This is a genomic window from Oligella sp. HMSC05A10 (genome assembly GCF_001808335.1).
GTDB classification, from domain to species: domain Bacteria; phylum Pseudomonadota; class Gammaproteobacteria; order Burkholderiales; family Burkholderiaceae_B; genus Oligella; species Oligella urethralis.
In genome coordinates this window covers 1-57,365 of sequence record NZ_KV792928.1, presented here as the reverse complement: position 1 = coordinate 57,365, position 57,365 = coordinate 1, and the positions used below count along the sequence as shown (strand labels likewise).

General features: G+C 47.8%; 58 protein-coding genes (1 of these 58 running past the window's edge). 43 read left to right on the top strand and 15 right to left on the bottom strand.

Annotated elements, in window-relative coordinates; genetic code table 11:
* Nucleotides 1–772 carry the 3' portion of an AMP-binding protein gene (locus HMPREF3144_RS07005; protein WP_070471089.1) on the top strand. 920 nt of this gene lie to the left of the window's left edge, so the window shows 772 of its 1,692 coding nt (coding positions 921–1,692); its start codon lies off the left edge, out of view; its stop codon occupies nt 770–772.
* 69 nt (nt 773–841) lie between these two features.
* Here HMPREF3144_RS07005 and tssG read toward each other — a convergent pair whose 3' ends face one another.
* Nucleotides 842–1,885: a type VI secretion system baseplate subunit TssG gene (gene tssG / locus HMPREF3144_RS07000; RefSeq protein WP_070477142.1), complete on the bottom strand. Its 1,044-nt coding sequence runs from the start codon at nt 1,883–1,885 to the stop codon at nt 842–844.
* Nucleotides 1,886–2,029: 144 nt separating this feature from the next.
* Between tssG and tssH the strand changes: the two genes are divergently transcribed.
* Nucleotides 2,030–4,669 (top strand): type VI secretion system ATPase TssH, encoded by a 2,640-nt coding sequence (gene tssH, locus HMPREF3144_RS06995; protein WP_070477140.1) that lies wholly within the window; start codon nt 2,030–2,032, stop codon nt 4,667–4,669.
* A 95-nt stretch (nt 4,670–4,764) separates the two neighbouring features.
* Nucleotides 4,765–5,469 (top strand): fumarylacetoacetate hydrolase family protein, encoded by a 705-nt coding sequence (locus tag HMPREF3144_RS06990; RefSeq protein WP_070477138.1) that lies wholly within the window; start codon nt 4,765–4,767, stop codon nt 5,467–5,469.
* Between the two features lie 44 nt (nt 5,470–5,513).
* On the opposite strand, the gene HMPREF3144_RS06985 is transcribed toward HMPREF3144_RS06990, so the two are convergent.
* Both HMPREF3144_RS06985 and HMPREF3144_RS06980 read right to left on the bottom strand, forming a co-directional pair.
* On the bottom strand, nt 5,514–6,491 hold the full coding sequence (locus HMPREF3144_RS06985; protein WP_070477136.1) for an FHA domain-containing protein: 978 nt from the start codon (nt 6,489–6,491) through the stop codon (nt 5,514–5,516).
* 42 nt (nt 6,492–6,533) lie between these two features.
* On the bottom strand, nt 6,534–7,046 hold the full coding sequence (locus tag HMPREF3144_RS06980) for a TssQ family T6SS-associated lipoprotein (RefSeq protein ID WP_141742747.1): 513 nt from the start codon (nt 7,044–7,046) through the stop codon (nt 6,534–6,536).
* A 178-nt stretch (nt 7,047–7,224) separates the two neighbouring features.
* Here HMPREF3144_RS06980 and tssJ point away from each other — a divergent pair, with 178 nt between their 5' ends.
* The 14 genes from tssJ (at nt 7,225) to HMPREF3144_RS06910 (ending at nt 25,451) form a co-directional block, all read left to right on the top strand.
* A complete protein-coding gene (gene tssJ, locus HMPREF3144_RS06975) occupies nt 7,225–7,740 on the top strand; it encodes a type VI secretion system lipoprotein TssJ (protein WP_048767481.1) in 516 nt (171 codons plus the stop codon).
* A gap of 33 nt (nt 7,741–7,773) precedes the next feature.
* Nucleotides 7,774–9,120, top strand: coding sequence for a type VI secretion system baseplate subunit TssK (gene tssK, locus HMPREF3144_RS06970; protein WP_070477133.1), 1,347 nt, complete (start codon nt 7,774–7,776; stop codon nt 9,118–9,120).
* Nucleotides 9,121–9,125: 5 nt separating this feature from the next.
* Nucleotides 9,126–10,421 (top strand): DotU family type VI secretion system protein, encoded by a 1,296-nt coding sequence (locus HMPREF3144_RS06965; RefSeq protein ID WP_018025379.1) that lies wholly within the window; start codon nt 9,126–9,128, stop codon nt 10,419–10,421.
* Entirely contained in the window at nt 10,418–14,047 is a 3,630-nt protein-coding gene (gene tssM, locus HMPREF3144_RS06960; RefSeq protein WP_070477131.1) for a type VI secretion system membrane subunit TssM, read from the top strand. The genes HMPREF3144_RS06965 and tssM overlap by 4 nt, the downstream gene beginning before the upstream one ends.
* A 2-nt stretch (nt 14,048–14,049) precedes the next feature.
* The gene (gene tagF, locus HMPREF3144_RS06955; protein ID WP_048767415.1) at nt 14,050–14,778 is read left to right on the top strand and encodes a type VI secretion system-associated protein TagF; all 729 of its coding nucleotides are present in this window, start codon (nt 14,050–14,052) and stop codon (nt 14,776–14,778) included.
* Nucleotides 14,779–14,805: 27 nt separating this feature from the next.
* Entirely contained in the window at nt 14,806–17,046 is a 2,241-nt protein-coding gene (locus tag HMPREF3144_RS06950; protein ID WP_070477128.1) for a hypothetical protein, read from the top strand.
* Between the two features lie 68 nt (nt 17,047–17,114).
* Entirely contained in the window at nt 17,115–18,170 is a 1,056-nt protein-coding gene (gene tssA, locus HMPREF3144_RS06945; protein ID WP_070477126.1) for a type VI secretion system protein TssA, read from the top strand.
* A gap of 58 nt (nt 18,171–18,228) precedes the next feature.
* Nucleotides 18,229–18,765 (top strand): type VI secretion system contractile sheath small subunit, encoded by a 537-nt coding sequence (gene tssB / locus HMPREF3144_RS06940; RefSeq protein WP_018025384.1) that lies wholly within the window; start codon nt 18,229–18,231, stop codon nt 18,763–18,765.
* 11 nt (nt 18,766–18,776) lie between these two features.
* Nucleotides 18,777–20,276, top strand: a complete 1,500-nt coding sequence (gene tssC, locus HMPREF3144_RS06935) for a type VI secretion system contractile sheath large subunit (RefSeq protein ID WP_018025385.1) — start codon at nt 18,777–18,779, stop codon at nt 20,274–20,276.
* 10 nt (nt 20,277–20,286) lie between these two features.
* Complete coding sequence (locus tag HMPREF3144_RS06930) at nt 20,287–21,111, top strand: type VI secretion system accessory protein TagJ (protein ID WP_225792227.1); 825 nt, start codon at nt 20,287–20,289, stop codon at nt 21,109–21,111.
* 13 nt (nt 21,112–21,124) lie between these two features.
* Nucleotides 21,125–23,026 carry a type VI secretion system baseplate subunit TssF gene (gene tssF / locus HMPREF3144_RS06925; protein ID WP_036557808.1) on the top strand — a complete coding sequence of 634 codons (1,902 nt, stop codon included), beginning with the start codon at nt 21,125–21,127 and terminating at the stop codon, nt 23,024–23,026.
* 87 nt (nt 23,027–23,113) lie between these two features.
* Nucleotides 23,114–23,695, top strand: coding sequence for a thermonuclease family protein (locus HMPREF3144_RS06920; protein WP_081941480.1), 582 nt, complete (start codon nt 23,114–23,116; stop codon nt 23,693–23,695).
* Between the two features lie 40 nt (nt 23,696–23,735).
* A complete protein-coding gene (locus HMPREF3144_RS06915) occupies nt 23,736–24,719 on the top strand; it encodes a hypothetical protein (protein WP_070471117.1) in 984 nt (327 codons plus the stop codon).
* A gap of 108 nt (nt 24,720–24,827) precedes the next feature.
* A complete protein-coding gene (locus HMPREF3144_RS06910; protein WP_083290415.1) occupies nt 24,828–25,451 on the top strand; it encodes a T6SS amidase immunity protein Tai4 family protein in 624 nt (207 codons plus the stop codon).
* A 74-nt stretch (nt 25,452–25,525) separates the two neighbouring features.
* On the opposite strand, the gene HMPREF3144_RS06905 is transcribed toward HMPREF3144_RS06910, so the two are convergent.
* The 11 genes from HMPREF3144_RS06905 to HMPREF3144_RS06855 all read right to left on the bottom strand — a co-directional run bounded on the left by HMPREF3144_RS06905 (nt 25,526) and on the right by HMPREF3144_RS06855 (nt 38,034).
* Entirely contained in the window at nt 25,526–26,257 is a 732-nt protein-coding gene (locus HMPREF3144_RS06905; RefSeq protein WP_036557804.1) for a transporter substrate-binding domain-containing protein, read from the bottom strand.
* Between the two features lie 90 nt (nt 26,258–26,347).
* Nucleotides 26,348–28,030: a thiol reductant ABC exporter subunit CydC gene (cydC, locus tag HMPREF3144_RS06900; RefSeq protein ID WP_070477122.1), complete on the bottom strand. Its 1,683-nt coding sequence runs from the start codon at nt 28,028–28,030 to the stop codon at nt 26,348–26,350.
* Nucleotides 28,027–29,841 carry a thiol reductant ABC exporter subunit CydD gene (gene cydD, locus HMPREF3144_RS06895; protein ID WP_070477120.1) on the bottom strand — a complete coding sequence of 605 codons (1,815 nt, stop codon included), beginning with the start codon at nt 29,839–29,841 and terminating at the stop codon, nt 28,027–28,029. The genes cydC and cydD overlap by 4 nt, the downstream gene beginning before the upstream one ends.
* Nucleotides 29,842–29,843: 2 nt before the next feature.
* Nucleotides 29,844–29,978, bottom strand: a complete 135-nt coding sequence (gene cydX / locus HMPREF3144_RS06890) for a cytochrome bd-I oxidase subunit CydX (protein WP_070471125.1) — start codon at nt 29,976–29,978, stop codon at nt 29,844–29,846.
* Between the two features lie 14 nt (nt 29,979–29,992).
* The gene (gene cydB, locus HMPREF3144_RS06885; protein ID WP_070471127.1) at nt 29,993–31,147 is read right to left on the bottom strand and encodes a cytochrome d ubiquinol oxidase subunit II; all 1,155 of its coding nucleotides are present in this window, start codon (nt 31,145–31,147) and stop codon (nt 29,993–29,995) included.
* Between the two features lie 14 nt (nt 31,148–31,161).
* Nucleotides 31,162–32,745, bottom strand: coding sequence for a cytochrome ubiquinol oxidase subunit I (locus HMPREF3144_RS06880; RefSeq protein ID WP_036557792.1), 1,584 nt, complete (start codon nt 32,743–32,745; stop codon nt 31,162–31,164).
* Between the two features lie 149 nt (nt 32,746–32,894).
* On the bottom strand, nt 32,895–33,233 hold the full coding sequence (locus tag HMPREF3144_RS06875) for a hypothetical protein (protein ID WP_070477118.1): 339 nt from the start codon (nt 33,231–33,233) through the stop codon (nt 32,895–32,897).
* A gap of 165 nt (nt 33,234–33,398) precedes the next feature.
* The gene (locus HMPREF3144_RS06870) at nt 33,399–34,289 is read right to left on the bottom strand and encodes a DMT family transporter (protein WP_070471130.1); all 891 of its coding nucleotides are present in this window, start codon (nt 34,287–34,289) and stop codon (nt 33,399–33,401) included.
* Between the two features lie 174 nt (nt 34,290–34,463).
* A complete protein-coding gene (locus HMPREF3144_RS06865; protein ID WP_036557783.1) occupies nt 34,464–35,741 on the bottom strand; it encodes an O-acetylhomoserine aminocarboxypropyltransferase/cysteine synthase family protein in 1,278 nt (425 codons plus the stop codon).
* Nucleotides 35,742–35,857: 116 nt separating this feature from the next.
* Nucleotides 35,858–36,493: a DedA family protein gene (locus HMPREF3144_RS06860; protein ID WP_036557780.1), complete on the bottom strand. Its 636-nt coding sequence runs from the start codon at nt 36,491–36,493 to the stop codon at nt 35,858–35,860.
* Nucleotides 36,494–36,597: 104 nt separating this feature from the next.
* Entirely contained in the window at nt 36,598–38,034 is a 1,437-nt protein-coding gene (locus HMPREF3144_RS06855) for an NAD-dependent succinate-semialdehyde dehydrogenase (protein WP_036557778.1), read from the bottom strand.
* A gap of 246 nt (nt 38,035–38,280) precedes the next feature.
* Here HMPREF3144_RS06855 and HMPREF3144_RS06850 point away from each other — a divergent pair, with 246 nt between their 5' ends.
* From HMPREF3144_RS06850 to HMPREF3144_RS06825, 6 genes are all read left to right on the top strand, one after another.
* The gene (locus HMPREF3144_RS06850; protein WP_018025402.1) at nt 38,281–39,240 is read left to right on the top strand and encodes a TAXI family TRAP transporter solute-binding subunit; all 960 of its coding nucleotides are present in this window, start codon (nt 38,281–38,283) and stop codon (nt 39,238–39,240) included.
* A gap of 119 nt (nt 39,241–39,359) precedes the next feature.
* Nucleotides 39,360–41,465 carry a TRAP transporter permease gene (locus HMPREF3144_RS06845; protein ID WP_070477116.1) on the top strand — a complete coding sequence of 702 codons (2,106 nt, stop codon included), beginning with the start codon at nt 39,360–39,362 and terminating at the stop codon, nt 41,463–41,465.
* A 7-nt stretch (nt 41,466–41,472) separates the two neighbouring features.
* Nucleotides 41,473–41,976 (top strand): DUF1850 domain-containing protein, encoded by a 504-nt coding sequence (locus tag HMPREF3144_RS06840; RefSeq protein WP_083290414.1) that lies wholly within the window; start codon nt 41,473–41,475, stop codon nt 41,974–41,976.
* Between the two features lie 129 nt (nt 41,977–42,105).
* Nucleotides 42,106–43,383: an adenosylmethionine--8-amino-7-oxononanoate transaminase gene (gene bioA, locus HMPREF3144_RS06835; protein WP_210394300.1), complete on the top strand. Its 1,278-nt coding sequence runs from the start codon at nt 42,106–42,108 to the stop codon at nt 43,381–43,383.
* 3 nt (nt 43,384–43,386) lie between these two features.
* Entirely contained in the window at nt 43,387–44,553 is a 1,167-nt protein-coding gene (locus HMPREF3144_RS06830; RefSeq protein ID WP_070477114.1) for an aminotransferase class I/II-fold pyridoxal phosphate-dependent enzyme, read from the top strand.
* A 118-nt stretch (nt 44,554–44,671) separates the two neighbouring features.
* Nucleotides 44,672–46,096: an aspartate ammonia-lyase gene (locus HMPREF3144_RS06825; RefSeq protein ID WP_081941484.1), complete on the top strand. Its 1,425-nt coding sequence runs from the start codon at nt 44,672–44,674 to the stop codon at nt 46,094–46,096.
* Between the two features lie 69 nt (nt 46,097–46,165).
* Here HMPREF3144_RS06825 and dtd read toward each other — a convergent pair whose 3' ends face one another.
* The gene (gene dtd / locus HMPREF3144_RS06820) at nt 46,166–46,603 is read right to left on the bottom strand and encodes a D-aminoacyl-tRNA deacylase (RefSeq protein ID WP_070477112.1); all 438 of its coding nucleotides are present in this window, start codon (nt 46,601–46,603) and stop codon (nt 46,166–46,168) included.
* Nucleotides 46,604–46,683: 80 nt separating this feature from the next.
* Here dtd and bioD point away from each other — a divergent pair, with 80 nt between their 5' ends.
* From bioD to HMPREF3144_RS06725, 20 genes are all read left to right on the top strand, one after another.
* Nucleotides 46,684–47,346: a dethiobiotin synthase gene (gene bioD, locus HMPREF3144_RS06815; protein WP_070477110.1), complete on the top strand. Its 663-nt coding sequence runs from the start codon at nt 46,684–46,686 to the stop codon at nt 47,344–47,346.
* Between the two features lie 302 nt (nt 47,347–47,648).
* Nucleotides 47,649–48,017 carry a 50S ribosomal protein L14 gene (gene rplN / locus HMPREF3144_RS06810; RefSeq protein WP_018025410.1) on the top strand — a complete coding sequence of 123 codons (369 nt, stop codon included), beginning with the start codon at nt 47,649–47,651 and terminating at the stop codon, nt 48,015–48,017.
* A gap of 10 nt (nt 48,018–48,027) precedes the next feature.
* Nucleotides 48,028–48,345, top strand: a complete 318-nt coding sequence (rplX, locus tag HMPREF3144_RS06805; RefSeq protein ID WP_018025411.1) for a 50S ribosomal protein L24 — start codon at nt 48,028–48,030, stop codon at nt 48,343–48,345.
* Nucleotides 48,346–48,359: 14 nt separating this feature from the next.
* Nucleotides 48,360–48,899: a 50S ribosomal protein L5 gene (gene rplE, locus HMPREF3144_RS06800; protein WP_018025412.1), complete on the top strand. Its 540-nt coding sequence runs from the start codon at nt 48,360–48,362 to the stop codon at nt 48,897–48,899.
* Between the two features lie 14 nt (nt 48,900–48,913).
* On the top strand, nt 48,914–49,219 hold the full coding sequence (gene rpsN / locus HMPREF3144_RS06795) for a 30S ribosomal protein S14 (RefSeq protein ID WP_018025413.1): 306 nt from the start codon (nt 48,914–48,916) through the stop codon (nt 49,217–49,219).
* An 11-nt stretch (nt 49,220–49,230) separates the two neighbouring features.
* Nucleotides 49,231–49,626 carry a 30S ribosomal protein S8 gene (gene rpsH / locus HMPREF3144_RS06790; protein WP_018025414.1) on the top strand — a complete coding sequence of 132 codons (396 nt, stop codon included), beginning with the start codon at nt 49,231–49,233 and terminating at the stop codon, nt 49,624–49,626.
* Nucleotides 49,627–49,643: 17 nt separating this feature from the next.
* Nucleotides 49,644–50,177, top strand: coding sequence for a 50S ribosomal protein L6 (gene rplF, locus HMPREF3144_RS06785; RefSeq protein WP_026156715.1), 534 nt, complete (start codon nt 49,644–49,646; stop codon nt 50,175–50,177).
* Nucleotides 50,178–50,198: 21 nt separating this feature from the next.
* Nucleotides 50,199–50,564 (top strand): 50S ribosomal protein L18, encoded by a 366-nt coding sequence (gene rplR / locus HMPREF3144_RS06780; RefSeq protein ID WP_018025416.1) that lies wholly within the window; start codon nt 50,199–50,201, stop codon nt 50,562–50,564.
* Nucleotides 50,565–50,576: 12 nt separating this feature from the next.
* Nucleotides 50,577–51,095, top strand: a complete 519-nt coding sequence (rpsE, locus tag HMPREF3144_RS06775; RefSeq protein ID WP_070477108.1) for a 30S ribosomal protein S5 — start codon at nt 50,577–50,579, stop codon at nt 51,093–51,095.
* Nucleotides 51,096–51,098: 3 nt separating this feature from the next.
* Nucleotides 51,099–51,284 (top strand): 50S ribosomal protein L30, encoded by a 186-nt coding sequence (gene rpmD, locus HMPREF3144_RS06770; RefSeq protein WP_018025418.1) that lies wholly within the window; start codon nt 51,099–51,101, stop codon nt 51,282–51,284.
* 18 nt (nt 51,285–51,302) lie between these two features.
* Nucleotides 51,303–51,746, top strand: a complete 444-nt coding sequence (gene rplO, locus HMPREF3144_RS06765; protein ID WP_036557764.1) for a 50S ribosomal protein L15 — start codon at nt 51,303–51,305, stop codon at nt 51,744–51,746.
* Nucleotides 51,747–51,757: 11 nt separating this feature from the next.
* Complete coding sequence (gene secY, locus HMPREF3144_RS06760) at nt 51,758–53,086, top strand: preprotein translocase subunit SecY (protein ID WP_070477106.1); 1,329 nt, start codon at nt 51,758–51,760, stop codon at nt 53,084–53,086.
* Between the two features lie 17 nt (nt 53,087–53,103).
* Nucleotides 53,104–53,322 (top strand): translation initiation factor IF-1, encoded by a 219-nt coding sequence (gene infA, locus HMPREF3144_RS06755; protein WP_018025421.1) that lies wholly within the window; start codon nt 53,104–53,106, stop codon nt 53,320–53,322.
* Between the two features lie 23 nt (nt 53,323–53,345).
* Complete coding sequence (gene rpmJ / locus HMPREF3144_RS11450; RefSeq protein ID WP_003805360.1) at nt 53,346–53,459, top strand: 50S ribosomal protein L36; 114 nt, start codon at nt 53,346–53,348, stop codon at nt 53,457–53,459.
* A 31-nt stretch (nt 53,460–53,490) separates the two neighbouring features.
* On the top strand, nt 53,491–53,856 hold the full coding sequence (gene rpsM / locus HMPREF3144_RS06750; protein ID WP_018025422.1) for a 30S ribosomal protein S13: 366 nt from the start codon (nt 53,491–53,493) through the stop codon (nt 53,854–53,856).
* A 16-nt stretch (nt 53,857–53,872) separates the two neighbouring features.
* Nucleotides 53,873–54,268, top strand: coding sequence for a 30S ribosomal protein S11 (gene rpsK / locus HMPREF3144_RS06745; RefSeq protein ID WP_018025423.1), 396 nt, complete (start codon nt 53,873–53,875; stop codon nt 54,266–54,268).
* 20 nt (nt 54,269–54,288) lie between these two features.
* Nucleotides 54,289–54,912 (top strand): 30S ribosomal protein S4, encoded by a 624-nt coding sequence (gene rpsD, locus HMPREF3144_RS06740; RefSeq protein WP_018025424.1) that lies wholly within the window; start codon nt 54,289–54,291, stop codon nt 54,910–54,912.
* Between the two features lie 178 nt (nt 54,913–55,090).
* Nucleotides 55,091–56,074 (top strand): DNA-directed RNA polymerase subunit alpha, encoded by a 984-nt coding sequence (gene rpoA / locus HMPREF3144_RS06735; protein WP_036557757.1) that lies wholly within the window; start codon nt 55,091–55,093, stop codon nt 56,072–56,074.
* A 190-nt stretch (nt 56,075–56,264) separates the two neighbouring features.
* A complete protein-coding gene (rplQ, locus tag HMPREF3144_RS06730) occupies nt 56,265–56,660 on the top strand; it encodes a 50S ribosomal protein L17 (RefSeq protein ID WP_018025426.1) in 396 nt (131 codons plus the stop codon).
* Between the two features lie 176 nt (nt 56,661–56,836).
* Nucleotides 56,837–57,343, top strand: coding sequence for a hypothetical protein (locus tag HMPREF3144_RS06725; RefSeq protein ID WP_070477104.1), 507 nt, complete (start codon nt 56,837–56,839; stop codon nt 57,341–57,343).
* The last annotated feature ends 22 nt before the right edge of the window (nt 57,344–57,365 follow it).

The following is a 57,365-nucleotide window of genomic DNA, read 5'->3' as shown; positions in this document are numbered from 1 at the left end:
GCATCCAGAGTTTAAGTCCTTTGATCTTAGTTCCTTACGTACGGGGGTGATGGCAGGTTCGGTATGTCCGATGGAGGTGATGCGTCGTGTGGTCGATGAGATGAATATGCGTGAAGTGACCATTTGTTATGGCATGACTGAGACCTCACCCGTGAGTATGCAGTCGGATGTGGATGATCCATTAGATAAGCGCGTCAGTACCGTGGGTCGCATTCACCCGCATGTGGAAGTGAAAATTATTGATGAATTAGGTCGGATTGTGCCGCGTGGTGTCTCGGGTGAGCTATGTACACGTGGTTATTCTGTTATGCAGGGTTATTGGGGTGAGCCTGAGCTAACGGCTGAAGTGATTGATAAGGCACGTTGGATGCACACGGGTGACTTAGCCGTGATGGACGAAGACGGTTATTGCAATATCGTGGGTCGAATTAAGGACCTCGTGATTCGCGGTGGTGAAAACTTATTCCCACGTGAAATTGAGGAGTTTTTATACACCCATCCGGCGATTCAAGATGTGCAGGTGGTAGGTGTGCCTGATGAGGTCTATGGTGAGGAGCTATGTGCTTGGATTATGCTCAAAGAAAACGCCAGCCTGAGCGAGGAAGAGGTGAAGGAGTTTTGTGCCGGACAAATTTCTCGTCAGAAAATCCCACGCTACATTCGCTTCGCGGAAGAGTTTCCGATGACGGCCAGCGGTAAGATTCAGAAATTCAAAATTCGTGAAATCATGATCGAGGAACTGGAAGCGGCAAAGGCGCAAGCTGACGCTTAGTGCGAGTGTATGCGTATTAAGCTCTGGCTAGGGACAGAGTCCGAGGGAGCGCTGTAGGGCGCTCTTTTTTTAGGCCGAGCCTTGACGTGCCTCATAATCAATAATTAATTCCCCAAAATGACCGCGTTCTGGGTTGCGCTGACCTAAAAAGCTCTCTAAGCCCAAACGACCACCTTGACCTAGGCGTAGCCCTTGAATCTCATCTTTATCCAATAATAAACGTGCATCCCACGCTAGCTCAATGCCAATGTATTGACGTACCCAACTGACTAGCTCCTTGGATTGTTGTGCTTGAGGAAAAAAACGACGGTATTGCGCCAAGGACAAGGGACCCAGTTCTAAACGAAATTTATGCTGTGCATCTTTGACTTTACTGCCTAAAATCGTATCCTTACCAAGGGCGACTGGGTTTTGGCCTAGTTGAATTTGGTGTTCGGGATGAAGTTCAATCCATTGTGGAATAAACTCTTTTAGCGCTACCTCTATACCAAAAAAGCGCTTAAGTATCGAGACTAGGCCCTCGGGATTCCGGCTTTGGCGCGCTAAATGACCGGCAAAATAAAATTTCACATGATCATAAATGGCATCGCGCTCCAACAGGGAGTCCATGCCCATACTGATTAAACTAGCAACATGGCGACTAAAGGCGGAGTTTTTGCGGTCCAAGCTAACAGTGGTTTGTGAGTCGGCCCAGGCCCGGTAAAACAAGGTGATTAAGCGATGATGAAAAATATCCGCAAAGGCTGACAGCGTATGATCTTTATGATGATGGATACGCTCATGCACATATTCAGTAATATGTAAAGGCAGCGGACCGTTGGGACCGAAGAGACCAAAGCCTAAAATCGAGATGGTGCTAGGACGACCGGGTTTGCGCTCCACCTTGGTGAGGTTAGAGGGCGCAAACGACATGGACGGCTCTTGGCGCAGCCTAACCGGTTCATGCTTAGGCAGGCTGTTACGGCCGATAGGTTTTAATAAATCACTACGTGCGTCAATAAAACGCAGTACTTGATAAAAACTATGGGCGTAGGGATCGGCTTCGAGTGTGTGCCAATAGTCATTTAGCGCAACGAGATCCTTGGGGGTGGTGACAGTACGATTTTCGCTCATATGCAACAACACAGTGAAGCGTGCAGTTTAGCGAATAATTATTGCAATTTGATGAATCTAAGAACTGTCATCAAAGTGCAAGATTGGGGCTTTAAAATCAGCTTCATTATTGTGCTTTTGTATCAAGTTTGTTAAGAGTTTAAGATGTCAGAAATTAATCGTGCTGATCTGTTTGCCAAATTAAATCCTACCCTCTATCGAGCGCTTGAGGGGGCAACTGCTTTTTGTAAATTGCGTGGCAATCCCTATGTGGAATTAGTGCATTGGTTGCACCAATTGATGCATGAGCATGATACTGATATACAAAAAATCTTACGCTATTTTGAAATCCGTCCTGAGGATGTAGAGCAGGGGATTATCGTTGCGCTTGAGGAGCTGCCACAGGGCGCTAGCTCAATTTCTGATTTGTCAGAACATATTGATAACGCCACTGAGCGGGCATGGGTCTACGGCTCGCTAAAATATGGTGATGCACGGATTCGCAGTGCTTATTTAATGCTCGGTATTTTAAAAAGTAATTCCTCACGCAATGTGTTGTACGGGATTAGTCCCGCCTTTAAAAAAATTATTCCCGATGTGCTGGCGGATAAGCTAAATCAGATTGTTAAAGGCTCTGCCGAGGATCATCAAACGGCGGCTTTGCGAACAGACGAAATCGGCACTGCCGCAGCCAGTACAGGCGGGGGCGGACAGCCCTCCGCCTTGGCGCAATACGCGGTCGATATGACCGAGCGTGCACGCAATAATGAAATTGACCCCGTTTCTGGGCGTGATGAAGAAATCCGTCAGATGGTGGATATTCTGATGCGTCGTCGTCAAAATAACCCCTTATTAACGGGTGAAGCGGGGGTAGGTAAAACGGCCGTGGTCGAGGGCTTTGCCTTACGTTTGGCCAAGGGCGATGTGCCTGAATCATTACGTGATATTTCGCTGTATCTCTTAGATATTGGTTTACTGCAAGCAGGCGCCAGCATGAAAGGTGAGTTTGAGTCCCGTTTGCGTGCCGTGATTGATGAGGTGCAAGCCAGTGAAAAGCCCATTGTCTTATTTATTGATGAGATTCATACCTTGATCGGTGCGGGTGGTGCTGCCGGTACTGGTGATGCCGCCAATCTACTGAAGCCTGCCTTGGCGCGGGGTGAGTTGCGCACCATTGGTGCCACCACCTGGGCGGAATACAAAAAATACATTGAAAAGGATCCTGCCTTAACGCGCCGTTTCCAAACCATCCAAGTGCATGAGCCAGATGAGAAAAAAGCACTGATTATGTTGCGTGGCTTAGTCGATAAATTAGAAGCACATCACCAAGTGCTGTTGCTTGATGAGGCGGTAGAAGCAGCAGTTAAGCTATCGCATCGTTATATTCCAGCACGTCAGCTACCGGATAAAGCCGTTGCTTTATTAGATACGGCATGCGCGCGGGTCGCGGTGAGCCAATATGCACAACCTGCTGCCTTGGAGGATTTGAATCGTAAGATTGAGCATTTGACGGTAGAAAAAGGCATTGCTGAACGAGAATTAGCCTTGGGCCTGGGTGAGGCAGCACGCATTGAAGCAATTGAGCAGGAGCTTAAGGAGGCCGAGACCCAACAGCTTGCTTTACAGGCGGCATGGGAGGCTGAGCAGCGCTTGGCATCGGAGCTGTTTGAGCTACGTCGTAGCCTACGAGAGGCGTCGGAGTTAAGTGAGGAAGCGCGTGCGGAGATGTTGCAGCGGGTGCAGCAATTGCAAGAGGAGTTATTAAGTCAGCAGGGTGAGCAGCCATTGATTTTCCCGGCAGTCGATGGTGCTGCCGTAGCCGCAGTGGTGGCTGATTGGACAGGCATCCCGGTCGGTCGCATGGTCAAAGATCAAGCGAACTCGATTTTGCATTTAGCCACGACCTTGGAACAACGTGTGATTGGCCAATCACATGCCCTAACAGCGATTGCCGAACGTATTCAAACCTCGCGTGCTAAATTAACTGATCCGAACAAGCCGGTCGCCGTCTTTATGCTTTGTGGCCCTAGCGGTGTAGGTAAAACGGAAACCGCCTTAGCGCTGGCAGAAACGCTGTATGGTGGTGAGCAGAATTTAATTACGATTAATATGAGCGAGTTTCAAGAAGCGCACACTGTTTCTACCTTAAAAGGCGCCCCTCCGGGCTATGTAGGTTACGGTGAGGGTGGTGTTCTAACGGAGGCGGTACGTCGTCGTCCGTATAGCGTGGTGCTCTTAGATGAAGTGGAAAAAGCGCATGCAGATGTGCATGAAATGTTCTTCCAAGTCTTTGATAAAGGCTGGATGGAAGATGGCGAGGGGCGCTACATCGACTTTAAAAACACGGTGATTATCTTAACCTCCAATGTGGGCACAGAGCGCATTATGGAGGTGTGTAAAGACCCTGAATTGATGCCGGATGCCGAAGGACTGGCCGCCGTCTTGCGTGAGCCCTTACTGAACGTTTTTCCGGCCGCCTTGTTGGGGCGTTTGGCAGTGGTGCCCTACTTCCCACTATCTGATGATATGCTGGCTAAAATTGTGGACTTGCAGTTGGCGCGTGTTCAGAAGCGTTTGGCTGAGCACCATGGGATTGAGTTAGTGGTGGCGCCGGAAGCAGTGCAGTTAATTGTGGATCGGTGCACCGAAGTGGAGTCAGGCGGTCGTATGGTTGATGCGATTTTAAATAGCTCTGTCTTACCTAAAGTCAGTCGTCGTATCTTAGAAGCGGCGATGGCGGGTGATGCAATTCAGCGTTTAAGCTTAAGCGCTGAAGATAGTGAGTTTGTCTTTCACTACAGTTGAACTTAAAACAAAAGGCTGTGGTGAATGGCGTCGAGGCGCGGCTCGGTATACACTGATGGGATACTAATCTTTCAAATTTTTTGTGGAGCAGAATCATGTCCTATGTTGTTGAAGTGGCTGAGCGAGTTGCGGTGCCAGTGGTTGGTGAGAAGGCTAAGTACCCCGTACGTCGGGTCTATTGCGTTGGTCGTAATTACGCCAGTCATGCCCGTGAGATGGGTGCCGATCCGGATAAGGAACCACCTTTTTTCTTTAGCAAAGCAAATGATCAGGAGTCCTTTGTGATTGCTAAAGAGGGTACTATCGCCACGATTCAGTATCCGAGCAAAACCTCAAATTTGCATTATGAATTTGAGTTGGTGGTGGCGATTGGCAAGCAAGGCAAACATATCCCCGTGGCGCAGGCTGAAGACTATATTTACGGTTTTGCTGCCGGTTTGGATATGACGCGGCGTGATTTACAAAATGACTTTAAAAAGGGTGGTAAGCCGTGGGAGATGGCCAAAGCCTTTGATCAGGCTGCGGTTATCGGGGAGATTAGTCCTAAAGCCCTTGCTGGTAGTAAAAACGCAGGCAAAATCGAGCTCCAACTTAATGGCGATACCGTACAAGAGGCTGATTTAAATGAGCTTATTTGGAACCTGTCTGAGGTGATTTCACGCCTCTCCGAGTACGTCGAGTTACACCCAGGTGATTTGATTTATACCGGTACCCCAGAGGGTGTGGGTGCGGTCAAGCCGGGTGATGTGATGGTCGGCAGCATAGAGGGCTTAAAAAGCATTCAGGTTAAGGTGCTGTAAACTAGCTGTACACCATTTCTTCTATGATGTGACTCGGGAAATTGCTATTTCCCGAGTCGTTTTTGTTGAGCTAGCTCAAGTAGAATCGTGTCCAAATGATCGAGCGTGGCATGATTGCTTGTTAGCTCTTGCTCATTCGCATGTAGTAGGGTGCTGGGGCGCTGGTCTTGCAAAATATCTTTTTTCTGATGCTCAATGCCGTCGCGGCTGAGGCGCTCTAGCGGGTCCTTACTAAGATTATCGTCTAAGGCAATGCCCTGTAATTCAGCCAGGGGATCATGGCTATTACGGACAGTACCTGAAGTCATATCAAAGGGGTGGATATCATAATTGATGTCGCTTGCTCCTACGGGTACAACACCAGCGCCATCAAATAAGCTATCAAAAATGGAGGCGCTGTTGTCGGCAGCGGATTCAGATGCTAGCTGAGTCGCCGTGCCGAGTTCGGTGAACGGCGGGGGTGATGGCTCGATATCACTCCTTAGTTCAGTAGTTGCCTCAACTAAGGGCTCAAACACGGAATTTTGTTCAGGCACTGGCTGCTGGGGGCTCAGATTAATGATTTCCGCAAGCGGCGCCACTGCGACGGGATTTGGAGCAAGGTGGTGCGTCGCCGTCGGCATCTCGACAGTACCCGGCATCGGCATCACCGTCGGTGCTTTGAGCGGGCGTTGAGTGGCTTGCTGTGCAGGGGGCACTTGTGGCGCCAAGCTATTGCTTTCAGTTACGCTAATATTAAAATAAAAATCACCGCAACTAAACTCACTGTCGCTTTTTAAGACCATAGTCTCACCCACTTTGAGGTTGTGGTTGCCAACTAGAATCGGTGTCAGCGCCAAATTACGAATGCTAATCTGAGCCGCATCATCTATTGTGATCGCCGCTTGAAACAGGCTGATAGAGAGGGAGGGATCCGCTAGGGCAATATGATTTTCCGGGCTTCTGCCGATGGTTAAGCCCGGGCTGACTAGGTCAAAACTTCGCTCAAATGACTTAGATTGATTGTGAACCGTAATTTTCATGGTGCCAGTAAATGAGTAGCGTCTGCGTTGCTGCGTCCTGCATTAATTGCTTTTGGCATTGGTGTTAGGACGCTGGCGTGGACCGACCCGAATTTCTGAGCGCGGCATCGTGGTCGTTTTTTCTAAAGCGCCGTTCTTTTGTGCTTTAGCCATCGCGGCATCAGCGCGTTTCTTTTCAGCGGTATAGACTTTACCCCATTGCGGATGATTGACCTCAGCTGGACTTAGCTCAAAGCTAGGATCCAATTCTAACAACTGTCTAAAGCTGTTGCGGCAGTTGCGTGGCTGACGACTGACGCATTCACTAAAGGCTTTGTATTTTAAAGCCTCCGTACGAAAAGCCTGACCGCCTAGGCTGGTTTCAGGCGCTTGCTTGATGGTTGCAATGACTTTTTTGTAATCGCCCTCGTGGAATTGCGTTTCAATTTGTTCTAACAAAATGGTTTCCGCTGGCGTCATTTTAGGGGCTTCAGGTGCCTTTGAAGTGCCTGCACAAGCGCTTAATAAGACGCTGAGGGCAGCGCCGCTAATCATCAGTGTAAGTCTTTTTTGCATAAACATCATGATCTTGTACTAGAAATGTTCTTGTAATAATTCTTGTTGATAATAGAAAACCAACAAGTGGGATAGCTTAATCGCTTAACCATTCTAAAGTCCGATTGTTACGGTTTTATTTAATAGTCATGAATGTTTTACAAGACAGAGTGCTTGTGAAGAAGGTGCAATGATGCAGATGATGTGTAGAAAAAGTTTGGCTGTGGCGGCCTTGACCGGTACGGTGTTGTTGGCGGGTTGTGCAGCCACGGAGTCTAAGTTGGCGGTGCCGTATGTGGTTGAGTTAAGCGCAGCAAAGAATGTGAATTCCGGTGGTCGTCATCAGCCTTCACCCATTAAAGTCACGGTGTATGAGCTAAAAACAACAAATGCCTTTGAGTTAAGTGACTTTTTTTCCTTACAGAAAGATGCGCGTGCCGCCCTCGGTGATCAGCTGCTCAATGTGAATTCCGTGATTTTGACCCCGGGTAAAACGGAGCGCATTACGGCTCATGGCAATGTCGACGCTAAGGTGTTGGGCATTGTGGCGGCCTATCGTGATCTGGACAACAGTCAATGGCGTATGACGGTTGAACTGCCTGCGGCTAAAAGCACCAATATCTATAAGTTTTGGCAGTTTTCACCAAGTGCCGCTGTGATTAAAGTCGATGTCGAGCGTAATGCCTTACAAATCAGACCAGCAGAGCAAAAATAAAGACAAAGATAGTAGTTTAAATTTAAATTAAGTATGAATAGTTTTGATAAAGTGATTTGGTCTGAAGGCATGTTTTTGCGGCCTCAGCATTTCCAACAACAAGAGCGCTATTTAGAGCGTCAATTGGTGGCTCGCTCACAGCAGGCAGATCATTATTTTTGGGGCTTTAGTGAGTTGCAGTTAGACACGGAGGGTTTTGCTCAAGGTCGTGTGACGCTGACACGGGCTAAAGGCTTTTTTAAAGATGGCACCAGCTTTGTAGTAGATGAGTCCACACCGCCCGTGTCCTTAGCGATTCCACAGGCGGTTAGCAATGAATTGGTCGGTGTGGCCATTCCTACACGTCAAGCCTCTAGACAGCAGGTTGCCTTTGAAGAAGGTGAAGATTTGCTGGCACGTTATGCGGTGACGGAGCAGGAGATTGTGGATACGACCGATACTACCTTGGGTGCGGTTAATTTGCAGTTGGGGCGTTTGCAAATTCGTTTGCTATTAGCAAGTCAAGTGGACGCCAATTATGAGTTTTTGCCGATTGCGCGAATCAAGGGGCGCGATAGTAAAAATGCCTTAGTCATTGATACAGCTTATATTCCACCGACCTTAAACTTTATTGAAGTTAAAAATAATCTGTTGAGTTTTCTGGTCACGGCGGTGGATTTATTAAACGAGCAGGTTAAGCGTTTATCCCGTCGCTTATCCGCTTCAGCCATACAAAATGGCAGTAGTTCATTGACCCAAATGATGATGTTAAGTGTGATTAATCGTTATCACGCCTATTTTCATCATTTACTTAGCTCGAATTATCATCACCCCGAAGGCTTTTTTTGCAACTTACAAATGCTATTAAATGAAATGGCGGTGTTTTTAAGTGAGCAGCGCGCCATGGAGCAGTTCGCACACTATGACCATGATGATTTGCAGGCCTCTTTTGCGCCGTTGATGGGGCAGTTAAATGCGGCCTTGAATATTGTCTTGGATGATCCTTATGAGGTCATTGAGTTTGTGGATAAAGGGCATGGTTTACGGGTAGCTCAATTAACGGATCTGAACCTAATTAAGCAAGCGGAATTTATTCTCGGGGTCAAAGCCGATATGCCCATGGATAGTTTACGTAAGCACTTCCCGGCACAAGCAAAATTCGGTCCGGTTGAGCGGATTCGTGATCTGGTGCATTTGCAATTGCCGGGTGTGAATGTACAAAGTGTGGAGCAAATTCCACCGCAATTACCGTATCACTCCGGTTATGTTTATTTTGCATTCCAACAAAGCGGTGATTTATGGCAGCAGTTTGCCAGATCAGGTGTTTTAGCTTTGCATTTGGCGGGCGAGTTTCCAGGGTTAGAAATGGAGTTCTGGGCCGTACGTAATAAAAATAGGTAGGCAAAATGTCTTCTTCAGACTATAGCGATTCTAAAATGGGGCCGTGGGGAGCGGCCGGTGTTTTTCAGTCCGCACAGGCGAATGAGCTACGCCCGGACGATTATGTTATCAGTGGTTCTAACCCTTTAGTGGCTGCCGCCAATCCTTTATTGGTGTTGATTCCTCAGCTTAGAAACTCCAAATCGCATGAGAATTTGGACTTGTTGCGTGAGCGACTGGTCGATGAGATTCGACAGTTTGAGCTAAGAGCGCAGCATGCCGGGGTGCCAAATGAAACCATTCTGGGGGCGCGTTATTGTCTTTGTACCGCGCTGGATGAGGCATGTGCCTTGACCCCATGGGGTGGTCACGGGCAATGGTCAGGCAAGAGCTTATTGGTCACCTTTCATAATGAGACCTGGGGCGGAGAGAAGTTTTTCCAGTTATTGGCTAAGCTGTCACAAAATCCTAGTACCCACATTGATTTATTAGAGTTACTGTATTTCTGCTTAATGCTGGGTTTTGAAGGGCGTTATCGGGTGATGGATAACGGCCGCACGCAGCTAGAAACCTTAAAGCAACGCCTGCTCTTAACCCTCAAAAATGTACGCGGGCAGTATCCACATGCCTTATCACCCCATTGGCAAGCTGAGGCTATCTTAAATCAGGTCAAACGCTTACCCATCCCTCTTTGGGTGGTGGCCCTGGCGGTGGTGTTTTTTGGCATCTTGGCGTATCTCGGCTTTTCTTGGTTATTGGGTAGCTCATCCGATAAGTTATTTTCTCAGATTGTCCGTGTGCAGCCACCACGTATGCAAATACAGGCGCCAGTAGAGCGACGTACGGTACCGGTGCCCGATCGTTTGGCCACTTTTTTAGCTCCTGAAATTCGTGAGAATTTATTGACCGTGCGTGATGAAGCGGATCGAAGTGTGGTGGTGCTCCGAGGTGATGGCTTGTTTGAGTCCGGCTCAGTGCAGGTAAGACAACAGTTCTTACCGGTGTTAAGCCGCGTGGCGGATGCCTTAAATGGCACGGTCGGTGCGATTTTGGTCACGGGTTATAGCGATAATGTGCCGATTAGAACGCTGCAGTTTCCATCGAACTGGGAGCTATCGCAAGCGCGTGCGGATTCGGTCAAGGCCTTATTAGAATCCCGTTTGCGTGAGCCGAATCGAGTGCGCGCCGAGGGTCGGGGTGAGGCAGAGCCGGTGGCGCCGAATGACTCGCCTGAAAACCGTGCTAAAAATCGTCGAGTTGAAATTACCTTATTAGTCTCACCCGTGAGTGAACAAAGTCAGTTAAGAGAGCCGCAGCGATGAGTTGGTTACTTGATTTACCCAGTCGAATATTAAGTTTTATTTTTAGCCGCGGCTTATGGACTTTTGTGGGTTTATTTATCTTGGCGTGGCTGATCTGGTATATTGGCCCATCGATTGCGGTGGGGCAATGGTATCCCTTAGAGGATAGGCAAGTACGCATTTATTTGATCGGGGCAATTTTCGGGATTTGGCTACTTAGACTGATCTGGCGTAAATGGCGTGAAGGACGCTTAAATGCACAGCTGTTAGGCAAAATTCGTCAACCTAAAAATGACGCTGCGATTAAAGACTTACCGGCAGCAGAGCAGGAAGAGATTAAGATTCTTGCCGAGCGGTTTAATGAGGCCGTCACCTTATTAAAGCATGCACGCTTTGAACAGGGTGCTGAGCGCTCGCCCTTGGCGCGTTTTTCTAAGCAATATCTGTATCAATTGCCTTGGTATGTTTTTATCGGGGCGCCCGGTTCGGGTAAAACCACAGCCTTAATTAATTCAGGATTAAACTTTCCCTTGGCCGAAAAGTTCGGTAAGGTGGCGCTCAAAGGGGTTGGCGGTACGCGTAACTGTGACTGGTGGTTTACCGATGAAGCGGTGTTATTGGATACGGCAGGACGGTATACCACGCATGAAAGTGATCCGACAGGCGATGAAAAAGAGTGGAAGGGCTTTCTTAATCTACTGACCAAGTACCGTGGCCGTCAACCGATTAACGGCGTGATGTTAACCGTGAGTGTTGCCGATCTGCTCAGTGCTAATGCGACGGATAGAGCACAGCATGCCTTAGTGTTAAAGCAACGTCTGCAAGAATTGCGTAATGAATTGGGCATTGAGTTTCCGGTTTATGTGCTGGTCACCAAAGTGGACTTGCTCAACGGCTTCGAGTCTTATTTCAATGACTTGAGTATGGAGGAAATGCAGCAGGTATGGGGCTTTACCATTCCCTATGAGCAGTCGCAAGCTAAAGGCTTTGAGTTGTTACCTGCCTTTGATAAAGAGTATTTACTGCTGCAGGAGCGCCTGTTTGACTCATTGCCCGACGTGATGATGCGTACGGGCGATGAAAAGCATAGAGCGCTAGCGTATGCCCTACCACAACAGTTTGCTAATTTGCGAATGATTTTAGGCAGCTTTTTAAATGATGTCTTTTCTAATTCCAAATTCGAGCAACGAGTCATTCCGCGCGGGGTGTATTTCACCAGTGGTACCCAAGGTGGCTTAGGTTTTGATAAGGTCACGGCGCAGTTAAAACGCTATATGCGGCTTGACGGTATGCAGCAACAGCAGGGCCTGTCAACGACTGAGGGCGGTAAAAGTTTCTTCCTAAGAAAGCTGCTACAAGAGGTGGTGTTCCAAGAGGCTGGTTTAGCTGGCTTGAATCTTAAGTGGGAGCGCCGTAAGCGCAAGATTCAATGGACAGCTTACGCTGTGATGGCCTCTGTCTTTGCGGTAGCACTATTGGTGTGGGGTAATAGTTATTTTAAAAATAAAAGCTATCTGGCACAGGTTGAAGACAAACTACCACCACTACAAAAGCTGTCGGAGGATATTAAGATCACTCAAACTGGGGATGTGCTGACGGTTTTACCTTTTTTAAATAGTACCTTGTTATTGCCGGATGGCGCTGATTTTAAAGTCGATGACAGTCCTTGGAGCTACCATTTTGGCCTTTATCAAGGTAATAAAATCCAGGCGGCTGCCAATAGTGTTTATCAGGATGCGCTGAAAAATGTCTTATTGCCGCAAGTGGCAAAACGGGTTGAGGCTTCTTTGCGTCAAGCCGGTCCTGCGGATTTGGAATTATCGTATGAGGCATTGCGGGCGTATTTGATGATGTATGAGCCTGAGCACTACGATGCCTCGTATATGAAGACGTGGATTTTGGCGGATTTGAATGCGGTATTACCCAGCAATTTCACGACCGAGCAGTATCGTTTGCTAGAACAGCATATTGATAATTTGGTGGGTGGCGGTGTTTTGGTTTCGCCCTTTCCTAAGGATGAGACGTTGGTTGCAGAGGTGCGCGATAACTTAAACCGGGTGTCGATGGCACGCCGTGCCTATAGCCGGATTGAGCGTATTCTCACCGCCGAAGCCGGTACGCCGATGAGTGTGATTAGTTTGGGCGGTTCGCAGGCGGCCTCTGTCTTTAAAAGAGAAAGTGGTAAACCCTTAAATCAGGGGGTGCCGGCTTTTTTCTCTTTTAATGGTTACTGGAATGTCTTTGATAAGCGGGTTGAGCGTGAAACCATTCGTTTGCGAGAGGATGATGTATGGGTCTTAGATGCTGAAGCTAAGAAGCTCGCTGATGGTAGTGATAAGAAATTAGTCGAAGATGTGCGCGTGATCTACTTTAATGAGTACGTTAAGCATTGGGATGCTTTTTTAGCCGATGTGGCCGTGGTAGTGCCTGATAGCTTGGTCGGCGCGATTGAATTGGCACGTACCTTATCTTCTTCCAATTCGCCCTTAACCCGTTTTGTGCAGTCCGTGGCAAATGAAACTACCTTATTACGAAGCGATGATAAGAATGAGCGCTCCATCGTCGATCGTGCCCGTGAACGAGCTACGAGCACCACCTCCTCATTGACCAGTATTATTGGTCCGGTCGGTGCCGGTAATTTAGTGCGCACTGATGCGGGACCAGAGCGTTTAGAAGAGTTGGTGGATCGTCACTTTGTACAATACCGCGAATTGGCGACCGGCGTGGGTCAAAATAGCGCCCCGCCAATTGATTCAACCGTGAGCTTATTAAGTGAGCTATATACCTACTTAACGGCAGCGGATACGGCGCTTAGAACGAAAACACCTTTACCCACAGCCGACGTAATTTCTAAATTACAGGCCGAGTCAGGTCGTTTGCCGCCTGCGGTTGGTTCGATGCTTAATGATTTATCCGTGCAGGCGGCAGCCTCAGTGAATTCGGTGCAGCAAAAAAATGTAGGCGAAGATGTGGATGCGATTTTGGGCAATTTTTGTCGGCAGGCGATTGCGGGACGCTATCCCTTTAGTCAGTCGACACGTGATATTGCACCTAATGACTTTGCCCGTTTCTTTGGCCATGGGCAGATGATGGATGAGTTTTTTCAGAAAAATATCAGTCATTTAGTCGATATGAGTACACGTCCATGGCGCTTTAAACCGGGCGTTGATGGTAGCAAAGGTGATATTGCCCGTTTCTTATCCTCCTTTGAAAAAGCCAGTGTGATTCGGGATGTGTATTTTTCAGCGGGTAATCCTGCGCCCTCCTACAAAGTGTCCATTCGTCCGCTAGATATGGACCCCGGCATTATGCAATTTATTTTAGATGTGGACGGTCAGGTGTTGACTTATGAGCATGGTCCGCAAGTTGGGGTGACCATGGATTGGCCGGGCCAACGCGGTAGTAATCAGGTGTCGATGAGTGCCAGTACGCAGCAGGGTAGCTCCGGTTTATCAACCTCTGGCCCGTGGGCCTTAAATCGTCTACTCGATCGTGCGTCCCTCCGTCAAGGGCGCTCTTCCGAGGTAACCATTGCTACTTTTTCTTTAGGGGGTAGAAGCGTCACCTTGGAGTTTACGGCCTATTCGGCTAAAAGTCCTTTCCGTTTAAATGAAATGCGTAGCTTTGTCTGTCCGGGGAGAAACTAGGGATGTCATCTTCAGCTTATACGCCGAGTATTGATGATCTGAGTCGTGCCTTAGGGTGGTACGGCAAACTACCTGCTGCCGGTGATTTTGTGCGGCGACGTCTTAGTTCAGAACTAGTAAATTGGTGGCATCGCTGGTTGGAGTTAGGTTTGCCTAGTGTTAAAGAGAGTGATACCAAGCAAAGCCTATTTTTTCATGCACCGATTTGGAATTTTGCGCTGCCTGCCAGTCATGGTTGTGATGTGGTGCAGCTTGGTTGTGTTGCGCCTAGTCGCGATCGAGTCGGCAGACTCTATCCTTTATTAGTTAGCTTATATGTGCCACCGAGCTATTTTGAGCCACAGTTAATAGCGGGTTCTGCACGTTTTTATCAGCAAATTGGTAAGTCCTTATTACAAGCTGTGTCCTTGGGCTGTTCGGTGGAGCAATTCGATCGTAGTCTGGCGGATATCAGTTTAACCATGACGGCCATGCTGAAGCGTCATAGCGCAGTAGCTACCCCATCCTGTGGTGATGATATTTTGTCCATTTTAAATGAGGGGCATAGCACAGCGCCGACTGAGCAGCTAGAGGAAGAGGGTTCTTCCTGGCCCAATTTAGCGAATTTTTTCGAGCCCCAAGGTAGCAACAGTTATTGGTGGACCAATCAGGCAACGGGTGCGGCTTTGCGTGCACAAGTGCATGGTGGTGCACCGAATGCCGCCTTATTTAAAACGCTTTTTCTTGCTTAACTAGTTTAATTTTAAAAGATTGAAATTATGTTGATTAATGTACAAGTGTCCCAAGCCCTTAGTCAGGTGCCTGCGACTTGGAAACCCTTACGGCAAACCGCATTGTGGACTGATAAGGTCAGTCTTGGAGACTTGCAAGACTTACTGGCAGATTTACGCTTAGGGCTGAGTCAACTGCATCAGCAAAATCGCTATTATGGGCTATGGTCTTTAGATACGATCTTTCAAGATGGAAGTGGGCGCTTTCACCTATTGCCGGGGGTTAGTCAGCAGCTAAGCAAAGAGCTTGATCAACAACCCTTGTTGCCTGTGTGTGCAGCGTTTGAGCAATTTACCGAGGATGCGGCTTGGCCTTTAGGTGAACATACGGATGTGTATGGCTTGGCGACCTTAATGCGTTTTTTAATTTTAAAAACGCAACCGCTAAGTGCGATTAATCGCTTAGTTAATGAGCAAGAACGTTTGACCAACTTGGGCTTGGAAGATCGCTTTAATCGACAATATTTACGTGCCATTGATATGGCGACGGCGATTGAAATTAAGGATCGTATCAGCACCATTGATGAGTTTAGTGAGTTACTTGGTTTGCCACCGCTGCAACATGCCCCGGGATTACGCACACAAGTAATCACAGAAGCGCCGCTGTCCGCTACTACTGCCTCAGTGGTGGCGAGGCCAACGCCAGTGCAGGAGGCTGCAGTTGCCCCGCTGGGTGATCTAAGGTCAGATGAGACCGTAAGCGATGTGCCGGCGGCAGCGCTAACACAAGACAGCGCATCAGAGCAAGCAACCGTGCTTGAGCCAAGCGCTCGACAGGAAGCGGACACTGCTCAGGCGCAGCCGCTTGAGGAGGCGCCGCTGATGGAGCAGACTCAGTCTGCCGATCTAGTCACAAGCGCAGCAGAGGCAAAGGATGCCTCCATCGGTCTAGAGGAATTAGGTATGGGAGGGGCTCCGCTAACTGCTGTGCCACCCGCTGAAGCAGCAACACAACAGTCCACGACGGCTGAGGGGTCTAGCTCAGCAGAGCCAAGAGAAAGCAGTGCGATGACGAGTGAGACAGCCACAGCCACCACGGCGACGAGCAGTGTGTCACCGTTAACGCCTACATCAGCCACGACCCCAGCAGAGGAAGTGGGCACCAGTGCGGATGCTGAGGGATCAACAACAGCACCGGATGAGCCATTTGACTCCTTAAAAGCGCAGAAGCAATCATTGCAAAAACGTCCTCAAAAATCCTCAAAACGATTGATCTATCCGGCGGCGGCGATTGCCTTAGTTGTGATTCTAAGTACGCTCTTTTATTTATTGTTTAGTAAAGATAGTGAGCAACAACAAGAGGCGATAGAAGCGCAAATTGCACAAATGCAAGAAGCAGCTGAAGCTCAGGCAGAGCAAGCAAGACAAGCGGCATTAGCCCAAGCTGAAGCAGTTAGCGGCGCTGTAAACACACAAGTAGCACAAACCGAACAGAGCATGCAAGGCACCATGGAATCGCTATCGACGGCAGCACCTACGCCGCAGCTGGAGCAAGCAAATCAAGCGCCGGCTCCTAACGTAGAAACCGCAGTACAGGAGGAAGCGCTTAGTGATAGCGAAGAGCCGTCGCCAGCGTCTTCGGATGCCACCTTGTTAAGCAGTTTGGTGACAGCGCCTGCGGAGGAAAAGGAGACGACAGAAGCTACAGCGAGCGAATCAGAAGCTACAGTGGCAGGTGTAGAGCAGACGCCATCTGCAGCTGTATCCGAGGAGGCGCTGGTGCGGGACGAAGCCGCCGCAAGCGCCACCACCGCCACATCAAGCGTGACAGAAGCACAAAATCAGCCAACGGAGTCGCCTGCAACAAGTACGCTGGGCAACGATAATGCAATGGCTGCACAGGATGCTGAGCGTCAGCAGCAGCAAGCCTTGGAGCGTGAGGCTGAGGAACGTCGTCTGGCGGCTGAAAAAGAGCGTGAAGAACGACAAGAGCGGTTGCGTTTAGAGCAGGAGGAAAAAGAACGTCAGCGCCTACAGGCACAAGTGCAGGCGGATAAGGAAAGACGTGAGCGTCAACAGGCCATGGGCACCTTAAACTTAGATATTCGCCCTTGGGGTAATGTCAGTATCAATGGTCGCGGCTATGGTGCTAGTCCACCGCGTAATAGCATACGCCTAGCGCCAGGTACTTATAGCGTGGTCGTGACCAATGGTGATTTGCCGGCATATCGTACCAGCGTCACGATTCAATCGGGTGGCCGTACTACCATCAGCCATCATTTTGAATAGCGGGCTGTCATGTCAATGTCATATGGTCGTCATATTAAGTTAATAATCAAAAGTTAAGATCGTCGATTATGGTAACGTTTGAAGAAATTGCCGGTTCTTTTAGTAATGAAAATTGCGGTGAGAACTTAGAGTATAGCCAAGAGTTTTTGGCCTTGACGCGCTCCTTGGAGTATAAGCCTGAGCAGCAGTTCGGTGACACCATTATTGAAGCGGAGTCACCCGAGTGGAATCAAGCAGAGCGCCAAGCCTTAGCACTGTGCGCCAAAACATGTGATGTACGGGTATTGGAGATGCTGGTACGCACATGGGCGGCACAACATGGCTTGCCGGGCTATGCCAATGGCTTGGAAATCGTGTTTAAGGCCATTAGTGCGTTTTGGGATGGCATTCACCCGCCCTTGGTTGAGGATGACGGTTATGAGGATCCATTGCCCAGAATTAATGCGCTTAATGCCTTGGTGACCGTTGATGGTGTGTTAGGTATTTTACGCTCTGCACCGATTTTAAGTGGCACCTATGGTCAGCTCAGCTTGCGCGAGGCGGAGCAGGTTATTGATGGCTCAAAAACGGATTTTCCGGGTGGCCGCGGTCGTTTAGCAGAGATGCTGAGCCAAGCCAAAATTACTGATGAGGCTGAGATCAATGCCCTTTATCAGGCGCACAGCTGGTTGCGGCAGATTGAGGAGCTGGTGCTTGAAAAGCTAGGCCATGAATGGCGTCCCGAATTTAATCAAGCCCTTCAGTTGTTTGACGTCATTATGAACGTCGTCGGCAATCCACAGCCCGCCAGCACTGAAGCTAGCTCAGCGCCTGAGGAATCGAGCAATGCACAACATGCGGGCGAGTCGAGCCATCAAGCTAGCCAACTTAGCAAAGTAGAAGCAATTAAGGAGGTATCTTGGAAAGAGCTCAGTATCAGTACGCGAGCCGATGCCATCTTAGCTTTGGAAAAGGTCTGTAGCTACTTTGAAGTGCATGAGCCGAGTCATCCAGCGCCTTTTTTAATCCGTCGAGTCCAACAAACCATACCGTTGAACTTTTACGACATGATTAAAAACTTGGTGCCGGGCAGTCATGAGCAGTTCGATATTTGGTTAGCAAAAACAGAGGATAACGACGAATAACTATCGTCATCATAGCAACATCGTTTAGGTTTAAAGATTAGTTTTTTGGAGGATTTACATGCAACGTAAAAAAACCGCAAGCGGTCAGAAGTTTATCTCACGTAACCGCGCCCCACGAGTACAAATTGAGTATGACGTTGAAATTTACGGGGCTGAACGTACTATCCAATTGCCTTTTGTTATGGCGGTAATGGCTGACTTGGCAGGTAAATCAGAAGTACCTAAGACCGATGTGAGTGAGCGTCAATTTATGGAGATTAGCATCGATAACTTTGACGATCGCATGAAATCCATTAAACCACGTGTTGCGATGCAGGTTGAAAACACCTTAACTGGTGATGGTATTTTAAATGTGGATATGACCTTTGAAAGCATGGAGGACTTTAATCCAGCCAATGTGGCGCGTAAGATTGAGCCCCTAGCAGAGCTACTCGAAGCGCGTACGGAATTAGCTAATTTACTGACCTATATGGACGGTAAAATCGGTGCTGAAGAGTTGATTAACCAGGTTTTACAAAATCCGGCCTTATTAAAATCATTAGCCGCTGCACCAAATACAACAGCAGAAAAAACCACCACGGATGATGAGAACTAGGAGATAGTGGGATGAGTACAAGTTCTTTAAAAGATGTTGAAATGCAACAACAGCTTGGTGCAGAGGATGGTCTGGCATCGCTGTTACAAAAAGAGTTTAAACCTAAAACCGATGAGGCGCGTGACGCTGTACAAAATGCGGTTAAAACCCTAGCTCAGCAGGCCTTGGAAAATACGGTCACGCTAACATCTGACGCCTATTCGACCATTCAAGAAATTATTGCTGAGATTGATAGAAAGCTGAGCGAGCAGATTAATAAAATCCTGCATCATCAAGAGTTTCAGGCACTCGAAGGTGCTTGGCGTGGCTTACATTATTTGGTTAATAACACGGAGACCGATGAGCTCTTAAAAATCCGCTTTATGGATATTTCTAAAAAGGAGTTAGGCCGTACCTTAAAGCGTTATAAGGGTGCTGCTTGGGACCAAAGCCCTATCTTCAAGCGTATTTATGAGGAGGAGTACGGTCAATTTGGTGGTGAACCTATTGGTTGTATTGTCGGTGATTACCATTTTGATCACAGCCCACAAGATGTTGAACTATTGGGTGAAATGGCTAAGATCGGTGCGGCGGCGCATTGTCCTTTTATTTCTGGGGCCGCACCCTCGGTGATGCAAATGGACTCATGGCAAGAGCTCTCTAATCCGCGTGACTTAAGCAAGATTTTCAGTAATACCGAGTATGCCGCTTGGCGTAGTTTAAGAGAATCTGACGATGCGCGTTATCTTGGTTTAACCATGCCACGCTTTTTGGCGCGCCTACCCTATGGTGCTCGCACGAACCCAGTGGATGAGTTTGATTTTGAAGAAGCGGTGGATGGTGCCAATCACGACCACTACACGTGGGCTAACTCCGCTTATGCGATGGCTGCCAATATCAACCGCTCATTTAAGGAATACGGTTGGTGTACTTCTATCCGCGGGGTTGAGTCCGGTGGTGCGGTAGATGGTTTACCGGCACACACCTTCCCGACCGATGATGGGGGGGTGGATATGAAATGTCCTACTGAAATTGCCATTAGTGACCGTCGTGAAGCAGAATTGGCTAAAAACGGTTTTATGCCCTTAGTACATCGTAAAAACTCGGATTTTGCTGCCTTTATCGGTGCCCAATCGCTACAAAAGCCAGCCGAGTACGATGATCAGGACGCAACAGCCAATGCCCGTTTAGCGGCTCGTTTACCGTATTTATTTGCTTGCTGCCGTTTTGCTCACTATTTGAAGTGTATTGTGCGCGATAAGGTGGGTTCATTTACCGACCGTGACGATATGGAGCGTTGGTTAAATAACTGGATTATGAACTATGTGGATGGTGACCCGGTTAACTCCTCACAAGAGACCAAGGCGCGTAAGCCATTAGCGGCGGCTGAGGTGCAAGTGACTGAGCTACCCGATAATCCCGGTTACTATGCAGCTAAGTTCTTCTTGCGCCCACACTATCAACTAGAGGGCTTAACCGTGTCCTTGCGCTTAGTGTCTAAGTTGCCTTCATTAAAAGACAGTGAGAAGTAATTAGGAAATCATGATGAAAGCAGCCTTAAGCACTCAGCTTTTTAAGACACATTCGATTGATGAGGTGCTTGCAGAGATCAAAAATGCGGTGCGTAAAAAGCCGGATAATGCGGATCTACGTGCCCAGTTGTTTCAAGTATTAGCCCTCAAAGGCGACTGGCAACGGGCCGTTGATCAGCTCAAACTCAGTGCCGAAATGAATCCGCAGGCGCAACCGGTAGCGATGATTTATATCAATGCCATGAATGCAGAGAGCGAAAGAGCAAAGGTGTTTGCAGGCGAGGCGATGCCAGCGGTTTTTGGCACGCCGCCTGAGTGGTTTGCTTTATTGACCCAAGCATTACAAGAAGACAATCCGGACCAAGCGGCTGCCTTTAGGCAACAAGCCTTAGAAATGGCGCCCATGATTGGCGGTGTGCTAACAAGGCATGATAATAGCGAGCAGACGCAGGCGTTTGAGTGGTTGTGCGATGGGGATGGACGCTTAGGTCCCTTACTTGAATTTATGAGTAATGGCCGTTATGGTTGGATTCCGTTTGAGGCGATTGCCAGTCTGCGTTTGATTCAAGCACAAGGGCTTAGCGATTTGCTGTGGGTGCAAACTGAGGTATTGATGCTGGATGGCCGCTCACATGTGGGTCTGGTGCCTGCACGCTATCCTGCTCAGCTCGATTATGCTAGTCAGACCGATGCCTTAAACTTAGTAGCGCGTACTGAGTGGATTGCCTTATCTGAAACTATTTATCAGGGTCTGGGCCAAAAAATGCTGATGAGTGATAGCAACGAGTACGGTCTATTGGAAATTGCTGAGATTCGTTTTGATGCAGGCAATTAAGTGTTAAGCGCCCATGGATAGTGAGTTTTTAGAATACTATAATCGCGAATTGAATTATATTCGCGAGGCTGGCAGGGAGTTTGCCGCGCAATATCCCAAAATCGCTGGTCGGCTAGGGATGCAGGGCATTGAGGTTTCTGACCCCTATGTTGAACGGCTATTGGAGGGTTTTAGCTTTTTAACTGCACGCATTCATATGAAAATGGATGCTGAGTTTCCGCAGTTTACGCAAAATCTATTAGAGGTGCTACACCCACATTACGTGGCACCTACGCCCTCTATGTCGGTAGTGCAATTTCATCCAGACACTAAGCGGGGTAATCTAAATCAAGGCTTTAAGGTCAAACGGGGTACGGTGTTACGCGCACGCCTGAACGATGATAAGGAGCTTCGTTTTACGGTGGGGCAAGCGCAAGAATTGCGTCCGCTCACTTTGGAAGAAGCAGAAATCAGTGGTGTGCCGGTTGATTTACCGCTTAAGCGCATGGGTTTTAACGGGCGCAATCAGCCGGTGGTGATGAGCTCCTTGCGTATGCGCTTTAAGGTGGAGGGTGGCGCCACCCTGAGTGGCTTGCAGGACTTTGATAAGCTGAGCTTTTTTCTAAATGGCAATGATATGATTACCCATCAATTGCTGGAATTGATCATGGCGCATACCCTTGCGGTAGTGTGTCATGATGATGCACGACCAATGCGATGGATGAATCGTTTGGATAAAAGCGCAGTGAAGCATGAAGGCTTTGACTCAGAGCAGTCGATGCTGCCATTAGATCCGCGCGTGTTTCACGGTTATCGTATCTTGCATGAGTACTTTGCCTTTCCTCAACGCTTTATGTTTTTCAGTATTAATAACTTACTAAAAGGCCTAAAGCTACCAGAGGAGTTGATTCAAGACAAGGATAATAAGCACTTTGAAATCACATTTTTGTTTGATCAGAGTTTTTATGATTTAGAGGCTAATGTTTCAGCTGAAAACTTTTTGCTGAATTGTGCACCTATTATCAATTTATTTCCTTATAAAGCAAATCGCATCGCCGTGACGCCTAATTTACATGAATATCATGTGGTGCCAGAGCGCGCCAAGCCCATGGATTATGAGGTCTATAGTGTGGATCGGGTGGAGGCTATGCGTGCGGGTCAACGTGGTAGTCAGCCATTTAAAGAGATGTTTAGAGCTTTAGGTGCTGATAGTGATGAGCAGCATGGCTATTTCTCGGTGCGACGAGAAGAGCGCCAACTATCGGATACGGCGCAGCGCTCCGGTACCCGTACTTCGTATATCGGCAGCGAGGTTTTTATCAGCCTATCTGACCCCAAACAGCCACCCTTTGACCAAGAGATTGAGGCCTTGTCGCTGAACTTAAGTTGTACCAATCGCGATTTGCCCTTGTTATTAAGAGCGGGTGATAAGATTGATTTTCGCTTTAGCGAGTTTATGCCTACACAGGGCCTGAGTTTATTACGTGATCCTTCTAAACCGCGACCGGCCTTGGCGCGTGGCGCCTATGCATGGCGCTTGCTTAGTCATTTAAATTTAAATTATTCCAGTTTGATGGATTTAGATGAGGAACAAGGTGCGGCAGCCTTGCGTGAATTGCTGCGTATTTATGCCAATGTGGCTGATAGCGGTATTAGCAAGCAGATTAACGGTATTCGTAAGGTCTCGATTACGCCAATGCACCACCGTATACCAATGCCAGGGCCGATACTATATGGGCGCGGCGTCAAAATTGAGCTTGAAATAGATGAGCTGGCTTTTTCAGGTATCAGTCCGTATTTATTAGGCGCTGTGTTAGAGCAGTTTTTTGCTCGTCATGTCTCAATTAATTTAATGACGGAGTTGGTTTTAAAAACCCTGCAGCGTGGTGAAATTGCTCGTTGGCAACCGCGCATGGGTGCTAGACCAGTGGCCTAAGTGCTGGCGCCACGATGCTTAAAATATGCTAGGACAAATTAAGGGATTTTTGTGCGTTGATGCGCCATTTGTTTATATACTAGCTAAATGGATAATGCAAAGCACAAATTAGTCATGCTATGGCGTTTTAGCGTCTTACTGCTGTTAGTACTTAATCTCTTATTGGCCTGTCAAAACCAAAGCGCAATCCGCTCGCTGCATCAAGCAAGCGAGGCGACGGCTGAGTCGGTGGATGAGAGGGAGGTCGCAGCGCAGTCCGTATTAACGGGACGTGTGGTCAAAGTCTCAGATGGGGATAGCATCACCTTGCTAGACATGAATCATAAGCAGCATCGGGTACGTTTATCACAAATTGATGCGCCGGAGCAGAAACAGCCCTTTTCCCGTGTGGCCAAGGAGGCCTTAGCTGATTTGATTGCGACGAAGGAAGTACGGCTGCAGATTGAGGGTAGGGATCGCTATCAACGCTTATTAGCCGAGGTTTTTATTGGTGATACTAATGTCAATTTGTGTATGGTCAGACAGGGCTATGCTTGGGCCTATACCCAGTATGTGAGGGATAATCAGTACCTTGAAGCACAGCAAGCTGCGCAGCACGAAAGACTTGGGCTGTGGCGTGATGCTAATCCTTTGGCGCCTTGGGAGTACAGGCGGCAACAGCGTAAGTAGCATGATCCTTTAAGTTTAAATTTTTTAAGAGAGGTGAGTAATGGCTAAGTCAACAATTAAAAAACCCGTCATCATCCTGGTGATACTGGCGTTGATTGCCGTGGGCGCTTGGTTCTTTATACAAAAAACTGCCACTAATCGAGTCGAAGAGGAAGTGCAGCAATTTTTAGTGCAGCATGAGCTACAAGATAGACTGAGCTACGCCAAATTAGAGGCCAGTCCTAGTGGCACGGTCACGCTGCACAAGGTAACTTTATTGGACGATGAGGGTGAGCTGTTACTCAGTGCGGATGAAGTCAAGTTAAATCGTTTCAAGGAGGAGCAAGATTTTCAGGAGGTCGATTTTACGATTAAAAACATCGTGGATGTGAGTGGTGAGCTGTTCCAGGAGGAGTTAAATGCGCTGTTCGCAGAAATTGATAAGCCCGCACCACAGCATCTTGATGTGGCTTCTTACTATAAATTGGACGGCGCAGCTGGGGAGGTGACGCTTAAATCAAGTGTGCTGATTCCGGATTTTCTAGAAGTGGGGGGCATGTTAAATTTGGCTAATCCTGCCGCTGTGTTAGATCTATCAAATTACTTAGCGGCTAATCCTGATGTAGAGGAAATGACCCCTGAATTGATGAGCTTATTAGCTAAAATCACGCTTAAGGATCTGAGCTTAGAGTTGAAGGATAAAGGCGGTGTACCGTCGCTGATGCAGCTCGTTGAAAAGCAGCAATTAGCTGATGAGCAAGCCACGCTGACAGCATCAGAGCGCGAGCAAATGGTGCAAATGAAGCTGGCGCAGGCTAAGCAGGAGTGTATTAATACAGCTGGCCTTGCGATGGTGGTCGATGATCTTGAAAGTGCATGCACTAAGTTATTCGATTTTTTAAGCAATCAACGTTCTGATATCAAATTTAAGGCGAGCGTGGTGAAGCCAATCAGCGTTGAAGAGTTTATGATGTTGTCCTTGATGGGGGCGATGCGTCCTGAGCAATTCTTTAATGAGTATCAACCAAGCATTGTGATTGAGTAATTCATCACTGCTGCTTGAGCTTTGTGCTCAGGTCGCAAGGTAGGCGGTTGAACTTTAAGATGGCGTACGGTCTAACTAGCATCGCTGTTATTGATAGGAATCGTCGTGATGAGAGGATTGACTTGTTATCGTATGCACGCTGCCTTAGCGCTTAGCACAATGATCGTGCTAGCTGCTTTGAGCTCCTTGGTGTTTGCCGCCACAGCAGAGGAGCCGCCCTCACTGACTGATGGGGCTGCCCAGCGCGAGACTCAAGCGCAAGCACCGGATTACGCCGTGTTGCAGGAGTTACGAGATTTTGATCCGGACATTGTGGATCTGAGTCCTGCCTCGGCAAGGAGTTATCAGCAGGTTTTCAAAGATGAGGTCTTAGCCTATTGCATCAGTACGGCTTATCATGAGAGTGCAGAGGTAGCAGCCGATGCGCTGTATACGGCCGCTGCATTGCATAGTTGGAGTCGCTATGAGTTGGCAGCGATGTTGAGCCAGGTGCCACCCCTAGTTAGCCGCTATTTAGAAAGGCCGTATCGCGCGGCTAGTCGTGCCTCAGACGAGCCAGAGATGGGGGCTGAGAGCGAGCAGCTAATGCCTCAAGCGTCGAGTGAGCAAGCGAAATTACAGCTACTCAAGTGCCTCGATCTCTACCATAGTGCGGAGTTGGAGGAGCTGGCTCAGGCCCATGTGATTGATCCCAGCCGTAGCTACGCCGAAGATCATGCGGTCATACCGTAGCTCAAGCGGTCGAGGTGCTGATAACGCACTATCCGGCACCGCTTGCTTGCTCGCCCTCACCGGGTGAGCGCTGGCTATTTAGCGACAATGGCACCCTGTGCTTGATTGGCATCTAATATTTGCTGTACTTCACCACCGGCTTTCACTTGCTGTACGAATTGATTGAGATAGTCCGCCGCTAAATCACCGCGTTGTTTAGCGACCCCCATCGCCTGAGGAATTTCCATAAAATGACCGGGTAAAATGCGTACTGCGCTACCAACACGTGCCGCATCTAATTCCAGCTGTTGCTTTACGCCGGCGGCGACTTCGTAGCCATGAGCCAAGAAATGATCAACCACCTCTTGAGAACTGGCGGCACGGATAATTTCAGCATGCTTTAAGCTTCGGCTTAGATGTAAATCATAGGCACTACCTTGACCGACCACCACCCGCTTGCCTTTATGATCGACCTCCTCAATGCTTTGAATCGATGAGTGTTGAGGCACCATATAGCCACCCTGAATCACAACATAGGGTTGGGTGAAGCTAACTAACTCGGCACGCTCCGGATCAATGGCAAAAAAACCGATATCGGCATTGCCGGTGGCGATATAGTTAACCGCCTCCGCGGCCTTTTTAACCGGAATTAACTTCAACGGTAGACCTAATTGCAAGGCAAATTTCTTTGCCAAATCAACCGATACACCACGTACCACCTCATGCTCCGTGCCTGGCTTTGCGAGAATGGCATTGCCCAGATTAATCACAGCGCGAAGTTCACCGGTGGGAGCGAAAATCTTTTTTAAATCGAGTTGGTCCTGCATTATCCTCTCCTCTAAAGATTAAATTTAAGCGATAGCTTAGCAGCACGTTTGCTTAGCGTCTTAGCCAAGCCTTAGCGGGGTACATAGGCTTTAGTGTATACGAATTAACTGACCGTTTGTTAGTTGATAAATTTTATCCACCGCGTTTGGCGGTAGTGTTGCATGGGTCAACAAAATCACCGAACGACCTTGTGTGGCATGGATTAAATCATGCAAAAAGGCTTGCTCTGCTGCCCGGTCTAAGCTTTGTGTCGGCTCATCTAAGGCTAGGATTTGAGCCGGTGATAGCAGTGCTCTAGCCAAGCATAAACGGCGTGCCTGACCGGCTGAGAGGGTACGACCGCCTTCACCAGTCCAGCTATCCAAACCCTCAGGTAACTGACGCACAAAATCGCCTAAGCGGGCGTTATCCAAGGCCTGCCATAAGCTGTCGTCATCGGCATCTGGCTTGGCAATTAATAAATTACTGCGGATGGTACCTAAAAATACCGGTGCATCTTGACTTAAAAATGCAATGCGTTGATGTAGTTGTGCAAGTGGTGCTTGACGAATATCAAGGCCACCGTAACTGATGCTACCGGCATCTGGGTCATCAAAGCGCAAGAGTAGATTTAAAAGGGTTGATTTGCCAGCGCCGCTTTTACCGATAATCGCAATACGCTCAGCCTTGGCTAGTGTGAAGGAAATGCCTTTTAAAACTTCTGGTCCTTTGGCAAGACCATCAGCCGTGGGATAAGCATAGTGCACTTCATTAAAAAGCAAGCTACCGGCTAGCGGCAAGTCCTGCGTCTGCTCGCTATCGACGATGTTGGCTTGGCTGTGGCTTAAGGCATCAATACGTTTGGCAGCGGCAGCCGCACTACCTAGGCGTGAAGCCCCTCGCATAATGGGCGCAAAGACCTCAAACACACCTAATACGGCTAAAACCAAGCCAGCCCATACGGGTCCGCTCAGCTGCCCTTGACGTAGTCCGTCAATCCCAAAGTACAGCATGCCTACAAGGCTTAGGCCAGCGAGTAATTGCACCACGGCTTTGCCATTGGCTGCTAAAAACGATTGCTGTTGACGTGCTAGTGCCACCGCGAGACATTGCTTGGCAAAGGCTTGTTGCGCTTGTTGGTGGGCACCAAGCGCAATTAAGTCGGCGTGAGCCGTGACCGTGTGTACGCTGGTATCACGTAGCGCAGCGACATTTTCTTGTACGATTGCACCAGGTTGCTGGGCTTTTTTGGCCAAGTAAAGTGGCACGATAACCGTGCCTAGCAATAAACAAAGCGCCAGTAAGAGGGCTGCTGCTGGTAGATAGGCAGCGACAACGATGGATAAAATAAAGCCGATCACTAAGCCCGTAATAATCGGTGCCACGGCAAATAAATACACGGTATCAAGCGCGTCCACATCACCGGTTAGACGAGCAATGAGATCGCCGTCTTTATACTTGGCTAATTGTGCCGCATCCAGGGTTAATAAACGTCTAAATACACTACCGCGCAAATCAGCCAGGAGGCGTAGGGTGGCATCATGGCCTATGACACGCTCCACATAGCGACTTAAAATACGTATAAAGGAGAGGCCGCGTACCAAGGCTGAAGGCGCAAATAAATTAAAGGTCTGCCAAGCGGCCACCAGTGCAGCACCGGTTAAGAACCAACCGGCCACACCGAGTAAGCCTACGCCCGCAGCCAGCGTCATCAGGCTTAGCAGTAGCGCTAATACGAGTGCGCCAGCTCGTTGTTTATATAAGGGGGCTAGTACACGCCAAATGGCTTTCATAGGTGCATCTCCTGCAAGAGCCTGCGTTTATCTAGCGGCACCAGTGTTTGATCTTGTAGACAGAAGACGCTATCAGCCCTCAGCGCTACCACCGGGTCATGCGTTACCATTAAGAGACTGCGGCCCTTGGCAAAATGCATTAAATTATCCAAGACCATATCACGCGTGCTCGCATCCAAATTGGAGGTCGGTTCATCTAATAAAATCACTGAGGGATTCGCGAGAAATAAGCGTGCTAAGGCCAAGCGTTGTAATTGACCGCCAGAGAGACCATAGCCGCGGGTAGCGATAGTTGAATTGAGCCCGGCGGGTAATTCAGCGATAACATCCTCCATTGCTGCTAGCTGCACCGCCTGTGCTAAAGCCTGATCATCAGCTTGCGCTGAGGCTAAGCGTAGATTGTCGGCAATGCTGCCAGCAAAAACATAGGGGTGTTGGCCGATTAGCATTAAATGCTGCCGTAGTTGTGCCTTCGACCAGGAGGATAGCGGTAGCCCAGCTAAATTAATGCTGCCGTCAGCCGGACGGAGGGCAGCCAGTGTTTCGAGAAGCGAGCTTTTGCCGATGCCACTTGCGCCCATAATGGCAATGGATTGGCCCTTTTTTAGGGTAAAGGATAAATCCCTAATCAGTAACTGTTCACGTCCTGGTATAGGAATATTCAAGGCCGTTGCGCTTAAGGCACTATCATGGTCGGCTGAGTCAGGCGCTGTGCTTAGCGCATCAGCCTCAATCGCTGCACGCTCAGTGCTCTCCCTGTGCGCTGCCGTGGGGGCTGTAAAATCTGCGCTTAAGCGACCAAATAGCTGATGCATTTCAGCCACGGCAGCACGGGCATTGGCTCGATCGTGATAATGTGCGGCAAATTGCCGGAGGGGGTTATAGACTTCGGGTGCCATTAATAGGCAAAACATCCCAGCCTGTAGCGTTAAGACACTTGCGCCACGCAAGTTAATAAATTCTAAATACGTTAGACCGATATATAAAGCGGTACCCGCAACCCCGAGGGCAGCAAAAAACTCTAAGGTGGCAGAAGATAAAAAGGCCAAGCGTAGTACAGCCATGGTTTTATTGCGTAACAGCTCGCTTGCTTCAACGACACGATTTGCTTCGGCCTCGGCCTGACCATATAGTTTGAAGGTGGAAAGACCACGTAGCCGATCCGCAAAAAAACCGGACAGGCGCGTAAAAGCCTCTAAATGTCGTCGACTTGCCGCCTCTGCACCCCAGCCCACTAAGGCCATAAACAAAGGAATTAAAGGGGCGGTAAGTAATAATAACAAGCCTGCAACCCAGTCCACAGGCAAGACAAAGAGGGCAAAAACGATGGGCAAAAAAGTGCCAGCAATCAGTGCTGGCAGGTAGTGTGCAAAATAGCCGTCAAAGGCCTCGACCTGCTCCACCAACACACCGGCGATAGCACCAGAGGCTTGTTGGCGACTCCATGCGGGACTGCGACTTAGGATATCGGCAAAGAGTGATTGACGGACCAGGGCTTTGATTTTTTCTGAGGCTTTGATGCCGGCACGCTCACCTTGCCAAGTGATGAAGGTGCGCGTGACTAGCAATAGCAGAATCAGCGCAATATCCAATAGCAGCGCTTCTTTAGCCAAGCCTTGCACGATGGCTTTATCTAACACACCAGCTAACAGCCAGGCTTGAATTAGCAGCAAGAGGCCTGAAAGGACTGGCGCCATAATGGCAAGGCTTAAATAGCCCTTGGCCTGTTTTGCCAGTCCCCCTAAGTAACGTGATTGCTCACGTGGTAATTTTAATAGGGTCGCGGCCGGATCGTGCTCGGCTTTTGCCATACTTAGTTGCGCTTATCTAGTGAGGAAGCCAGCATGGGATCATCCATTTTGTCCTCATGCAGCTCATACCATAGACCCACTGCCACAGCAATGCCACAAGCCAGTGAGGTACCAAGCATCCAGGTTAAATACCACATAATTAACTCCTAAATTAATAGCTGTTATGCGTTTCGTTCAGTGACTCTTCCGTGATCGGACCGCGCATCACGCGATAAACATACGAGGTGTAGGATAAGATGATCGGTAAGAAGATAATGGTCACAATCAGCATCACCCACAGGGTTAGATGACTAGAGGAAGCATCCCACACCGTCAGACCTTGGTTTGGATTAGCTGAGGAAGGTAGGATAAAGGGGAATAAAGCAAAACCAACGCTTAGAATCACACCCGTAATGCTGAGTGCTGAGCTGATAAAGGCCGCAATCGGGCGCTGCATCGCTAAGCAGACACCGGTCAGTAAAGCCGCTACGACACCCAGGGCAGGCGCAGCCCACATCCAAGGGTACTTAGCGAAATTAGCTAACCAAGCGCCATTAACCACATCCACGCTTTTATTGAGCGGATTAGATGGGGCGCTAGGATCGGTGGCCGAGGTAATGAGCTGACCGTCTAAGGCACTGAGCCAAAAACCGCCTGCTGCAAATAATACAGCGACTAAGAGTGCGGTGATGATGCCGAGTTTACGCGCCCGATGATTGACGGGCTCAACCACACGCCAAGCGATCAGGGTAGCACCGTGCGTTACCAGCATGAGTAAGCTTAAGACACCGCAAAAGAGGGTAAATGGTGTAAATAGGCCGAAGAAAGTGCCATGGAAGAGGGGGCGCATGCTCGGCGTTTCTACCTCAAAGGGGATGCCTAGGATCACATTACCAAAGGCTACGCCAAACACCACAGGTGCCACCACCCCGGCAAAGGTGAGGATACCGTCAAAGACATTACGCCAGGTTGTACCCTCGTATTTGCTGCGGTACTTAAAGCCCACGGGACGCAAAATTAAAGTCACTAACAAGAGCATCATGGCCAGATAAAAACTGGAAAATGAGGTGGCGTATAAGGCGGGCCAAGCCGCAAAAATTGCCCCACCAGCGGTAATTAACCAGACCTGATTACCCTCCCAAACTGGACCAACTAAGTTAATCATCAGGCGGCGCTCAGTGTCGCTACGACCGATGACTGGCAATAAGGCAGCAACGCCCAAATCAAAACCATCCATGATGGCAAAGCCGATAAGCAGCACGCCCATCAACAGCCACCAGATAATACGTAGGGTTTCGTAATCTAATAAAATCAATGAGTTCGTCATAATTTTTTCCTTTCTTAGTGGCTTTGCACTGCCTCGGTCGCTACCTTAGCGCTAAGCATTGAAGCGTTGTCGCTAGGGGTGTAATACTCAGGCCCCTTTTTAATTGCGCTTAACATCACTTTGGTACCGACGATAAAAATCGTTAAGTACAAGGTGAAGTAAATGGCTAAGCTAATGAGGAGTGAGGTTACGGATAGATGCGAGACCGCATAGTGGGTCGGTAAAATACCGTCAATAACCCAAGGCTGACGACCGTATTCAGCCACAAACCAACCGCATTCAATCGCTATCCATGGCGTTACAATTGTCCACATGGCTAGTTTTAAGGTTTTGCTGCTTTGAGCAATACGACCTTTCACCGTTAACCAGAACACTAAAGCAAAGAAGAACACAAAGTAAAAGCTAAGTGCCACCATAATGCGGAAGGTATAGAATAAGGAGGTAACATCCGGTACGGTATCAATGGCGGCCATGCGAATTTCTTCAGGCGTGGCATTCGCAATATCGTCACGATACTTTTTAAGCAATAAGCCATAGCCTAAATCCTGCCAGTTATCCGCAAAGAACTGCTTGGACTCCGCATCATTGCCATCAGCCTTGCTGCGTTGTAGGGCCTCGTATACATCCATGCCTTTGATGATGCGCTCTTCATTACGCTCCACCAGTTCCTTAATACCTGGCATCACTTGGTCAAAAGAGCGTGTACCAATTAAACCCATGACCCAAGGGATGTCGATGGCAAAGTCATTTGCCATGGCCTCTTGGTTAGGAATGGCCACCACGTTAAAGGAGGCCGGTGCGGCTTGCGTTTCCCACATGGCCTCAAGGGCGGCAATTTTCATTTTCTGGTTCTCACCAGCTAGGTAACCGCTCTCGTCGCCAAGGGTAATGGCACCGATAGAAACCATAAAACCAAAGGCAGAAGCAATCGCAATCGAGCGCTTAGCTAAGCCGATATTGCGTCCACGTAGTAAATACCAAGCACTTACCGCAATAATAAACACGGCACCGGTAATATAGCCAGCAATTACAGTGTGCAGGAATTTCGCTTGGGCCACTGGATTTAAAATAACATCAAAAAAGCTCGTCATCTCCATGCGCATCGTGTCCGGATTAAAGACTGCACCGACGGGGTATTGCATCCAGCCATTGGCAATAAGAATCCATAAGGCGGAGAAGTTAGTGCCTAAGGCGACTAACCAGGTGACGGTTAAGTGTGCCTTTTTAGACATGCGATTCCAGCCGAAGAAGAAGAGACCAATAAAGGTTGCTTCGAGGAAGAAAGCCATTAATCCTTCAATGGCTAAAGGGGCACCGAAAATATCGCCCACATAGTGACTGTAATAGGACCAGTTCATGCCAAACTGGAACTCCATCACGATACCGGAGCCCACCCCGATGGCAAAGTTAATACCAAAAAGGGTACCCCAGAATAGGGTCATGCGGCGCCAAATATCACGTCCGCTAATCACATAAATTGTTTCCATAACCGCTAGCAAAAAGGATAGACCCAAGGTCAGCGGCACGAAAATAAAGTGGAACATGGCGGTCGCCGCAAACTGCAAACGCGACAAGCCGACGACATCAAGTTCAAACATTAGAGCTCTCCAAAAATACGGTTCGCTAAGAGAAAGGGCTGCGGGATTAGATAAAACTCACCCTGATCTTAAGTTGTTACTGTGTTGTAAAAAAATGAATTAAGCATTGAATAACGATAATGCCTTGTTATACACCGATGTTGCGATGCTCAGATAGGATGGGGGGGCGCCAACGGCCGGTGTGGTAACCACTGATCATGGGGTGTGGGAAGGGCGACAAAGGATGGTATTGCTTGCGGTTTGCTGCGTGCGATCAGCTGAGTTCCTTGTAGCAAGGGCTGTGTGTTGAGGATGGCTTCAGCCATGCTCGGCAGCAAACAGGAGAGACAATATGCACTAGGACTAGGCGATACTGGGGCTTCATCATCACTGGCTAGGGTGATGGTGTAGCTGATGAGCTGCCCCTGAGCGCCGCACAGCGCCATGGTAATCGCACTAGGCGCAGCGTCGTCACTGTCATCAGTCACCATCGTAGTGGCTAATGGCATAAATAGCGCTGCTACTAGAATAGCTGGTGCGCTCCACCATATAAGAAGACGACGCTTAATACAGGACATGGGGAAATATTTTGTTACGCTAATACGTCTGATTTTAACCCATTGTTAATGCGCGCGCATCAAAATAATAGTAAAAACCCTAGGCCTCTTGACTGACTATGAGTGGCGACTGGATAAAATTAAGCCGAAGGCAATCAAGGCAATGCCGATCAGATGGTATGCATGAATACTTTCTTTGGCAAAAACGGCAGCCAAAATCACCCCAAACACTGGCATCAGGTGAATAAATAGCCCCGTCAGCATGGGGCCGACCCGACTGATGGCTAAACTGTAGCAAACATAGGCAATCACCGAGGGGAAGATGCCCACATAGAGTAGGGCTAATTTTGCATTGCTATTAAGATAAATCGGTAATTGAGCGCCCGATTCCCATAGCCATAAGGGGAAGAGCGCAATCACGGCAATGGCAATTTGGACCGAGGTCAGTGCGGTGCGGTTCATCCCTTGAGGTGTGCTTTTCATCCATAGTGTGTAAATGGCCCAACAGATCATCGCCACAAAAACAATGATATCGCCTGGGTTAAAGCTGAAGTTAATCAGGGTTTGCAGATTGCCATTACTAATAATTGTCGCCACCCCAATGAGAGACAAAACTAAACCAATCGTGGGTAAGGTATAAAGACGCTGCTTATAAAATAGTAAGCCGAATAAAATAATCAGCACCGGCACGGTTGAGTTAAGCAGCAGGGCATTGGTTGCTGTGGTCCCGTGTAAGCCCAAATAGACCAAGGTATTAAAAGCAGTGACCCCGACAATGGCGGTTTTAAGCACAAAGAATTTATGTTGCTTATAGAGCGGCCAGTCGTTTTTAATATGCTTATAGGTAAAGGGTAAAAGAAAGCAAAACGCAATCAACCAACGCCAAAAGGATAGGCTCATGGGGCCGATATCATCGCGGACGATACGCCCGATGACAAAGTTACCCGCCCAAAACAGCGGGGGCGCAATTAATAATAAGAGGGTGGTGAGATTGAGTTTTTTAAACACGTCAAGGACTGGTAAAAAGGGCCTAAAGTTTTACTTTAAAGCATTATGCAACAGAAGAATGGTCGGCGCATGCTTAATTACAATGCTGACAAGACACTGAACTACGACAAAATAAAAGCCACCGCCAATTTCATGGGGTGGCTTTTGAGTCATGGCCGACCTGTTCAAATGCAGTTACACCGCATCGAGTGCTTGCGCCAAATCAGCGATCAGATCATCAATATGTTCAATCCCCACCGATAGACGTACCATATCCTTACTCACACCAGCGGCCGCTAATTCCTCATCGCTTAATTGACGATGTGTGGTGGTGGCCGGATGGCAAGCCAAACTGCGGGTATCACCGATATTGACTAGGCGAATAAAGAGCTGTAAGGCATCAATAAAGCGCGCACCTGCTTCACGACCGCCTTTGACGCCAAAGGATAAGATGCCGGAGGGCTTGCCTTTGACATATTTTTTAGCTAATTCATGCTCCGGGTGATCGGGCAGACCAGCATAATTGACCCAAGCGACTTTATCATGCTGCTGTAGGTACTCGGCAATTTTTAGCGCATTGTCTGTATGACGTTCCATACGCAAGCTGAGCGTCTCCAAACCCTGTAATAGCAAGAAAGTGCTGAGCGGACTGAGGGCAGCTCCCATATTACGTAAAGGCACCACCCGAGCACGCGTGATATAGGCCGCTTTACCCACATCCTGCACATAATTCACGCCGTGATAGCTAGGGTCCGGGTTGTTGAGTAGGGGGAAGCGCTCAGGATAGTCACCCCAGGGGAAATTACCGCTGTCGACAATGATACCGCCTAAGCTATTGCCGTGACCGCCAATGTACTTGGTTAAAGAATGCACCACAATATCAGCGCCAAATTCAAAGGACTTTTGTAATACCGGCGTGGCGACGGTATTGTCTACCACCACTGGGACACCGTACTCATGCGCGATCTTGGACACCGCTTCTAAATCGACAATATTACCCAAGGGGTTACCGATGGACTCCACAAAAACCAGCTTGGTGCGCTCATCGACTAAGTCACGTATCGCTTCAGGGTTTTTATGATCAAAGAATCTGACCTCAATCCCTTGGCGTGGCATGGTATGGGCAAAAAGATTATAGGTGCCACCATATAAGGCGGAGACGGAGATGATATTGTCACCCGCTTCGGCAATGGTTTGAATGGCATAAGTAATGGCTGCCATACCGGAGGCTAAGGCTAGGGCACCCACGCCACCTTCAAGCGCTGCTACCCGCGCTTCGATAATGGCATTGGTCGGGTTGGTAATGCGGGTGTAGATATTACCCGCTACTTTTAGATCAAATAGATCTGCCCCGTGCTGTGTATTATCAAAGGCATAGGAGGTGGTTTGATAAATCGGTACTGCCACCGCTTTGGTCGTGGCTTCTGGCTCATAACCGGTATGAACGGCAATGGTCTCGTCTCTATAAGTCATTGTCTTCCTCTCTTTGTCATGCTGCGAATCGCAAATAGCCATAGTATAACGGCATCGTTGCGCTAGTTTCCATGAAATATTAGAAATATATTAATAAGCGTCCGTGATATGTTCTATTATTTGCTGGCGCAACGGTGGCGGATGATTTCTATTAGACCAGGCAGTAAGGATAAGATAATAATTGCCACCAACACCAGGCTTAAATTATTTTTGACAACTGGGATATTGGCAAAGAAATAGCCTAGGTAGGAGAAAATCGGTACCCATAGCAAGGCGCCAATGACATTAAAGCGATAAAAATGGCCGTAGTGCATTTTGCTCATGCCAGCGACAAAAGGCGCGAAAGTACGTACAATCGGCACAAAGCGCGCCAAAATAATGGTCTTACCACCATGCTTCTGATAAAAGGCATGGGTTTTCTCTAAATACACTCGGCGGAAAATCTTGGAATTTGGATTGGCAAACAGCCGATGGCCGAAGTACTTGCCGATATGAAAATTTACCGCATCGCCTAGGATCGCAGCGATTACCAATAACAGCACCATCAGATGGACATTCATCTCACCAATGGCCGCTAAACCACCGGCCGCAAAGAGCAGCGAGTCGCCCGGTAAGAGCGGCGTCACCACTAAGCCCGTTTCACAGAAAATAATTAAAAATAAAATGGCATAAATCCAGAGACCATAGTCATTTGCCAAGACCTGTAAATGCTGATCAATATGGAGAATAAAGTCAATAATCGCAGCGAGCATAAAAAATACCTAACATGGCTAGTTAACATCACTGCTACAACAGGTATCAGTGAACAGATAAAGTATGCCACAGCGCATAGCCGTCGCCGCAGCATAGCAAGTTATCAAGCTTGCGTGATAAGCTTAGTCACTAAGTAAGCGTTAAAAGTTTCCTGACCACCCTCACTGCCTATGCCGCTATCCTTAATGCCGCCAAAAGGCGCTTCCGGCAAGGCAGAACCTAAGTGATTAAGATGTACCATCCCCGCTTCGATGTCATTTGATAGCTTAACCGATGCCTGTAAGTTGTTAGTAAAGGCATAGGCCGCTAAGCCATAGGGGAGACGATTCGCTTCGGCAATGGCTTCATCCAACTCGCTAAAAGCCGTCACCGTAGCCACGGGGCCAAAGGGCTCCTCGTTCATTATTTTACAAGCATGATGGGTGTTAGTGAGTACGGTCGGCGCATAGAAAAAGCCCTCACGCTGCAGACGCTCACCGCCTATTTCAACGGTGGCGCCCTGTTGACGCGCATCCGCTATTAAATCACCCATGGCCGCAAGTCGCCGCTCATGTGCAAGTGGTCCCATATCCACCGCCTCATCTAAGCCATTGCCAATATGAATATTGCTAAGCTGGCTAGTAAACTCGGATAAAAATTGATCGTAAGCCTTTTGTTGCACGTAAATACGAGTCGGCGAGACACAGGTTTGACCCGCATTGCGAATTTTACTGCGAGCCAGGGAGCGAGCGGTTTTGGCAATATCTGCATCATCCAGAATTAGCACCGGTGAATGCCCACCCAGCTCCATGGTCACCGGCTTCATATGCGCTCCGGCTAAGGCGGCCAATTGCTTACCCACCGGAACGGAACCGGTAAAGGAAATTTTTCGCACAATGGGTGAGCGAATTAAGTAGTCAGACACAAAGGGCGGATCGCCCCAGACAATATTTAAGACCCCCTTGGGCAGTCCGGCATCCCTAAATAGCTCGGCAATGGCCATAATGGCACTGGGTGAATCCTCCGGCCCTTTTAAAATGATGGTACAGCCGGCACCGATGGCGGCGCTGATTTTGCGAATGGCTTGATTAAATGGAAAGTTCCACGGGGTAAAGGCTGCGCATACGCCGATAGGCTCTTGTATCACGTATTGGCGAAAATTGGCTCGGCGGGGCGGAATAATACGCCCATAAATGCGCCGACATTCCTCCGCGTGCCAATCACAGTGATCGGCACAACTGACGATCTCAGCTATGGCTTGAGACAATGGCTTACCCTGATCGAGCGTGAGATTGCGGCCGATTTGTGGTGCTCGTGCACGCGCCGACTCAGCTGCTTTACGCAAAATCGCTGAGCGTTCCATAGGTGAGCTGTGTTTCCATGTTTTAAAGGCTGCTGCCGCCGCGGCGAGTGCATCATCCAAGTCCGCTTGCGTTGCCAAGGGCAATTGCCCTAACACCTCCTCGGTGGCTGGATTAATCACCGCTTGTGTTGGGCGATTGCCCGCATTGATAAATTCCCCGTTAATAAAAAAACCCAACGACGGGTATGACTCGATCATGACTGTCCTTAAGAAAATGCAATGCGCTAAGCATTAAATATTACCGCTGCTGCGGGTCTTATTCAAGGAGGAGGGTGGTACGGATAAGGAAAATTGATCGCACTGCAGCTGATTGCTAATGCAAGCATAAAATAAAATTAGCTGCAGCTAAATAATAGTTTATTAGGGTAATCCTAGGTTTTAGATTTTGATAAAAGCTTTAAAATTCACACACAGATTTCTTACTTTGTCTTTTGGAGACTGATTATGGCTTTAAAAAAGTGGCTTATTGGTGTTGCGACTTCAGCAATGTTGGTAGTCTCAGGTAGTGCTTTGGCTCAAAAAGCTCAATTTGTTACTGTGTTAACTGGTGGTCAAAGTGGCGTTTATTATCCGGTAGGTGTGGCCTTAGCGCAGCATTATGCTGAAAATATTCCCAATGTGCGCGCTACTGCACAGGTAACAAAGGCTTCCGCAGAAAATATGAACTTATTACAAGCAGGTCGCGGAGAAATAGGTTTTTCTTTGGCGGATACGGTGGAGGATGCCTGGAATGGTCGTGAGGAAGCCGGCTTTAAAGCTAAGTTAGACAAGCTGCGTGGCGTGAGTCGTTTGTACAATAACTATGTACATATTATTGTGAATGCAGAAAGTGGTATTGATTCATTAGACGATCTCAAGGGTAAGCGTATTTCCGTTGGTGCAGCGCGCTCTGGTACTGAGTTAAATGCACGCGCTATTTTTAAGGCTGCCGGTCTTGAATACGGCGATTTCTCCAAGGTTGAGTATTTATCCTTTGGTGAATCGGTGGAGTTAATGAAAAACCGTCAAATTGATGCCACCCTACAATCTGCCGGCTTGGGCGTGGCCTCCATTCGTGACTTAGCCAGTGCGGTCAAGATTAAAGTGATTCCTATCAGTAAAGAGGTGTTGGCTAAGATTGATTCACAGGCCTATGTAGCAGATGTGATTCCTGCGAATACCTATGATGGTCAAAGCGAGGATGTGCCAACCGCAGCCATTCCTAATTACTTAGTGACGCATTCGGGTGTCTCCGATGACTTAGCCTATGAGATGACTAAGGTACTCTATGAGAAGTTGGATAATCTTAAAAATGCACACAATGCCATTAATGCCATGGACATTAAGCAGGCCGTGACTGGTATGCCAGTGCCACTACACCCAGGCGCCGAAAAGTTCTACAAAGAAAAAGGCATTATTGAGTAACGATCCTTTGTTGTCTTAAGACTTACCCCACAAAGCCTGACGGTTCTAGGCTGTGGGGTAGTTTTTTTTAACACCTCGTATTCATCGTATTAACATTGATGGCATCAGCGGAATCAATCATGAGTTTAAATGAAACTGATAAGCAACCCATGGTTCAATTTGGACGAGCAATTTTTTGGGTGGCAGTACTTTTTTCAAGTTTCCAAATTTATACAGCGGCTTTTAGCCCTATTTCCAGTCAAGTAACCCGCGCTATCCACTTGGGTTTTGTGATTTTAATGGTCTATACCATTGCGCCTCGTTTTTTTGGGCAGCGGGTGCCGGCATTGGGTTGGGTGCTAGGCTTACTCGGTTTTGTCCTAAGTCTTTACCACTGGGTGTTTGAAGCGGATTTGACCGCACGTGCGGGTGAAATGACGCAGGCTGATATGGTGGTCGGCATTCTGACCATTATATTGGTCTTTGATGTAACCCGTCGTATGATGGGCTGGGCCTTGCCGATTGTGTGCGCTGTGTTTTTAGCTTATGGCTTATTCGGTGAGTATTTGCCGGGTGCCCTGATGCACCGAGGCTATGGTTTTGACCAAATCGTGGGGACCTTAGCCTTTGGCACGGAGGGGATATACGGTACCCCTACCTATGTATCATCAAGCTATATTTTCTTATTTATTTTGTTTGGTGCGTTTTTAGAGCGTGCCGGCATGATTGATTTGTTTAGTGATTTTGCGATGGGTACCGTTGGTCACCATCGTGGCGGTCCGGCAAAGGTCTCCGTAGTCAGTTCAGGGCTCATGGGCACGATTAATGGTTCCGGCGTGGCCAATGTGGTGACCACCGGTCAGTTTACTATTCCATTGATGAAGCGTTTTGGTTATTCAGCGCCCTTTGCAGGTGGTGTCGAAGCAACCTCCAGTATGGGTGGGCAGATTATGCCGCCGGTGATGGGGGCGGTAGCCTTTATTATGGCCGAAACGATTAACGTGCCCTATGTGGAAATTGTGAAGGCGGCCATTATCCCGGCCATTCTGTATTTCTTCACCGTGTTTATGTCAGTGCATTTTGAGGCGGGCAGAAAGGGCTTGCATGGTTTGCCTAAGGAGGAATGCCCTAACCCTTGGACTGCCTTAGCTAAAAAGTGGTATTTATTAATTCCTCTTATTGGCTTAGTGTATTTGCTGTTCTCAGGTTATACACCGCTCTTCTCTGGCACGGTTGGTTTGGGTTTAACGGCGATTCTGATTTTTGGTGCAGCCGCTATCCAAGGTGTCTCGAATACCGTCCTACGATATATTTTCTGGGTCCTATTGGGCATTGCGTGTTTAGGTTTTAGAGAGTTTGGTGTTAGCGCCTTTTTCGCAATTATTGCTTTTTTAGTCGTGGTGTTAAAGCTTAAACGCGATGGTAGCGGTAGTGCAATTAGTGAAGCGTTGCAGTCAATGGCAGAGGGCGCACGTCATGCTTTACCGGTGGCGGTAGCGTGTGCCTTAGTTGGCGTGATTATCGGTATCATTAATTTAACCGGTGTGGCTGCTGAGTTTGGTGGGCAGGTGATTGCGGTGGGGCGCGATAATTTATTCGTTGCCTTATTTTTAACCATGATCACGTGTTTAGTTTTGGGCATGGGGATTCCAACCATACCAAACTACATTATTACCAGCTCCTTGGCAGCGCCAATTTTATTGGAATTGGGTGTGCCGCTGATTGTGTCTCATATGTTTGTGTTTTACTTTGGGATTATGGCTGACTTAACCCCACCGGTGGCATTGGCGTGTTTTGCGGCCGCCCCTATTGCGAGGGCCTCGGGCTTTACCATTAGTTTGCAGGCAGTGCGGGTGGCTATTGCAGGTTTTGTGGTGCCTTATATGGCAGTCTATACACCGGCCTTAATGCTCCAAGAATACAGCCACTTTTATGAAGTCGTGATCGTGGTGCTGAAGGCGGCCATTGCCATTGTGTGTTGGGCTGGCGGGGCGACAGGCTTTATTTTTACGCGTTTAAATCCTTTTGAACGAGTCTATGTCATCCTTACTGCCGCTTTACTGGTTTGGGCCAATCCTTACTCTGATATCGCAGGCTTTGGCTTAGTTGCTGTCTTTGCCGTATGGCATTTGCTCAAGTACCGGCGTGATAAAGCAGCCGGTCTGTTGACAGTTAAGGGATCGAGCTCAAGCGCTGCGGTGCTCGCCACAGAGTTAGTGGCTTCACCAAATCTGAATCAGGGCTAATCAGCTGATGTCCATATCGACTGCCTTGGCTCAGTTGTCCTTGGGGGTGTGCTTGCAGTTAGCGGCAAGCGCTGAGATGCCTGCTCAAGCGAGGGTCGAGTTTGTGCCGGCGCAAGAATTTACCCTCGCTTGGGTGCATAGTATTGAAAAGGTGCGCTGGGAAGAGGATTATGAGGTGATGCTTAGCGCTCACTCAGAAGACGCATTAAGAGCGGATTATGGTGGGACTGCGCAGCCTCATCCTGCCTTACCTCAGCCCGTGCTAGTGGCCAAGGCGGCACGGATCCGAGGTTCTGCTGCTGGTATGGAACCGCCTGAGGGCGCCATTTTTAAAGATGGTTGGTATCATTACACCCCCATGATCACTGAACATCAAGAAATTCGCCTAACCCGATCCGAGTTTGTGCCGGATTATGAGTGGTGCGATCATCATGGCTGTCGTTCATTGGCAGTTATATTGCCAAGTGATGGTGGGGTTACGCTGATGCGCGCTTGTATTCAGCCCGAGTAATTGTCAAAATCCGGTAATTCCGCTCAAAAGACGCCAACTTATTTTATCGTGCGCTTAAATTTACTTGTTATCCCTTGTGCTAAGTGCTAGTTTATAGCTAGTTTCCAGCCTTAAAATAAGATATAAACTATGCACTTGACGGATGATTTCGATCGCCAACATCTTTGGCACCCCTATGCCTCCATGACTGAGCCTTTGCCGAGCTTTAAAGTTGATGCGGCAAAGGGGGTTTATTTACAGATGGCCGACGGCCGGCAGTTGATTGACGGCATGTCTTCGTGGTGGTGTGTGATCCACGGTTATAGTCATCCAGAGCTCAATCAGGCGGCCATTGAGCAAATTCATAACATGTCGCACGTGATGTTCGGTGGTTTAACTCATGCGCCAGCCATTGATTTAGGCCGTGCGCTGCTAAATATTTTGCCGGCACACTTAGACAAAATTTTTTATGCCGATTCAGGTTCGGTTGCGGTCGAAGTGGCGTTGAAAATGGCGGTGCAATATTGGGCGGCACGAGGACAAAGTCACAAGCAAAATATCATTACCACCCGTTCGGGCTACCACGGTGATACGTGGAATGCGATGTCGGTGTGCGATCCGGTTACTGGCATGCATAGTCTCTTTGGCTCAGCCTTACCGCGGCGCCTATTTGTGCCAGCGCCACAAACTGCCTTTGATCAGCCTTGGGATCCCGGTGAGATTGAGCCTTTGCGCCAAGCCTTGGAGCAGCATCATCACAGCCTCGCTGCCATGATCATTGAGCCGATTGTGCAGGGGGCGGGCGGTATGCGTATCTACCATCCCCAGTATTTGCGTGAAGCGGCGGCGCTTTGTAAAGCCTACGATGTGTTATTGATATTAGATGAAATAGCAACCGGCTTTGGTCGCACGGCGAAGCTTTTTGCGTGTGAATATGCGGATGTGGCTGCTGATATCATGTGTTTGGGTAAGGCCTTAACGGGCGGTTATATGAGCTTAGCGACCACCGTGACCACAGCACACATTGCCGACACGATCAGTAACGCAGAGCCTAAGGCCTTTATGCATGGTCCTACCTTTATGGCGAATCCTTTAGCCTGTGCGGTAGCGACTAAGTCCATCGAATTGCTACTTAAATCCGATTGGCAACATCAGGTGTCGCGTATTGAGGCGCAACTGCTAGCGGGGCTGAGCGAGTTAAAAGCCTTGCCGCAGGTAGCGGATGTGCGCGTGCTTGGTGCCATTGGGGTGGTTGAGATGAAGCAGCCGGTGCGGATGCGAGAGATACAGGCGCAATGCTTAGCCCACGGTATTTGGTTACGACCTTTCGGTAAATTAATTTATACCATGCCGCCTTACGTGATTAATGAGCAGCAACTACAGCAATTAATTCAAGGAATACAAGCCATTGTTAAAGGGGAGCAGTAATCGATGGACGCTTATCAGCATTATGCAGAGCAATTAGCAGAGCTTCAGGCGCAAAATAACTACCGTCGCTTTAAAGCCATTGAGCGCGAGGATAGTGGCTATATCAAGCTGTCGCCACAAGCGCCAGGGGCCATGCTGGATCTAAGTTCAAATGATTATTTAGGTCTCTCCTTTGATAAAGCGCTATTAGAAGAGTTTAAAGCCACCTATGGTTTGCCGATGCATGCCTTAGGTAGTGCCTCCTCGCGTCTGTTAACCGGTCAGTTTGAAGAGCATGCCAAATTGGAAGGCTTGTTGGCTGAGTCCTTTGCTCGAGCGGCGCTGGTATTTAATAGCGGCTATCATGCCAATATCGGCATCTTGCCGGCCTTGACTGATGAGCAATCGCTGATCATTTCAGATGAGTTAATCCATGCGAGCATCATTGATGGTATTCGTCTCAGCAAAGCGCAGCGTCGACGCTTTGAGCATCAGGATTTGGCACAGCTGGAGCAGCTACTGCTTGAGGCAGAAGCCGATCCTAAGCTTAATAAAGTCTTTGTGGTGCTAGAGAGTGTGTATAGCATGGATGGGGATGTGGCGGATTTGCAGGCTGTGGTTGCACTAAAGCAAAAGTATCCCAAGGTAATGCTGTATGTGGATGAAGCGCATGGGATTGGTGTCTACGGTGAGCGCGGTTTGGGGGTGGCTGAAGCGCAGGGTGTGCTGCCGCAGATTGACTTTCTGGTTGGCGCCTTTGGTAAGGCGATTGCCTCAGTGGGTGGCTATTTAATCTGTGCGCCGGTGATCCGGGAGTATTTAATCAATAAAATGCGACCCTTGATATTTTCTACGAATTTGCCGCCGGTGAATGCGGCTTGGACTTACTTCGCCTTTAAAAAGATGCTTGGCATGCAGCAAGAGCGAGCGCATTTACAAGGTCTTAGTCGTGATTTAAGGCAGGCGATTTTAGCCAAAGGGCTGGATTGTCACAGTCAGTCACATATTGTGCCTATAATCTATGGGGCTAATCAATTAGCGATTGAAAAGGCAGCGACTATGCAAGGAGCCGGGTTTTATGCGTTACCCATACGCTATCCGACCGTGCCGCAAGGGCAAGCGCGGGTGCGTTTGTCATTACATGCGGCATTGGATTGGCAACAGCTGGAGCCCTTGTTAGCATACTGCTAACGCAGCATTATGAATTGTCATCTAAATGAAATTTTATTTGTTATGTTGCGCTGTGTCATTTTTTCATCGCAAAAAAAGTTCTATAATTTTAAATTCCATTTTTAAAAAAGAAACTATCGTGTCACACTCACAAGAATATCGTATTGAAGAAGATCTCCTCGGTCAGCTAGAAGTGCCGGCTGATGTTTATTATGGTGTACAAACCTTACGCGCAGTGAATAACTTTGATCTCTCCGGGATCACCTTGTCGCATTTTCCAAATTTTGTTAATGCCTTAGTCGTGGTTAAGCAGGCCGCGGCGGATGCTAATTATGAGTTAGGTGGCCTGACTAAGGAAAAGCACGAGGCGATTACTTACGCTTGTCAGCGCATTCTCGCTGGTGAATATCATGAGCAGTTTGTGGTTGATATGATTCAAGGGGGGGCCGGTACCTCCACCAATATGAATGCTAACGAGGTGATTGCTAACGTTGCCTTAGAGCATATGGGTTATCAAAAGGGCGAGTACCAACACTTGCACCCAAATAACGACGTCAATATGGCTCAATCGACCAATGACGCCTATCCTACCGCAATTCGTTTAGGCTTATTATTAGGTCATAAACGCCTGTTAGAGAGCCTTGCCTGCACGATTGAGGCATTTAAAGCCAAGAGTAAGGAGTTTGATCATATCCTGAAGATGGGTCGTACGCAGTTGCAAGATGCTGTGCCGATGACTTTAGGGCAGGAGTTTTTTGCTTTTGCGACTAATTTAGAAGAGGATTTGGAGCGTTTCGAAAGCTGGGCCCCTGAGCTGTTGTTAGATGTGAACTTAGGTGGTACGGCAATTGGTACCGGCATTAATGCGGATCCTAAGTATCAAGGCATTGCGGTGCGTCGCTTGGCTGAAATCAGCGGTCATCCGGTGCGTGCTGCCAAGGATTTGATTGAAGCCACCTCGGATATGGGTGACTTTGTATTATTTTCTGGCATGTTAAAGCGCACCGCCACCAAGCTATCCAAGATTTGTAATGACTTGCGTTTATTGTCTAGCGGTCCGCGTACGGGTATTCAGGAAATTAACTTACCACCGCGCCAACCGGGTAGTTCGATTATGCCGGGCAAGGTGAATCCTGTGATTCCTGAAGCGGTGAATCAGGTAGCGTTTGAGATTATTGGTAATGATTTAGCCGTTACCCTAGCGGCTGAAGCTGGTCAATTACAGTTAAATGTGATGGAGCCTTTAATTGCCTATAAGCTCTTTGATTCTACTCGTTTATTGCAGCGCGCCTTAGATATGCTGTGTAGCCTATGTATTGAGGGTATTACGGCCAACGAAGCGCATTGTAAGCACTTAGTAGAAAACTCTATCGGACTGGTGACGGCGCTTAACCCCTATATCGGTTATCAAAACTCAAGTCGTATCGCTAAAAAGGCCTTTGCGAGTGGACGCGCTGTGTTGGAGCTAGTGCGTGAAGAGGGTCTGCTGGAGGAGGATGTGTTACAGGAAATCCTCCGTCCTGAAAATATGATTACCCCACGTATGCTGACGGTAGAGCGTTAATCTAAGTTACTACGATAGCGGTCTAGTGAGCAAGGAGTGACGCATTCCTTGCTCATTATTTTTTGCGGCTCAAAAGCTCATGGGGATAGTCACTGGGCCGTCATTGATAAGCTGCACTTGCATATCCGCGCCAAAAGCGCCGCTTGCTACCGTTGGGTGTAGGCTGTTGGCATAAGCGAGGAAGGCATCATAGAGTGCTTTAGCTAATGCGGGCTCGGCGGCATTGACAAAACTTGGTCGATTGCCGCGACGAGTATCGGCTGCCAAGGTAAATTGACTCACTACCAGCAGACCGCCATTGATTTGCTGTAGCGATAAATTCATCTTCGCCTCAGTATCGCTGAAAATACGTAAATTGAGTAGCTTGTCAACGGCCTTTTTAACAGTTGCTTCGGTGTCCTGAGGCTCAGCACAGACAAACACCAACAGCCCTTGATCGATTTGAGCGTGAACTTTATTATCAATGAGTACCTGGGCTTCTTTGACCCGTTGGATTAAGCATTTCATTTCAATCTCTTTAGGATGAAGTTATCAGCATCATAACGCACAAAGAAATTTTAATTGCAAAAGGCGCAGAGCATCACATCATGAAACTAGAAAAAGGCATTTATTTTATTAGCGGCATTGATACGGATATTGGTAAGACCGTTGGTTCTGGTATTTTGGCGCGTGAGCTGATGGCTCAAGGTCGAGCCGTGATCACGCAAAAAATGGTACAAACGGGTTGTGAGTTTTTGTCCGAGGATATTGAAGAGCATCGCCGATGGATGGGTTTGGCCGAGGATGAGCGTTTTTTGGAAGATAAAGAGGGGCTGACGGCGCCGCAAATCTTTGCTTATCCCGCATCACCACATTTAGCGACGAAATTGGAAAATAAAAGCCTGGATTTGACCTTGATTGAGCAAGCAACTCAGGTGTTAGCTGAGCGTTATGAGGTGGTGCTATTAGAGGGGGCGGGCGGTTTGATGGTGCCACTGACTGAGGAATTGCTCTGTATCGACTATATCGCCACTAAAGGCTATCCCTGTATTTTGGTGACTAGCGGTCGCTTAGGAAGTATTAATCACACCTTGTTGAGCTTGCATGCCTTAAGACAGTATCAAATAACCTTGCATGGGCTGATCTATAATGCGCATCATGATTCAGAGGATTCATTAATTGCCATGGATACGCAACGCTATTTGCAAGATTATCTGCAAAAGTATTTTCCAGCAGCGCAGTTTTATGTGGTGCCAAGTCAAAAAGCTTAAATAAAACAACACTTTTTGGCGATAAAGGCTACAAGTCCTTGATCTATCAATTTAAAGGGCGTATACTCATAGATTCACTTAATAAAGTGGAAGTTTATCCAGAGATTTCAACCCAGGGTGATGTAGCAACTTAGCGCATTATCTGACGGGGCCAATACTGGTTATATTCAAGATGGCTTACTCATCATCATGGCGTGTCTTTTGCGCTACTTGCCGTAAGTCTCTTAAATGGGATCGGTGCTGTGTATTTATAAAAATAAGACGCACACCGTATATGTAACTAAGTTGGAACAGGAACTATCATGATCCAAATGCAAACCACGTTAGACGTGGCTGACAATACTGGTGCGCGTAAAGTACAGTGCATCAAGGTGTTGGGCGGCTCTAAGCGCCGTTACGCTGAAATCGGTGACATTATTAAAGTCACTGTAAAGGAAGCAGCACCACGCGGTCGCGTTAAAAAAGGCGAAATTTACAACGCAGTCGTTGTTCGCACCGCAAAGGGTGTTCGTCGTAGAGATGGCTCATTAATCCGCTTCGGTGGTAATGCAGCCGTATTGTTAAATACAAAGTTAGAACCAATCGGAACTCGTATCTTTGGTCCAGTAACTCGTGAGTTACGTGGCGATCGTTTTATGAAGATCGTTTCATTGGCTCCGGAAGTTATCTAGGGAGGCCACGATGCAACGTATTCGTAAAGGTGATGAAGTTATCGTACTGGCAGGTCGTGACAAAAAGCGTCGCGGTGTTGTGTTAGCGCGTGTTGGTGAGGACAAGGTCATTGTCGAGGGTGTTAATGTGGCTAAAAAGCACACTAAGCCTAATCCAATGCTTAACAACCCTGGTGGTATCGTTAATAAGACAATGCCTATTCATATTTCGAATGTGGCTATCATTAACCCGGAAACCGGTAAAGCTGACAAGGTTCGCATCAAGGAAGTGGACGGTCGCAAGGTTCGTGTTTTCCGCTCTAACGACAAAGTCGTTGGCGAGAAGTAATAAGGGGTAGATGAATGTCTCGTTTACAAGATTTATATAACAGCAAAATCGCTGCTGATTTGAAGGAAGAATTCAAATACAACAGCTTGATGGAAGTGCCTCGCATTAGCAAAATCACTCTTAACATGGGTGTTTCCGAGGCGGTAGCAGATCGTAAGGTCATTGAGCATGCGGTATCTGATTTAGGTAAGATTGCCGGTCAAAAGCCAGTCATTACTAAGAGCCGTAAAGCGATTGCGGGCTTTAAAATCCGCGAAGATTACCCAATCGGTTGTATGGTTACTTTGCGTGGTCGTCGTATGTATGAGTTCTTGGATCGTTTGATTCACGTTGCTCTACCACGCGTGCGTGACTTCCGTGGTGTGTCCGGTCGTTCATTTGACGGTCGCGGTAACTACAATATCGGTGTAAAAGAACAAATTATTTTCCCCGAAATTGAGTACGACAAAATCGACGCATTACGTGGTTTGAATATCAGCATCACGACCACTGCTAAAACCGACGAGGAAGCAAAGGCTTTATTAAAAGCTTTCAGTTTTCCATTCCGTAATTAATTAGGGGCAACGTTGTGGCTAAATTATCACTTATCAACCGCGATCTTAAGCGTGCTAAGTTAGTTGAAAAATACTCAGCTAAACGTGCAGCATTAAAAGCGGTCATTAATGACACCTCAAAAACAGACGAAGAGCGCTATTTAGCTCGTCTGGAATTACAACAGTTACCTCGCAACGCTAATCCAACTCGTTTGCGTAACCGTTGTGCAATTACTGGTCGCCCACGTGGTGTGCTCAGTAAGTTCGGTTTAAGTCGTCACAAAGTACGTGAGCTTGGTAATAAGGGTGAGATCCCTGGTTTAACCAAGTCTAGCTGGTAGGGAGAAGAATTATGAGCATGAGCGATCCAATCGCCGACATGTTAACTCGCATCCGCAATGCGCAGATGGTCGAGAAAGTATCGGTTTCTATGCCTTCCTCAAAGCTTAAAGTAGCGATTGCTACCGTGCTTAGAGATGAGGGTTATATCGAAAGTTTTGAAGTAAAAGGCGAAAAAGCTAAACCTGAGCTTGAGATTGCCTTGAGATATTACGCAGGTCGTCCTGTAATCGAGCGCATTGAGCGCGTATCCCGTCCCGGTCTTCGTGTATACAAAGCCAGCGGTGATATTCCTCAAGTGATGAACGGTTTAGGTGTGACCATTGTTTCAACATCGCGCGGCGTGATGACTGATCGTAAAGCACGTTCAGAAGGCGTTGGTGGCGAAGTTCTTTGCTACGTAGCATAAGGAGTATTACTATGTCTATGTCACGTATTGCTAAGAATCCCGTCGCTGTACCTAGCGGCGTTGAGGTAAAAATCAGCGATGATAATATCTTCGTTAAGGGTCCTTTAGGTGAGTTAAACCAGGCCTTAAGCGGTGACGTTATTGTTAAACTTGAAAATAACGAATTAACGTTCGAAGTGGCTAACGAGACCCGCTTTGCTAAAGCTATGTCAGGTACCTTACGTGCCTTATTGAATAACATGGTGACTGGCGTGAGCAAGGGTTTTGAGCGTCGTTTGACCTTATTGGGTGTGGGTTACCGTGCTCAAGTTCAAGGTAATGTGATCAAGATGGATCTAGGCTTCTCGCATGATGTATTGCATGAGTTGCCTGCGGGTGTGACGGCTGAGACGCCTTCACCAACCGAGATCGTTCTTAAGGGTTACGATAAGCAAGTCGTTGGTCAGCAAGCTGCCAAGATTCGCGGCTATCGTCCGCCTGAGCCATATAAAGGTAAGGGTGTTCGTTACGCTGATGAATACGTTCAGCTTAAAGAAGTTAAGAAGAAATAATAGCGCAAACAAGGATTTATCATGGATAAGAAAGTATCTCGTTTGCGTCGTGCAGCAGCGACTCGTCGCAAAATTGCTCAGTTACAGACAGCTCGTTTGTCTGTTTACCGCAGTAACTCGCACATCTACGCAAACATTATTTCGCCTGAAGGCGACAAAGTATTGGTTTCTGCTTCTACGCTTGAGCCAGAAGTGCGCCAAGAGTTAAGCAACAACAATGCTAAAAGTGGCAATGTTTCTGCTGCTGCCATCGTTGGTAAGCGCATTGCCGAAAAGGCGAAAGCCGCTCAGATCGAATCGGTTGCATTCGACCGTTCGGGTTTCCGTTATCACGGCCGCGTAAAAGCATTGGCAGAAGCTGCTCGCGAAGCCGGTCTTAAGTTCTAAGGGAGTAGTCAAATGGCAAAAGCACAAGGTAGACAAACTACTGACGAACGCGATGACGGCTTACGCGAAAAAATGATCGCCGTTAACCGTGTTAGCAAAACAGTAAAGGGTGGTCGCACCATGAGTTTTGCTGCCTTAACCGTCGTTGGTGATGGTGACGGTGGTGTCGGTATGGGTAAGGGTAAAGCACGTGAAGTACCGGTTTCTGTACAAAAAGCGATGGAAGCTGGTCGTCGTGGTATGGTTAAAATCCCTTTAAATAATGGTACCTTACACCACACAGTGATCGGTAAGCATGGCGCTTCAACCGTATTGATTTCACCAGCCGCTGAGGGTACTGGTGTGATCGCGGGCGGTCCAATGCGTGCGATTTTTGAAGTAATGGGCGTACGTAACGTGGTTGCTAAGAGCTATGGCTCACGTAACCCTTACAACTTAGTGCGCGCCACTCTTAACGGTCTTGAATCGTGCATGACGCCAAGCGATGTGGCAGCTAAGCGCGGCAAGACGGTAGAAGAGATTTTGGAGTAAGCCATGTCAGAGAAAAAAATTAAAGTTACTCTAGTACGCTCTGTTATCGGCACTAAACAAGACCATCGTGCCACCGTGCGCGGCTTAGGTCTGGGCAAGGTTAACAGCAGTCGTGTATTAGTCGATACGCCTGAAGTACGCGGTATGATCCGTAAAGTGGATTATTTAGTATCCGTGTCTGAGGCTTAATCGTAAAAAGGAATAGAGATGTCAGTAACACAACTGAATACATTATCGCCTGCTGAGGGTAGTAAAGCAGCACGTCGCCGCGTAGGTCGTGGTGTTGGTTCTGGTTTAGGTAAAACATGTGGCCGCGGTCACAAGGGTCAAAAATCACGTTCCGGCGGTTTCCATAAGGTCGGTTTTGAAGGCGGTCAAATGCCAATTCACCGTCGCTTACCTAAGCGTGGCTTTACCTCAATGTCTAAGCATTTAAATGCTGAAGTTCGTTTATCGGAATTGCAATTAATGCAAGCAGATGAAATCGATTTAGCAACGCTTAAGCAAGAGGGTGTCATCGGCCAGGGCGTGCGTTTTGTTAAAGTTATCAGCTCCGGCGAGTTATCCCGCAAGGTTAACTTAAAAGGCATCAAAGCCACTGCAGGCGCTAAAGCAGCGATTGAGGCTGCCGGCGGTTCATTAGCTGAGTAAAGGGGTTAAAGTTGGCTAAAGCACAGAGAAGGAATCAAGAAAGCGGCGCTAAATATGGCGACTTAATGAAGCGCATCCTGTTCTTGGTTACCGCTTTGGTAGTTTTCCGTTTAGGAACACATATTCCTGTCCCCGGAATTAATCCGAATGTGATGAAGGATTTGTTCGCTACCCAAGCTGATGGTATCTTAGGCTTTTTCAACATGTTCTCGGGTGGTGCATTATCACGTTTCTCCGTGTTTGCACTAGGGATTATGCCGTACATTTCATCATCAATTATTATGCAATTGATGACGGCCGTAGTCCCCTCCCTTGAGGCCCTTAAAAAAGAGGGTGAATCGGGTCGTCGTAAGATTACTCAATACACCCGCTACGGCACTGTGCTGTTAGCATTATTCCAGTCATTTGGTATTGCTTCCTTCATTCAAAACTTTGAAGGCTTGGTCTTTACACCGGGTGCAATGTTTGTATTTACGACCGTTGTTTCCTTGGTTACTGGTACCGTGTTTTTAATGTGGTTGGGTGAGCAAATTACTGAGCGTGGTTTGGGTAATGGTATTTCCATCCTAATCTTTGCCGGTATTGTGGCTGAAATGCCGACGGCAGTGTCTAATATGTTTGATTTGGTTAGTAATAATCAGATCAGTACCATCGCAGCCTTAGCAATTTTTGCGATTGTGGTGGTGATCACAGCCTTTGTGGTCTTCGTTGAAAGAGCTCAGCGTCGTATCACAGTGAACTATGCAAAACGCCAAGTTGGTAATAAAATCTACGGTGGTCAGAGTTCACACTTACCGTTAAAATTAAATATGGCAGGTGTGATTCCGGCGATTTTCGCCTCCTCCATTATTTTATTCCCGGCGACGATTGCCAGCTTTTTTTCGCAGGCAAATGAAATTCGTTGGTTGAGTGACTTATCTGCGGCTTTGCAACCTGGTCAACCTTTATACATTACCGTGTTTACAGCGTTGATCATTTTCTTCTGCTTTTTCTATACCGCTTTAGTGTTTAATAGCCGAGAAACAGCAGACAATCTAAAGAGAAGTGGTGCGTTTATTCCGGGTATCCGTCCGGGACGTCAAACGAGCCGGTATATCGATAAGATTCTGATGCGTTTAACCTTAGTTGGCGCAATCTACATCACCTTAGTGTGTTTAGTCCCGGAATTCTTACGGATGCAATGGCAGAATATCCCCTTCTACTTTGGGGGTACCTCGTTATTGATTATTGTTGTGGTGAGCATGGATTTCATGGCTCAGGTACAAACCTACTTAATGTCACAACAATACGATTCACTACTTAAAAAGTCCAGCTTTCGCGGCTCGACCATGATTAGATAGGAAGTTTAGGTAAAAGCATGGCAAAAGATGACGTCATTCAAATGCAAGGTGAGGTAATTGAAAACCTCCCCAATGCAACATTCCGCATCAAGCTGGAAAATGACCATGTGGTATTAGGTCACATCTCCGGTAAAATGCGTATGCACTATATTAGGATTCTGCCCGGTGATAAAGTCACTGTGGAGCTCACGCCCTACGATTTGTCTCGTGGAAGAATCGTTTTCCGTTCTAAATAAACGGCACAATTAAGGAGTCAACCATGAAGGTAATGGCATCGGTAAAACGGATCTGCCGCAACTGCAAGATTATTAAACGTCATGGAGTTGTGCGTGTAATTTGTACAGATCCACGTCATAAGCAACGTCAGGGTTAATCCTGCGTAGACATAAGTAAGAGGAACAGTCATGGCCCGTATTGCAGGCATTAACATTCCGCCGCATCAACATGCAGAAATTGGTCTTACCGCTATTTACGGTATCGGTCGCAGCCGCTCTCGTCAGATTTGCGAGGCAGTTGGTATCGAATACTCCAAAAAGGTAAAAGACTTAACAGATGCAGAGCTCGAAGCGATTCGTGAGCAATTGGCTCAGTTCACTATCGAGGGTGATTTGCGACGTGAAGTTCAGTTATCAATTAAACGTTTAATGGACTTAGGCACCTATCGTGGCATGCGCCATCGTAGAGGTCTGCCGGTTCGTGGACAGCGTACTCGCACTAATGCTCGTACTCGTAAGGGTCCGCGTCGTGCAGCTATGTCCTTGAAAAAATAATTTGGGGTAGCAAATTATGGCGAAAGCTTCTAGCGCAGGTCGTGCGCGTAAAAAAATCAGAAAGGTAGTAACGGACGGTATCGCACACGTTCAAGCTACTTTTAATAACACAATCATCACAATTACTGACCGTCAAGGTAATACCTTGTCATGGGCGACGTCGGGTGGCGCGGGCTTTAAAGGCTCTCGTAAATCGACGCCTTTTGCAGCGCAGGTTGCAGCCGAGTCAGCGGGACGTGAAGCTTTAGAATATGGTATTAAAAACCTAGAGGTACGTGTAAAAGGTCCCGGCCCCGGCCGTGAATCTTCTATCCGTTCACTAAATGCACTAGGTATCAAAATTACTAGTATTACTGACGTAACACCACTTCCCCACAACGGTTGCCGTCCGCCAAAACGCCGTCGCATCTAATATAGGATTAAGGGAATAAAATGGCACGTTATACTGGTCCAAAATGTAAACTTTCACGTCGTGAAGGTATCGATTTAAACTTAAAGAGCGCTCGTCGCCCAATCGATTCTAAGTGTAAATTTGATTCTAAGCCTGGTCAGCACGGTCGTACTTCAGGTCAACGTACCTCTGACTACGGTGTACAGTTACGCGAAAAACAAAAACTTAAGCGTATGTACGGTGTACTGGAGAAGCAATTCCGTAAGTACTTCAAAGAAGCTGAACGCCGCCGTGGTAATACCGGTGAGACTTTGATTCAATTACTTGAGTCACGTTTAGATAACGTTGTATATCGCATGGGCTTTGGCTCAACGCGTGCAGAAGCACGTCAGTTAGTGGCCCACGGTGCGATTGAGCTTAACGGACATAAAGCTGATATTCCATCCATGCTGATTAAAGCTGGTGATGTGATTTCTGTCCGTGAAAAGTCACAAAAGCAATTGCGCATCAAAGAAGCAATGGATTTAGCTTCTGGTATCGGCCTACCTCAGTGGGTTGAGGTTGATGCTGCTAAGTTCTCAGGTGTCTTTAAGCAAGCGCCTGAGCGTAGTGATGTGGCACAGGATATTGACGAGTCACTCGTAGTTGAGTTGTACTCTCGTTAATATACAATCAATACAGCACGAATTTTTTATTCGTGCTGTATTAAGCTTGTAGACCGCTTCTTAGTCTACAATATCATCGCATTCTCTTGATTCGAAGGGTTCCCTTCAGCACACTTGTTTATTATCCATCAGCCTTATCGGTGTAACGAGCCGAGGGTATTGAAAAGGAATATTTCACATGGTACAACCATTTTTAAAGCCTCGTTCTATCGAGGTTAAAGCCGAATCAGACTTTAAAGCCAAAGTGATTATGGAGCCGTTTGAGCGCGGTTTCGGTCACACCTTAGGTAATGCCTTACGTCGCATCTTATTATCTTCCATGACCGGCGTTGCCGTAACTGAAGTACAGATTAATGGCGTGGTACATGAGTACTCCACTATTTTAGGTGTGGGCGAGGATGTGGTTGATATCCTGCTTAACCTTAAAGGCGTGGTATTTAAATTGCACGACCGTGAGGAAGTCAATTTAGTGCTTAATAAGACTGGTGAAGGTCCGGTGACTGCAGCGGATATTGAGTTACCGCACGATGTAGAGATTCTTAACCCTGATCACTTAATTGCGACGTTGACTGAAAAGGCCGAGCTAAAAATGCAGATTAAGGTAGAAAAGGGCCGCGGTTATGTACCGGGTAATGTGCGCACTTTAAAAGAAGATCGTCAGCATACCCTAGGTCGTATCGTGTTAGATGCCTCTTACAGCCCGATCCGTCGTGTTAGTTATGCGGTAGAAAACGCGCGGGTTGAGCAGCGTACTGACTTAGACCGTTTAATTCTCGATATTGAGACTAATGGCGTTATTTCTGCTGAAGAAGCCGTGCGCGAAGCGGCTCGTATTTTGATGGATCAAATCTCTGTCTTTGCCGCACTTGAAAGTGATCCTCAAGAGATTGAAGCACCAGCTCGTGGTACGCCGCAGATTGATCCGGTATTACTACGTCCGGTGGATGAGTTAGAGCTTACCGTACGTTCTGCTAACTGCTTGAAGGCAGAGAGCATTTACTACATTGGTGATCTGATTCAGCGCACTGAAAATGAGCTACTTAAAACGCCTAACTTGGGTCGTAAGTCGCTTAATGAGATCAAAGAGGTCTTGGCCGCACGTGGCTTAACCCTTGGTCAGAAGCTTGAAAACTGGCCGCCCATTGGTTTAGAGCGTCCTTAATATTTTTATAAAAAGAGCAGGCGTCATACACTTATGGTCTACTCTTTATTGTAAAATAATCGATTCGCTTTTATGGCGAATATTGATACCAACCCGGTCCGCTGCCTTGCAGATAGAAGAACCGGTCTAGCGAGTTTTAGTGCTTAGGCACTCAAAGCTATTAATAAGATTTAATTTTTAGGAATGTATTATGCGTCATCGTAAAGGTTTACGTAAACTTAACCGTACTTCAGCTCACCGTACCGCCATGTTCCGTAACATGTCTGTTTCTTTAATCGAGCATGAAGCGATTAAAACCACTCTGCCTAAGGCTAAGGAATTGCGTCGTGTGATTGAGCCTTTAATCACACTAGCCAAAAACCCTACAGTTGCTAACCGCCGTTTGGCTTTTGCGCGCTTACGCGATCGTGATGCCGTTACCAAGTTATTCAATGACTTAGGTCCTCGTTTCCAAGACCGTCCAGGCGGTTATACCCGTATTCTTAAGATGGGCTTCCGTCAAGGTGATAATGCGCCGATGGCTTATATGGAGCTAGTTGATTACGCTGAGCAGCAGGAAGCTGAGGTAGCAGCAGACGAGGAGTAATTCTTTACTCTGCGTTAAGGTCGTGAGATCGTATGTAGCCCCGAGGTAGTTGATACGTCGGGGCTATTTTGTTTGCCCAGCGAGGTTGGCAAACCCGACAGGTTGAGACCTTTGAAGCAACTGGGGCTCACCCAAGCGACTCTACTGGAGACCCAAACAATATTCCCTCAAGATTCATGAAGGTATTAGAAGAACCAATGCCAGCGCAGGTCATGCCTCAACTGCTGGATAAAGAATATCTAAATAGTTTTATAACAGCGACTAATGCAACGAAGCCAGAACATGATACAAACGCTGCTATTAAACTGTCTAGAGATTTAGTAGATGAAGGAGTCTCACCAAGAAATGCTTTAAATGTACAAGGAAATGTACCCTCTGAGTATCCACTATCAGGGGCAGCTCAAACAGCAGAAAACTTAATTAATGCAACAGCGGAGGCAGTAGGAGAGCAGAAACTGAAAGAAAGCCCACTCGAAAAAAGACTTAAATTTGAAGAATCATTAAGTGCTAATAAAGAAGGTTTCCGTACTGACCCATATAAAGCAATGATAAAAAAAGCGATGGAGTTAAGTAATCAGGGCTTTATAGAGATAGATGGAAAGGCTGTTCCATTACATGACGAGGTAATTCAACATGCCTTATCCTCAGTGCCTAATAATTTTTGGTTGATGCTGAGCCTGTAAATAATTTTGTGTAACTTCCTTT

Coding starts and splice junctions, on each gene's coding strand:
- tssG (WP_070477142.1), bottom strand. CDS start 1,885: ATGAGCGAAAATCGTACTGTCACCACCCCCAAGGATCTCGTTGCGCTA.
- tssH (WP_070477140.1), top strand. CDS start 2,030: ATGTCAGAAATTAATCGTGCTGATCTGTTTGCCAAATTAAATCCTACC.
- HMPREF3144_RS06990 (WP_070477138.1), top strand. CDS start 4,765: ATGTCCTATGTTGTTGAAGTGGCTGAGCGAGTTGCGGTGCCAGTGGTT.
- HMPREF3144_RS06985 (WP_070477136.1), bottom strand. CDS start 6,491: ATGAAAATTACGGTTCACAATCAATCTAAGTCATTTGAGCGAAGTTTT.
- HMPREF3144_RS06980 (WP_141742747.1), bottom strand. CDS start 7,046: ATGCAAAAAAGACTTACACTGATGATTAGCGGCGCTGCCCTCAGCGTC.
- tssJ (WP_048767481.1), top strand. CDS start 7,225: ATGATGTGTAGAAAAAGTTTGGCTGTGGCGGCCTTGACCGGTACGGTG.
- tssK (WP_070477133.1), top strand. CDS start 7,774: ATGAATAGTTTTGATAAAGTGATTTGGTCTGAAGGCATGTTTTTGCGG.
- HMPREF3144_RS06965 (WP_018025379.1), top strand. CDS start 9,126: ATGTCTTCTTCAGACTATAGCGATTCTAAAATGGGGCCGTGGGGAGCG.
- tssM (WP_070477131.1), top strand. CDS start 10,418: ATGAGTTGGTTACTTGATTTACCCAGTCGAATATTAAGTTTTATTTTT.
- tagF (WP_048767415.1), top strand. CDS start 14,050: ATGTCATCTTCAGCTTATACGCCGAGTATTGATGATCTGAGTCGTGCC.
- HMPREF3144_RS06950 (WP_070477128.1), top strand. CDS start 14,806: ATGTTGATTAATGTACAAGTGTCCCAAGCCCTTAGTCAGGTGCCTGCG.
- tssA (WP_070477126.1), top strand. CDS start 17,115: ATGGTAACGTTTGAAGAAATTGCCGGTTCTTTTAGTAATGAAAATTGC.
- tssB (WP_018025384.1), top strand. CDS start 18,229: ATGCAACGTAAAAAAACCGCAAGCGGTCAGAAGTTTATCTCACGTAAC.
- tssC (WP_018025385.1), top strand. CDS start 18,777: ATGAGTACAAGTTCTTTAAAAGATGTTGAAATGCAACAACAGCTTGGT.
- HMPREF3144_RS06930 (WP_225792227.1), top strand. CDS start 20,287: ATGATGAAAGCAGCCTTAAGCACTCAGCTTTTTAAGACACATTCGATT.
- tssF (WP_036557808.1), top strand. CDS start 21,125: ATGGATAGTGAGTTTTTAGAATACTATAATCGCGAATTGAATTATATT.
- HMPREF3144_RS06920 (WP_081941480.1), top strand. CDS start 23,114: ATGGATAATGCAAAGCACAAATTAGTCATGCTATGGCGTTTTAGCGTC.
- HMPREF3144_RS06915 (WP_070471117.1), top strand. CDS start 23,736: ATGGCTAAGTCAACAATTAAAAAACCCGTCATCATCCTGGTGATACTG.
- HMPREF3144_RS06910 (WP_083290415.1), top strand. CDS start 24,828: ATGAGAGGATTGACTTGTTATCGTATGCACGCTGCCTTAGCGCTTAGC.
- HMPREF3144_RS06905 (WP_036557804.1), bottom strand. CDS start 26,257: ATGCAGGACCAACTCGATTTAAAAAAGATTTTCGCTCCCACCGGTGAA.
- cydC (WP_070477122.1), bottom strand. CDS start 28,030: ATGAAAGCCATTTGGCGTGTACTAGCCCCCTTATATAAACAACGAGCT.
- cydD (WP_070477120.1), bottom strand. CDS start 29,841: ATGGCAAAAGCCGAGCACGATCCGGCCGCGACCCTATTAAAATTACCA.
- cydX (WP_070471125.1), bottom strand. CDS start 29,978: ATGTGGTATTTAACCTGGATGCTTGGTACCTCACTGGCTTGTGGCATT.
- cydB (WP_070471127.1), bottom strand. CDS start 31,147: ATGACGAACTCATTGATTTTATTAGATTACGAAACCCTACGTATTATC.
- HMPREF3144_RS06880 (WP_036557792.1), bottom strand. CDS start 32,745: ATGTTTGAACTTGATGTCGTCGGCTTGTCGCGTTTGCAGTTTGCGGCG.
- HMPREF3144_RS06875 (WP_070477118.1), bottom strand. CDS start 33,233: ATGCCATTAGCCACTACGATGGTGACTGATGACAGTGACGACGCTGCG.
- HMPREF3144_RS06865 (WP_036557783.1), bottom strand. CDS start 35,741: ATGACTTATAGAGACGAGACCATTGCCGTTCATACCGGTTATGAGCCA.
- HMPREF3144_RS06860 (WP_036557780.1), bottom strand. CDS start 36,493: ATGCTCGCTGCGATTATTGACTTTATTCTCCATATTGATCAGCATTTA.
- HMPREF3144_RS06855 (WP_036557778.1), bottom strand. CDS start 38,034: ATGATCGAGTCATACCCGTCGTTGGGTTTTTTTATTAACGGGGAATTT.
- HMPREF3144_RS06850 (WP_018025402.1), top strand. CDS start 38,281: ATGGCTTTAAAAAAGTGGCTTATTGGTGTTGCGACTTCAGCAATGTTG.
- HMPREF3144_RS06845 (WP_070477116.1), top strand. CDS start 39,360: ATGAGTTTAAATGAAACTGATAAGCAACCCATGGTTCAATTTGGACGA.
- HMPREF3144_RS06840 (WP_083290414.1), top strand. CDS start 41,473: ATGTCCATATCGACTGCCTTGGCTCAGTTGTCCTTGGGGGTGTGCTTG.
- bioA (WP_210394300.1), top strand. CDS start 42,106: ATGCACTTGACGGATGATTTCGATCGCCAACATCTTTGGCACCCCTAT.
- HMPREF3144_RS06830 (WP_070477114.1), top strand. CDS start 43,387: ATGGACGCTTATCAGCATTATGCAGAGCAATTAGCAGAGCTTCAGGCG.
- dtd (WP_070477112.1), bottom strand. CDS start 46,603: ATGAAATGCTTAATCCAACGGGTCAAAGAAGCCCAGGTACTCATTGAT.
- bioD (WP_070477110.1), top strand. CDS start 46,684: ATGAAACTAGAAAAAGGCATTTATTTTATTAGCGGCATTGATACGGAT.
- rplN (WP_018025410.1), top strand. CDS start 47,649: ATGATCCAAATGCAAACCACGTTAGACGTGGCTGACAATACTGGTGCG.
- rplX (WP_018025411.1), top strand. CDS start 48,028: ATGCAACGTATTCGTAAAGGTGATGAAGTTATCGTACTGGCAGGTCGT.
- rplE (WP_018025412.1), top strand. CDS start 48,360: ATGTCTCGTTTACAAGATTTATATAACAGCAAAATCGCTGCTGATTTG.
- rpsH (WP_018025414.1), top strand. CDS start 49,231: ATGAGCATGAGCGATCCAATCGCCGACATGTTAACTCGCATCCGCAAT.
- rplF (WP_026156715.1), top strand. CDS start 49,644: ATGTCACGTATTGCTAAGAATCCCGTCGCTGTACCTAGCGGCGTTGAG.
- rplR (WP_018025416.1), top strand. CDS start 50,199: ATGGATAAGAAAGTATCTCGTTTGCGTCGTGCAGCAGCGACTCGTCGC.
- rpsE (WP_070477108.1), top strand. CDS start 50,577: ATGGCAAAAGCACAAGGTAGACAAACTACTGACGAACGCGATGACGGC.
- rpmD (WP_018025418.1), top strand. CDS start 51,099: ATGTCAGAGAAAAAAATTAAAGTTACTCTAGTACGCTCTGTTATCGGC.
- rplO (WP_036557764.1), top strand. CDS start 51,303: ATGTCAGTAACACAACTGAATACATTATCGCCTGCTGAGGGTAGTAAA.
- infA (WP_018025421.1), top strand. CDS start 53,104: ATGGCAAAAGATGACGTCATTCAAATGCAAGGTGAGGTAATTGAAAAC.
- rpmJ (WP_003805360.1), top strand. CDS start 53,346: ATGAAGGTAATGGCATCGGTAAAACGGATCTGCCGCAACTGCAAGATT.
- rpsM (WP_018025422.1), top strand. CDS start 53,491: ATGGCCCGTATTGCAGGCATTAACATTCCGCCGCATCAACATGCAGAA.
- rpsK (WP_018025423.1), top strand. CDS start 53,873: ATGGCGAAAGCTTCTAGCGCAGGTCGTGCGCGTAAAAAAATCAGAAAG.
- rpsD (WP_018025424.1), top strand. CDS start 54,289: ATGGCACGTTATACTGGTCCAAAATGTAAACTTTCACGTCGTGAAGGT.
- rpoA (WP_036557757.1), top strand. CDS start 55,091: ATGGTACAACCATTTTTAAAGCCTCGTTCTATCGAGGTTAAAGCCGAA.
- rplQ (WP_018025426.1), top strand. CDS start 56,265: ATGCGTCATCGTAAAGGTTTACGTAAACTTAACCGTACTTCAGCTCAC.
- HMPREF3144_RS06725 (WP_070477104.1), top strand. CDS start 56,837: ATGAAGGTATTAGAAGAACCAATGCCAGCGCAGGTCATGCCTCAACTG.